Source organism: Oceanospirillum sp. (assembly GCF_982874595.1).
In genome coordinates, this window is sequence record NZ_CEYNZH010000022.1 from 1 (window position 1) to 49,874 (window position 49,874).

Sequence of the window (49,874 nt, forward strand, 5' to 3'; positions counted from 1 at the left end):
CGGAAACCCCGCTTCAGTCGAAGCGGGGTTTTTTTATGCCCGGAAGAAAAGGGCGATGCGTTTGAGCCGGTAGCCCAGTACGACGTCTGAACTGACCAAAACCGCTTTTCGTAGAGGTTAGAGAAGGTGTTTCCCTAAGTTTTACAGCTTTAACACCTTATGTTGAATCATTCGACAGTCAAAAGTTATTCTTTTCAAGTGAACCTAAAGTACAAGTGGGTTAGAATCCGTTTTTCCAGTTTTTGAGCGGATTTATCCGACGTACTCAACATCAGGTTAGAGGTAGAGAATGTTTACACGTGATATGACCATTGCAGGCTATGATGAAGAGCTGTGGACTGCGATGCAGTCAGAAGCGGTTCGTCAGGAAGAACACATCGAGCTGATCGCATCTGAAAACTACACCAGCCCTCGTGTAATGCAGGCGCAGGGTTCCGTTCTGACAAACAAGTATGCTGAAGGCTACCCAAACAAGCGTTACTACGGTGGTTGTGAGCATGTTGACGTTGTAGAAGATCTGGCAATTGATCGTGCTAAAGAACTGTTTGGCGCAACCTATGCAAACGTTCAGCCACACTCCGGTTCTCAGGCTAACGCGGCTGTATACATGGCGCTTTGTAAGCCGGGCGATACCGTACTGGGCATGAGCCTGGCACACGGTGGACACCTGACTCACGGTGCGGCGGTATCTTTCTCTGGTCGTATCTACAATGCGGTTCAGTACGGTTTGCACCCTGAAACTGGTGAGATCGATTACGCTGAAGTTGAGCGTCTGGCTGAAGAGCACAAGCCTAAAATGATCGTTGCAGGCTTCTCTGCATACTCCCGTGTTGTTGACTGGCAGCGCTTCCGTGATATAGCGGACAAAGTAGGTGCGTACCTGTTTGTCGATATGGCACACATCGCAGGTCTGGTTGCTGCAGGTGTTTACCCGTCTCCAGTTGGTATTGCTGATGTGGTAACCACAACCACTCATAAAACTCTGGGTGGCCCTCGTGGTGGTCTGATTCTGTCTGCACGTGCTGACGAAGATCTGCAGAAGAAGCTGAACTTTGCTGTATTCCCTGAGTCCCAGGGTGGTCCTCTGATGCACGTTATCGCGGCTAAAGCGGTATGCTTCAAAGAAGCGATGGAGCCGGAGTGGAAAGCCTATCAGGCACAGGTTGTTAAGAATGCTCAGGCGATGGCTAAGACCTTCATGTCTCGCGGTATCAAGATTGTTTCTGAAGGAACTGATGATCACCTGTTCCTGGTTGACCTGATCGATAAAGAGTTCAGCGGTAAAGATGCTGATGCGGCTCTGGGTCGTGCAAACATTACCGTGAACAAGAACTCTGTGCCTAATGACCCTCGCTCTCCGTTTGTTACTTCTGGCCTGCGTATCGGTACTCCTGCTGTAACCCGTCGTGGTTTCAAAGAAGCAGAAGTGACTGAACTGACCAACTGGATCTGTGACATTCTGGACGACATCAACAATGAAGACACGATTAACGCGGTTAAAGATAAAGTGAAGGCGGTTTGCCAGCGCTTCCCTGTTTACGCTTAATTCGTTTTTTTGTTGTAAGAATAAGCCCGGCTATATGCTGGGCTTATTTGTATCTGCTGACATTAAAGGTAAAATGAAATCCGTTGCCAGTGGGTATAAGCTGTTTCATATTGAGCTGTCGCTGGGAATTACCCCATAAGATAACCAGAGCCTACTATGTATTGTCCCTTCTGTGGTGCGCAGGAAACAAAAGTTACAGACTCCCGATTGGTCGCTGATGGCGATCAGGTACGCCGTCGCCGTGAGTGCCTGAGTTGTGGTGAGCGTTTCACTACCTATGAAACGGCAGAGCTGGTCATGCCTAAAATCGTGAAACACGATGGTAAACGGGAAGCTTTTGATGAGGCTAAACTTCGTGCTGGTATGCAGCGCGCTCTGGAAAAACGTCCGGTCAGCACAGAATCATTTGAAGCCGCTATTGAGCGCATTCGTCAACGTCTTCGAGCCCGCGGAGAGCGTGAAGTGGCATCCCGCCTGATTGGTGAAGAGGTAATGGCCCAGCTGCGTTTGCTGGACCAGGTAGCCTATATCCGTTTTGCTTCGGTGTACCGCAGTTTTCAGGATCTTGATGAGTTTCGTGCCGAGATTGATCGTCTTGCTCAGGATCCACCGTTCAGCCGTGGTGAGCATTTGTCCGGAAAAGACGACTCCTCTTCATAGGCTTTAATATGAACACTTCTGACAATCTTCTGATAACCGATGTCGGTTTTATGGCTCGTGCTATTCGCTTGGCCCGTAAAGGGCATTTCACGACGTTTCCCAATCCTCGGGTGGGTTGTGTATTGGTTAAGAATGGTGTGATTATCGCTGAGGGCTGGCATCAGAAGGCCGGGGAAGGTCATGCCGAAGTCAACGCACTGGCTCAGACTGATGACGCCTTTGGGGCGACGGCCTACGTAACACTGGAGCCCTGTTCTCATACTGGCAGAACGCCACCCTGTTCCGATGCTCTGATCAAAGCAGGCGTAGCTCGTGTGGTTATCGGGATGCAGGACCCTAACCCCTTGGTCGCGGGAAATGGTATCCGAAAACTGCAGGCGGCCGGAATAGACGTGCGCAGTGGTGTTTGTGAAGCTGATGCAAAAGCACTGAACCCCGGTTTTATCCAGCGTATGACAGAAAAACGTCCGTTTGTTCGTGCGAAACTTGCCTGTAGTCTTGATGGCCGTACTGCTATGGCTTCCGGTGAGAGTCAGTGGATTACAGGCCCTGCTGCCCGATCACAGGTTCAGCAATTGAGAGCCGTCAGTTCCGCTATCATCAGTGGAGTGGACTCCGTAATTGCCGATGACAGCGCGCTGACGGTTCGCGCCGAACAGTTAAAGCTGCCGGATGCCGAACAGATCGCTCAACGCCAGCCGCTGAGGGTTGTACTGGATAGTCGTCTGCGTTTACCAGAAAATGCCAAAATTTTGCAGCAACCGGGTGAAACGCTGGTTGTGTTTACTGAGCCGAATGCAGATAAGCGACAGCAGCTTGAGAAAGCCGGAGCAGTTTGCCTGCAGCTACCTGCAGATGAGGGCCGTGTCAGCCTTGCAGCGCTGATGGATTACCTCAATCAGCGGGAATGCAATGAGGTACTGTTGGAAACCGGTGCCACCCTGGCCGGAGCTTTTGCAGAAGCAGGTTTGATTGATGAATTAGTCGTTTTTATGGCTCCGACCCTGTTAGGCGATAGTGCCAGAGGCTTGCTGAATCTGGATATCACAAAAATGGCAGATCAGAAGCGTCTTGAGCTTAAAGATTGCCGTATGGTGGGTTCCGATATGATGATAACCGCCCGTTTTACAGGAAAATCACAATAATGTTTACCGGAATTATCGAAGCGGTTGGTACAATTGAGAGTTTACAGCCTGCAGGCGGCGACTATCGCGTCAAGGTTGCCGTTAATACTCTGGACATGACAGATGTTAAGCTGGGCGACAGTATTGCTGTTAATGGCGTTTGTCTGACGGTAACCGAGTTGTATGGCAAAGGTTTTTGGGCGGATGTCTCTCTGGAGACGGTTCGTCATACCTGTTTTAAGAACTATCGCCCCGGACAGGCGGTAAATCTGGAAAAGGCGATGATGCCGACCTCCCGACTGGGTGGCCATATCGTCAGTGGCCATGTGGATGGCGTTGGTAAAATTCTGGAGCGTCGGGAAGATGCCCGCTCTGTACGTTTCCGGGTACAGGCACCGGAGCCTCTGCTGAAATATATTGCAGATCGCGGCTCAATAACGGTAGAAGGCACAAGCCTGACCGTGAACGGTATTGAAGGTGATGTTTTTGAACTCAATATTGTTCCTCACACGCTGGCAGAAACTGTTTTGCAGGGTTACACCTCGGGCCAGTCAGTACATTTAGAAGTAGACCTGATCGCACGCTATCTTGAGAGGCTCATCAGTAAATCTGAGCCGGCAGAAGCACCGAAAAGCGACATCAGTCTCGAATTTTTAGCTCAGAACGGTTTTTACCGTGGCTGACCGCTTAGGAATGAATATGCAACTGAACACTGTTGAAGAGTTACTGGAAGATATCCGTCAGGGCAAAATGGTTATCCTGATGGACGATGAAGATCGTGAGAACGAAGGTGATCTTGTTATTGCTGCGGAGCAGGTGCGTCCGGAAGACATTAACTTTATGGCGAAGTACGCCCGTGGTCTGATCTGTCTGACCCTGACCCGCGATCGTTGTGAACAGCTGAAGCTGCCTCTGATGGTCCAGAGTAATGGCGCTCAGTTCTCCACGAACTTCACCCTGTCTATTGAAGCAGCTGAAGGTGTTACCACCGGTATCTCGGCTGCGGATCGTGCTCATACCGTTCGTACTGCGGTGAAACGTGATGCGAAGGCTGAAGATATTGTACAGCCGGGTCATATCTTTCCTTTAATGGCGCAGCCTGGCGGTGTTCTGAGTCGTGCCGGTCATACTGAAGCCGGTTGTGATATGGCGCGTATGGCGGGCTTTGAAGCGGCGTCTGTGATCGTTGAGATCATGAACGAAGACGGTACCATGGCGCGTCGTCCGGATCTTGAGCTGTTTGCTCAGGAGCACAATATTAAGATTGGTACTATTGCGGATCTGATCCACTACCGCACCACCAACGAACATACTGTTGCCCGTGCTCAGGAAGGTGTTATGGCCACGGAATACGGTGACTTTAACTATGTCACCTATACCGATGAGATTCAGGGTTGTACCCATCTGGCGATGACACTGGGCGACATCAAAGCGGATGATCCGGTGATGGTACGTGTTCATAACCGTACTGAAGTACTGCGTGATGTGGTGGGTGCTATCCCTGCTGACGAGACAGAGCGTAAATGGACCATGCGTAAGGCTCTGGCAAAAGTTGCTCAGGAAGGCAAAGGTGTCGTTCTGCTGCTGGATAGCAATGAGCGTATTGATATCCGTGATTCTGTTGATCTGATTCAGAATGGTCGTCAGCAATCGAAAGTGAACGTCAGTGCTTCCGGTGCTTATCTGACCGTCGGTACGGGTTCTCAGATTCTGCGTGATCTGGGTGTCGGTAAAATGCGCCTGCTGAGTTCTCCGATGAAATTTAATGCGATCTCCGGCTTTGACCTTGAGATCGAAGAATATATTCCCTGCGAAGACTAAGCCGCTTTCACATTGTAGAGACGGTTTCTTTCCGGGTAAAACGAAAAGTATCAGGACAAAAAAATGACAATTAAATTTGTTGAAGGCAATTTCGTAAACTGTAACGGCCAGTACGCTATCGTTGTGGGTCGTTTTAACAGCTTTGTGGTTGAGCATCTGGTTGAAGGTGCTATTGATACACTGCGTCGTCACGGTGTTGATGAAGCGAATATCACTGTTGTTCGTGCACCGGGTGCCTGGGAACTGCCACTGGTTGCCAAGAAAGTGATCGAAAAACAACAGCCGGATGCTGTGATCACACTGGGTGCGGTGATCCGTGGCGGAACGCCTCACTTTGAATATGTTGCCGGCGAATGCTCAAAAGGTCTGGGTCAGCTGTCTCTGCAAACCGGTGTGGTTATCACTAATGGTGTGCTGACAGTTGATACGATCGAACAGGCGATCGAGCGTTCCGGCACCAAAGCAGGTAATAAAGGTTCTGAAGCGGCTCTTTGCGCTCTGGAAATGGTTAGCCTGTTCAATACCCTGTAATTAAAGAATTAATTCGGTAATTTTAAAACTTAACTCGCGGTTACTCCTCAATGTCCCAAGGTAAAAAAACCAGTAAAACTAAAGCTCGTCACGCTGCGCGTCAGCTCACTGTACAGGGTCTGTATCAATGGCAGATGACAGGTGCGGCTCTGCAGCAGATTGAGCTTCAGATTCGTGCTGCTCGTCCGGATGATGCGCTGGAATCTCACGAGGATATTACGTCAGCAGTTGAGATCGCCGATCTGGCGTATTTCAATGAACTGCTGCATAACATTCCTCAGCAGAAAGCAGATCTGGATAAAGAATATGCAGCTCTGCTGGATCGTCGCGTTGACGAGCTAGACCCTGTTGAGCTGGCAATTTTGCGTATGGGCACCTACGAGCTGAGCAAACGTATTGACGTTCCTTACCGTGTGGTGATCAACGAAGCCGTTGAGCTGGCAAAAAGCTTTGGTGCGACCGAAAGCCACAAGTACATTAACGGTATTCTGGACAAGCTGGCGATTCGCCTGCGTGCTGCAGAAGTTGCCGAGCGTCGTAAGGGCTGATTCCTTTGGGTGAGTTTGAGCTGATCCGTCGCTATTTTGCTGCCCCTGCGCTTCAGCAATCCCGTCGGGATGTCTGTGTCGGGATTGGTGATGATTGTGCGTTAATCGCGGTCCCTCAGGGTAAACAGCTGGCGGTGTCTGTGGATACCTCGGTTGCCGGAGTTCATTTCTTACCCGAAGCTCCGGCTCACAGCATTGGCTGGCGTGCTCTGGCGGTTAGTCTGAGTGATTTGGCCGCGATGGGTGCTCAGCCAGCTTGGTTTACTCTGGCGATCAGTTTGCCTGATGTTGATGAAAGCTGGTTGGCGGAATTCTCCCGTGGCATGGCCGACCTGAGTCAGCGCTATGGCGTTGCCTTGATCGGCGGTGATACTACTCGTGGACAGCTTTCTATGAGTGTGCAGGTTCAGGGTTATGTGACTCCAGGCGCTGCATGGCGTCGTAACGGTGCCAAACCGGGTGATATTATCTATGTTTCGGGTAGGCTGGGTGCTGCTGCTGCGGGACTGCGTATTGCGCAGAACTTAGTGGCCGAAGGTTTATCAATACCGGATCTTACAGTGCTCAACGATGACAATTGCGGGATGCCCGAGAGCGATGTTGTTGCGCTTAAGTCCTATCTTTATCCCACGCCACGATTTGATCTGATTCCGATGCTTTCCAGTCGGGTCAGCAGTGCGATAGATATCTCAGATGGTCTGTTATCAGATCTTGGGCATTTACTTGCCGCCAGTGGCGTTGGAGCTAACCTGGATCATAATCGTATCCCCTGCTTTGATCACCTTGATATGGCAGCTGAACTTTGTTCAGAGAGCGCTTTATCTGGCGGTGATGACTACGAACTCTGTTTTACAGTTTCTCCTCAGCGCCGTCTTGAACTGGAAGTGGGTGCTGAACAGAGCAGGATTTCACTATACCCTATCGGTATGGTGACTGCGCATGAAGGAATTCGGGGCATTCCGTCAAATTTATCGACAGGATTTGATCATTTTAAGGGGAATAAACAATGAATCGTGCCCCTTCAAGTGTGTGGCGTAATCCCATCCACTTCCTTGCTTTTGGTTTGGGGAGTGGCGCAGCGCCTTGGGCTCCCGGTACAGTAGGGACCGCAGCTGCCATTATCCCTTATCTTTTATGGGTTCAGTTTCTGTCTCCGGCCTGGTTTATCGGTTTGCTGCTGGTGACGTTTATTATAGGTGTCTGGCTTTGCGAGCGTACCTCTGAAGACTTAGGGGTACACGATCACTCAGGGATCGTCTGGGATGAGTTTGTCGGTTACTGGCTGACTATGTTCCTTGCCCCGCAGGGTTGGGAGTGGGCGCTGGTAGGATTTGTTCTGTTCCGCTTCTTTGATGTACTGAAGCCTTGGCCTGTGAAATGGGCTGATCGTCGAGTGGCTGGCGGTTTTGGTATTATGATTGATGATATCCTGGCCGGCGTATACGCTTGGATCTGCATGCAGGTCCTGATCAGGCTCTGGTAGCACGCGGGATTCTCGAACGAATATTATGAAGCCAATAAAAAGGCCGGAGCAAATGCTCCGGCCTTTTTGTAGCCAGTATAGATAACAAGGTAAGCCTTTAATCAGGTTCGCGGCGGTTCAGGCAGCCGTTTTCCAACAGTTTGCATTGATGTGCTGCCAGATCCATCCAGAATGCCTTGTCAGGCTTAATGCCCATAGTAACATCTAGATTAGGAGCCATCAGGAAAGGCTGGTTCATTAAGCTGAGAATGCTGATGTGAAGCATTTTAGGGTCTAATTCAGGATTCAGTACGCCACGCTCCTGCATTTTGCGTAGCATGATCTCCATAGGTCGACACTTCTCACGGAATCTCTGCTGGATAAAGTCATCTTCCAGAGGGCCGTCTTCAAATAGCAGGCATTTCAGAATGACAACAATAAAACCAGGATACTCTGACATCAGCGCATAGTAGCGCTGGAAAAAATCAGAGAAGCTTTCCGGCGGGTTATCTACGCCATCCAGCACCAGCTGATGCAGGGGCTCAAATGTCTCGATAAACATCGCCTGGAAGAGACCTTCTTTATTACCGAAGTAATAATGGATCATCGCCATGGTCGATTGTGCTCGGGCTGCAATCTCACGTGTGGTGACCTGTTGATAGTTCTTTTCGATAAAACAGGAACGCGCTGAGATAATCAGATTTTCTCGAACATTACGGGCACTTTTACTGGTCGGTCGACCACGCTTTTTAGCTTTTACGGGTTTAAATTCTGCATTCATGGGGGCTACGTCTTTTAATCGTGTGATTAAAAGCTAGAGTAGAGTATTTGGACTAGAATTAACAGAGGGGAAAATCAGTCATTATCGAAAGGTTTGATTAATTTAATCGACCTGTCAATAATTCAGCACGTTGTCGGAATGAATGAAACCGACATAAAAAAACCGCACGGAACCAGGGTTGATTCCAGTGCGGCTTGCAGCTGAAAGATCCCGAAGGATACTTCCATTATTTTACGGCGTTTTAAACATCCAGATAGTCAAGAATGCCTTCGGCGGCTTTGCGGCCTTCATCGATGGCTGTTACCACCAGATCGGAACCGCGCACCATATCGCCACCAGCGAAGATCTTAGGATTGGTGGTCTGGTACGGGAAGCGAGCTTCTGCTTTTGCGATCACGCGGCCACTCTCATCTGTTTCGATCTTGTTGCCTTCAAACCAGTCCGCGGGGCTTGGACGGAAACCGAAGGCCACCAGAATAACGTCTGCCGGTACAATCTCTTCAGAACCCGGTACAACCTCAGGGCGGCGACGGCCGTTGGCATCCGGCTCACCCATGCGGGTAGAAACCATCTTGATACCTTCAACCTTATCTTCACCGACAATAGCCACCGGCTGGCGATTGAACAGGAATTTTACGCCTTCTTCTTTCGCGTTTTGAACCTCGCGCTTGGAGCCCGGCATGTTGGCTTCATCACGACGGTAAGCACAGGTCACAGACTTGGCTTCCTGACGGATAGAGGTACGGTTACAGTCCATCGCGGTGTCACCACCACCCAGAACGATAACGCGCTTACCTTCCATGCTGATGTACTCTTCCGGAGACTTCTCGTAACCCAGGCAGTGGTTTACGTTGGAGATCAGGAAATCCAGTGCAGCGTGGACACCCGGCAGGTCTTCACCCGGCAGTCCGCCATTCATGTAGGTATAGGTACCCATACCCATGAAGACCGCATCGTAATCACTCATCAGCTGATCGATAGTAACGTCGGAACCGACCTCGGTATTCAGTCGGAATTCGACCCCCATATCGGAAAACACTTCACGACGGCGAACCATCACGTGTTTCTCCAGCTTGAACTCAGGGATACCAAAAGTCAGCAGGCCACCGATCTCAGGGTTCTTGTCAAAGACAACCGGTTTAACACCGTTACGAACCAGAATGTCGGCACAGGCAAGGCCAGCGGGGCCAGCACCGATGATGGCAACTTTCTTGTTGGTCCAGACTACTTTGGACATATCCGGACGCCAGCCCATGGCAAAGGCGGTATCGGTAATGTACTTCTCAACAGAGCCGATGGTGACAGCGCCAAAGCCACCTTCACCCAGTGTACAGGAACCTTCGCACAGACGATCCTGTGGGCATACGCGACCGCATACCTCTGGCAACGAGTTGGTGCTGTGGCACAACTCTACCGCTTCCATGATGTTGCCTTCTGTTGCCAGCTTCAGCCAGTTTGGAATGAAGTTGTGTACCGGGCATTTCCACTCGCAGTATGGGTTGCCGCATTCCAGGCAGCGGTGTGCCTGAGTGGCAGCATCAACGGGCTTAAAGGGTGCGTAGATCTCTTTGAACTGCTTTTTACGCACATTAGCCGCTGTTTTTTTCGGATCTTTACGACCCACGTCGATAAACTGGAAATCGTTATTCAATTGTTCAGGCATAGCCGCCTCACCTCATTAAAAACCTAAATTCACAAAAATCTGCATCGTTGAAGGCCAGAGCCCTGAATTACTCAGGGCGCTGACGTGTACTATCCAGCAGACTGCCAAGGCTTGCTGCTTTAGGCTTAACCAGCCAGAAGTGGCGGTAGTAGTCGAAGAAGTTATTCAGAACTTCCTGACCCCACTTGCTACCGGTTGCTTCAACAAATTCAGCGATAACGCTGCGCAGATGGTTGCGGTAGGCTTCCATCGGCTCAGAGCTGATACGGTGGATATCGACCAGCTCGTGGTTGTATTTATCTACAAAAGTACGGTCCATATCCAGTACGTAGGCAAAACCGCCTGTCATACCTGCACCGAAGTTGTACCCGGTATCACCCAGAACCGTTACCAGACCACCGGTCATATATTCACAGCAGTGGTCACCGGCACCTTCAATCACGGCATGGGCGCCTGAGTTACGGACAGCGAAGCGTTCACCAGCCAGACCTGCTGCAAACAATTTGCCGCCGGTAGCACCATACAGGCAGGTGTTACCGATAATAGAGGTTTTCTGTGACTCAAACGGGCTACCAGCAGGAGGTGTCAGCGTAATGCTGCCGCCGTTCATACCTTTACCGACGTAATCGTTGGCATCACCTTCAATGTAGAGATTCAGACCTTTGGCATTCCAGACACCGAAGCTCTGACCCGCAACGCCGGTCAGTTTCAGGGTCAGCGGGTTCGGCATACCTTTGTCGCCCCAGCGTTTGGCGATTTCACCAGACAGGCGGGCGCCGATAGAACGGTCGCAGTTGGTCACTTTGAACTCGAACTCACCGCCTTTACCATTTTCGATAGCGGACAGGGTTTCTGCAACCATACGCTCAGCCAGAGAGCCTTTATCGAAGGGCTCGTTCCGGGCTACCTGGCAGGTCTGAGGCGCATCTGCTGGTACAAAGTCGTTGTTCAGCAGGTTAGTCAGATCCAGGTTCTGAATCTTAGCCGGTGCTTCTTCATCGCTGATTGCGGTCAGCAGGTCGGTGCGGCCGATCAGGTCTTCAAACTTGCGAACACCCATTTCAGCCATAATTTCGCGCACTTCTTCAGCCACAAAGCGGAAGTAATTTTTCACCATCTCAACGGTGCCGATGAAGTACTCTTCGCGCAGCTGTTCGTTCTGAGTGGCAACACCAGTCGCACAGTTGTTCAGGTGGCAGATACGCAGATATTTACAGCCCAGAGCAACCATAGGGATCGTTCCGAAGCCAAAGCTTTCCGCACCCAGAATGGCACCTTTAATCACATCCAGACCGGTTTTCAGACCACCGTCTGTCTGAAGGCGTACTTTGTCTCGCAGGTTGTTGATCCGTAGCGCCTGATGCACTTCCGGCAAACCCAGCTCCCAAGGTGAGCCAGCATGTTTAATCGAAGTCAGAGGACTTGCCGCAGTACCGCCATCATAGCCGGAGACCGTGATCAGGTCTGCATAGGCCTTGGCAACACCCGTTGCAATGGTGCCGATACCCGGCTCAGATACCAGCTTCACAGAAACCAGCGCATCCGGATTCACCTGCTTCAGGTCGAAGATTAGCTGTGCCAGATCCTCAATGGAGTAGATATCGTGGTGCGGTGGAGGCGAGATCAGCGTGACGCCTGGTACGGAGTGACGCAGACGGGCAATCAGAGCATTGACCTTGCCGCCCGGCAGCTGACCGCCTTCACCCGGCTTAGCACCCTGTGCCACTTTAATCTGCAGCACTTCAGCGTTAACCAGATAGTGGGGTGTTACACCAAAACGACCGGAAGCGATCTGTTTGATCTTGGAGTTCTTCAGCGTGCCGAAGCGTGCGGCATCTTCACCACCTTCACCGGAGTTTGAGCGGCCGCCCAGTTCGTTCATCGCCTGAGCCAGTGCTTCGTGGGCTTCAGGAGACAGCGCACCCAGCGACATTGCAGCTGAGTCAAAACGGCGCAGAATGGATTCTGCCGGTTCAACCTCAGACAGAGCGATCGGGCTGGAGGCTTTATTCACTTTCAGCAGGTCACGGATGGTCGCTGCAGGGCGCTCGTTAACCAGCTTGGCGAAACGTTTGAATGCTTCGTAGCTGCCGGTCTGAACTGCTTCCTGTACCGCTTTAACCACATCCGGGTTATAAGCGTGATATTCACCACCGTGTACGTATTTCAGCAGACCGCCTTGACCGATCTTCTTGCGCGGGTTCCAAGCCAGAGAGGCCAGCAGTTCCTGCTGCATCTGGAAGTGTGCGAAGTCAGCACCCTGAATGCGGGTCGCTACCCCTTTAAAGCAAAGGTCGCAAACCTCTTCTGACAGACCCACGGCTTCAAACAGTTGCGCGCCACGATAAGACGCGATCGTGGAGATGCCCATCTTGGACAGAATCTTCAGCAGGCCTTTCTGGATACCGCGGCGGTAGTTTTCACGAATCTCAGCCGGATCACCCTGAAGTTCACCGGTACGTTGCAGGTCAGCCAGAACGTTGTAGCTTAAGTAAGGGTAAATGGCAGTCGCACCAAAGCCGAACAGTACAGCCATCTGGTGAGAATCACGGGCCAGACCGGTTTCAACAATCAGGTTGGAATTACAACGCAGACCTTTTGCCCCCAGATATTTGTGCACGGCACCTGTCGCCATAACGGCATCAATTGGCAGCAGACCTTTTTCAATCTCGCGATCAGACAGTACCAGTACCACTTTGCCGGAGCGAACCGCTTCTTCAGCTTGCTCACAAACGTTCTGAATCGCCTGCTTCAGGCCCGTGGTTTCAGGGTTGTACTGCAAACTGAGGGTGTGTGCAGGGAAGCCTTTGTCGTCCAGCTGTTGCAGTGACTTGAATTTGCGGGGCGAAAGAACCGGTGTTGTCAGAACGATACGGTTTGCGTGATCAATACTGTCTTCAAAGACATTCAGCTCGGTGCCCAGACAGGTTTCCAGCGACATTACGATCGCTTCGCGCAGAGGATCGATTGGCGGGTTGGTAACCTGAGCAAACTTCTGACGGAAGTAGTCCGTCGTCAGACGGTTCTTACGGGACAGAACGGCCATTGGGGTGTCATCCCCCATGGAACCTACGGCTTCCTGACCCTGTTCCGCCAGAGGTCGCAGTACCTGATCACGCTCTTCAAAGCTGACCTGGTACATCTTCATATGTGCCTGCAGTTCTTCCTGAGTAACCGGCTCAAAGTTCGGGCCCTGGATCTCACCCAGAGTGGATTCCAGGAAGGTCGCTTTCTCACGCATCCACTGTTTATACGGATGTGCAGATTTCAGACGGTTGTCGATATCTTCACGGTGCATTACTTCACCGGTTTCGGTATCCACCACCAGCATGTGACCCGGAGCAACACGGCCTTTAGCAACAACATCTTCCGGCTGGTAATCGTAAACACCGATCTCAGACGCCAGTGTGATATAGCCGTTCTTGGTGATCACCCAGCGCGCAGGACGCAGACCGTTACGGTCCAGCATACAAACCGCATGACGACCATCGGTCAGTACCAGACCGGCAGGGCCATCCCAAGGCTCCATGTGCATAGAGCTGTATTCGTAGAAGGCACGCAGATCCGCATCCATGGTGTCGTTGTTCTGCCACGCAGGCGGAATCATCAGACGTACGGCTTTAAACAGATCCATACCGCCGGTCAGCAGCACTTCAAGCATGTTATCCATACTGGACGAGTCAGAGCCTGTGGTGTTCACCACCTGATCCAGTTCATCAAGATTCAGAATATCGTTGTTGAAGTTGCTCTTACGGGCATTTGCCCAGCTGCGGTTAGCTTCAATGGTGTTGATCTCACCGTTGTGCGCCAGATAGCGGAACGGTTGAGCCAGAGGCCATTTAGGAGCGGTATTGGTAGAGAAGCGCTGGTGGAATACGCAGATCGCGGTTTCAAGACGCTCATCACCAAGGTCTTTATAGAACTTAGGCAGATCTGCCGGCATCACCAGACCTTTATAGGAGATGACCTGAGATGACAGGCTGGCAACGTAGAATTCGCTGTCATCCTGCAGAGCCATCTCGGCTTTGCGACGCGCCATAAACAACTTAACGGCCAGTTGCTGTGGGTCCATTTCGGGAGCGTCAACAAAGACCTGTTCAAACTGTGGCAGACAATCAAGTGCCATAGGGCCACAAACAGAAGTATCGATAGGAACCTGACGCCAGCCGACGACGCTCAGACCTTGGGCTGTAATTTCGTTAGTTAGAACAGAACGGGCGTTTTCAGCCTTAGCCTGATCCTGTGACAGAAATACCATGCCGACACCGAAGTGCTGGGAAAGCTCAGCGTTAAACTGTTCTTTTGCAATGGTGCGTAGGAAGGAGTCGGGTTTTTTCAGCAGCAAACCACAGCCATCACCTGTTTTACCATCAGCAGCAATACCGCCACGGTGCGTCATACAGGTTAGTGCTTCGATCGCTGTCTGTAACAGATCATGGCTGGCATCGCCATTCATGTGAGCGATCAGGCCGAAACCACAGTTATCCCTAAATTCGTCAGGGTGATACAGACCAGTTCTCATAAAGCTAACTCTCGCTAGTACAAAAAAATCGTTGTTGTCTGCCCCAGAAACTTCTTGTTTTGTCTTTAATTATTAATCGATATGCGTCTTCCGTTAGACAGGTTTCTTTGAGGCAAAGGGAGAGAGATTCTACACAGCTGAAGGCAGAATCTCAAATGTAAGTTTGATTTCAGGGGCGGTTATGGCGGTTAACTGCGGTTAAGTTGTCGCAAACGTGCGGCTAACGTCTAAAAAGAGAGGTGTTAATGTGTGTAAACGACGCTACCTCTGCATAGTTGAGTGTAGCGTCGCCTGATCTTGAATCAGGGGTTCTAGGGGGTTATTTCTTTTGTATATCGGACTGAACACTGGCGATACTTCGTGCCCATGGTTTTCGGTCCTGAAGTTCTTTCGACAGATTAGGGATGCTGGCAATAGCCGCATCGCGGTCATCAAACTCGCCGTAGATGACTACGAACCAGGGTTTGCCCTGATAAAGAGTTTCGAAATAGCGCACATTGGCTTTGTTTTTCAGGCCGTCAATAAAACGGATTGCATTGCTTTCAATATGGCTACCCAGTACTTGAAGCGTATACTGAGTGCGCTTTAGTGCCATCAGCTCTTTTTCCTGCTTGTATGGGCTCACCGGTTTGGTGGCTGGCTTTTCAGCAGTCTTGGGCGTTGTGGTCTCCGGTGTTTTTATCGCGGACTCTGCTGTTTTAACCGGCTCTTCTGGTTTGGGCTGTTCCGGTGCCTTCTCAGCGATCAGTGTCTGTTCTTTCTGGTTCGGGACGGCCGATGCTGTCGTTGAGGTACTTTCCATACCCAGAAGGGCTGCATCGGCTTCGCGTTTACTCTTCTCCTCGGGCGCTTCTTCCTGATCAGGGTAAACCGGCTTGATAATGGTAACGGCCTGCTCTTCTTCGATTTTTGCTGAGGCTTCTTCAGCTTCGGCCAGCGTCTCCTCGGCAGGGCGAGAGAGTCGGTTGAGGTCGGTCAAAGGCGTGTTTTCAGCAACAACAGGCTCTTTTTCAAGCCCCATTAGTTCATCCTGATACAGGTAAGCTGCTCCCAGAAGACTGGCAACAATAGCCAAGGCCGCCACATGCCATATAGGCACAGAAGAGCGTTTTGGTTTGGTGGGTGTGCTTTGCTCTGCTTTGGGAGTCTTTATCCGGGATTTGTTTTTCTTCTCGGTTTTGGGTTTGACTTTAGGCTTAGGTGTGATGCTGGCGATTTTTTTCAGGCCTTCCGGGTCGCTGAGAGCCAGGTTAGCCATATTGTTGATCTGGCCGGGTACACCGCCACCTGCCCGAATAATATCGGCTTTAGCGGTTTCGCTAATCTGGCCGGTCAGACCAGCAGCGCTAAGACGGTAGTCGAGATAACCCCAGGCTTCTTCGGTGGTCATAGACTGGAGCGCTAAATGGTGACCGATGGCGTTAAAGCGTTCTTTTAGACGTGACCCTTGCAGAGTATCAATTAGTGGCTCTTCGCCAAGCAGAAGAATATGAGGACGTTTATGATCGTCATCATCAGAGAGTAGTATCACCATCAGCTCAAGTGTTTCCGGGCTAAGCAGATGTGCGTCATCAACGACGATCAGGCAACTGTTGCCTTCTTTGTGCAGAATACTGAAATGCTGCTTCAGTCGGACCAGGTATTGATTAAGGTCGCTATTGTTATCAAGGCCCAGCTGAAGGCTTTGATTGAGGGCTTGCATAAAGGCCTGGGGCTGAGAGACCTGCTCCTGTTCGAAGTCACAGATTTGAACGCCCGAGTCCATACCATCAATGACTTTACGTTTGATGAGCGTTTTTCCGGATCCCTGTGGACCGGTAATAGTAAGCAGCAGGCTACTGTATCGGCTCAGGTGTCCGATCAGCTCAATGACTTGTGAGTGTTGTTGTGACGGAAAAAACAGTGATTCTTCAACCACGCCCTCGGTGAGTGAAGGGGTAATATTTGTGAAGGAGAAATTATCCCCAGACATACCGGAATCCTTATCGTTACTGTTTTTTCCAAACATAGGTTTTTAATCCCACTTTTTTCATGCAAAGGTTCAGCTGATAAGCATCAAATAGTACCTATCGGAACAACCCCGAACCCTTGATGATAGGCGGTAATAAAAGCAACGGGAAGCCTAAAATATTAAAAATCCCCGAGTTTTTTTCCTGCAGTGAGTGTTTGTTGTAAATTTGTTTCTGAGAAGCGATCCGTAACCACCGCCTGACCCAGAGACTGCATCAGTACCAGCCTTAGATTGCCATCCAGAACTTTTTTGTCGACCAGCATATGGCCAATAAAGTTGTCAGCACTCATATCCTCTGGCGGCACTACGGGCAGATCAAAGTCCTGCAGGATTTTTTTGATCCGCTTGCAGTCTTTATCGCTGAGCCAGCCTTCACGCTGAGACAGGTCTGCTGCCATCAGCATACCGGTCGCAACTGCTTCACCGTGCAGCCATTGACCATAGCCCTGTTCTGTTTCGATGGCGTGACCAAATGTGTGGCCCAGATTTAGTGTCGCGCGTACGCCACCTTCCAGCTCATCCAGAGCAACAACGTCGGCTTTATTCTGACAGGAGCGGTGTATCGCTTCTGATAAAGCGGCAGCGTCTTTAGCTTTTAGCGGCGCGACATTGTTTTCCAGCCAGCTGAAGAATTCAGGATCGCGGATCAGACCGTACTTAATCACTTCGGCAATCCCGGCGGCCAGTTCACGCTCCGGTAGGGTCTGCAGGGTGTCGGTATCTGCAAGTACCAGCTGCGGCTGCCAGAAGGCACCGATCATATTTTTACCCAGCGGGTGGTTAACGCCGGTTTTGCCACCCACGGAGGAATCTACCTGAGACAGCAGAGTGGTCGGGATTTGAATAAAGTTCACGCCGCGCTGATAGCTTGCTGCTGCAAAGCCGGTCATATCGCCGATGACGCCGCCGCCCAATGCGATCAGGGTGCAGGTGCGGTTAAAACGGTTTTCCAGCAGGGCGTCAAAGATCAGGTTAACGCTGTCCAGAGTCTTATAGACTTCCCCGTCAGGCAGAATGACTTCGGCAACCTGATACTGATCAGCAAGCGTTGCTCTCAGTTGTTCCAGATAAAGCGGTGCGACTGTTGTGTTACTCACAATCATCACCTGGCGGCCGCGTATGTGAGGCGCGATCAGTGATAAATCTGAAATCAGACCGCCACCGATATGGATCGGGTAACTGCGGTCGCCGAGATCAACGTTCAGGGTTTGCATGGTGTGTCAGCTCACAAGTTTTTTAGTTTTTTGGTTATCAGACGAACAACACTTTTGGGAGATTGGCGATCTGTTTTAACAATCAGGTCAGCGGCTTCGCGGTAGAGAGGATCGCGAAGCTCAAACAGACTCTCCAGTACGGCTTTGGGGTTGTCGTTTTGTAACAGTGGGCGATTTTTATCTTTTGAAGTGCGCTGGAGTTGTTGCTCAATCGTGGTATGCAGATAGATAACGGTACTGCTTTGACTGATGGCGGTGCGATTCTCCGGGCGCATGATGGCCCCGCCACCGGTCGCCAGTACGATAGGGCCTTCTTCCTGCAGCAGTTCAATAATGGTCTGGGTTTCCCGACGGCGAAAACCCTCTTCACCTTCAACATCAAAAATCCACGGAATATTAGCGCCGCTACGGCCTTCTATTTCGCGATCTGAGTCAAAAAAAGGCAGGCCCAGTTCAGTGGCCAATAAGCGGCCAATCGTACTTTTGCCGGCACCCATGGGTCCGACGAGAACAATGTTATGGTTATATTGCATCGCATTTAGTGCTGAATGAATCGGGTCAGTTCAGGCTGACGCTATCTTCAATCAACCTGGGCGTAATAAATATCAGTAATTCTACTTTTTCCTGGGACTTTTCGGAACGACGGAATAGTGCTCCGAGCAGAGGAATATCACCAAGTACCGGAACTTTAAAATTCTGATCGAAGCTTTCCGAGGTGTAAATGCCACCTAAGACAATGGTTTCACCATCATTAACTAACACCTGAGTTTCAATGGCGTTGGTGTCAATTGCCGGTGCGCCATCATACTCCTGATTGCCCAGAGCGTCCTGAGTGATCTTAAGATCCATAATGATATGTTCATCCGGGGTGATCTGAGGCGTGACCTCAAGTGCCAGTACGGCATCTTTAAAAGCGATCTTGGTACCGCCGGAGGATGATTCTTCACGATAAGGGATCTGCTTACCGGATTTGATCATAGCTTTACGTTTGTTAGCGGTGATCACTTTAGGCTGTGAGATGATTTCGCCTTTGCCTTCGCTGGCCAGGGCGGCAAGCTCCATATCAACAAGGACGCTGGAGTCTGCATAGCCCAGGGCAAAGGTGCCAGTTCCCGGATTGATGTTGGTGTACCCGCCTGAGCGAGCGGCCAGGTCCAGTGTTAAGCCATTACCCCCAACCGCTGCCTCACCTTCCTGAATAGCGTTACTGCCCCCGCCTGTCCAGCGCACACCTAGGTCACTGCTGAGATTGCTGCGGGCGATGACAATACGGGCTTCAATTAAGACCTGTTGCACGGGTATATCCAGTTTGCGGACAACCTCTTTTATCGCTTCCATAGAGCTGGGCACATCCTGTAGAAGGATCGTGTTGGTGCGTTCGTCCACCAGCGCGCGGCCACGTTTGGAAAGCAGGCCAGGGCTGCCATCACTTCCGTTCAGAATCAGCGAAAGATCTGACGCTTTAGCGTATTTTATCTGGATGAATTCAGAGCTGAGGTTCGCCAGATCCCGGTTTTCCTGACGGGAAACCAGCTCTTTGCGCTCCCGCTCGGCCAGCTCGTCAGCAGGGGCGACCATAAGTACATTGCCTGACTTGCGGCTGGCCAGGCCTTTGCTTTCCATCACCAGTTGCAGCGCCTGATCCCAAGGCACCTGTTCCAGTCTTAAGGTAACCGAGCCTTGAACACTATCGCTGGTAACCAGGTTGAGCTTGGTGGTTTCAGCAATAATCTGCAGTACCTGACGCACATCGATATTCTGGAAATTTAGGGAGAGTTTCTTACCGGAGTAAGGGTTTCTCTTTTTCATCAGGGCTTCTTTTTCCACCGGCGTCAGTGGTTTGGCTTCCAGTGTCAGGGTTTTTCCGGTCTGGTAGGCCATATAGCTGAAGTCGCCTTTCAGCTGAAAGTCAAAGCGAGCATTATCAGACTGTTGGCGGGCACTGATGTTTTGAACCGGGGTTGCAAAGTCGGATACATCCAGTATCCGACGGAGCGCTTTTGGTAAGCTTGCCTGCTTTAGCTCCAGTCGTAGCGTCTTGCTGTCGGTTTCAGTTAGCTGGAAATCAATATCTGAGCGTTCAAGTTCAAGAACAAAGAGGCTTTCATTGTTTGGTCCACGGCGAAAATCAAGATCGCGAATGCGAGGCAGCCGGTTGTTAGACGATACTGATGTGGGTTTCAGGAGGCGTTTGCCCCCTGCGACGGTCGCCGGTGCTAATTGCCCGATGATGACTTTAACTTGAGAGCCCTGAGTTCGCGTCTGAAAGGATGATGATTGATCCAGTTTGACGACCAGTCGTGTTCGGTTCCCGGCCTGTATACCAGTAACACTCTGGATCATGGATTGATTAAACTGATAGCTTTTTTGTGGCAGATGATTTTCGGTATTGAAAAGGTCAATAATCAGCCGGGCCGGATTGTCTATCTGATAACTTTGGACACGGGCAGCGGGTTTGTCCAGTTGTAGAGTCAGTTCTGCCTGCCGGTTTTCTGTCGTTCGAAGATCCAGCGATTTTAGTGCAGAAGATGCAGCAAACACGTCAGCGCTCATCAGAGAAGTGATGAATCCGCAAACGAGTACGAGTAGCAGGCGTGACAAGAGGCCTGGCAAAAGATAGGGAGCTAGCGTGAAACTATTCTGAAGCCTGTTATTCATCTGATTGTGTCGCCATCGTAAGCTGTCTTGGGCGTTTGATCCATCCGCCCTGTTCGTCCTGAACGGTTTCTTCAATTAAAACGGTGTCTTCTGATATGTCGACCACTCTACCAAAATCTTGCCCTAAATATTGGCCTTTTGTGACTTTATGTATCCTTCCACGGCTGTCGTCAATCAAAGCTGAAGGGTATTTTTCATCAGCAAACTGAAGGGTGCCTACCAGTGTCAGGCTCTCCAGGGGAATTTGCTCTAGGTCGCCTTTGACTCGCTTTGTATCCGGCCGGAACTGATCTGACATGTAGCGACCTGAAGAGGATTCCTGCTTTTCATAGAGGTGAAAAGGACTGCGCTGATCTGTACCTGAATAGAATACAGGTTGGTATTCCGGGCGTTCAGGCAGAGGATCTACCTGGCCTGAAGGCCGGTTGCGAATATCCTGCAGAGATTGCATCAGCTTTTGTTGGCTATCCCGGTTGCCGCAGCCTGTCAGCGCCACAGCGGCAGACAATAAAACGGTGAAACTCAGGATCAGGTGTTTATTCACGACCTGCCTCCTCAGATGGTTTATTTTGGTAGGCCATCGCTTCGACGGTTAATGTCAGCTGTTTACCATCCGGTTGAAGGGTGAAGTTATGTAACGTGACGATTCTTTCCAGTTGCGTCATGCCGCTTAGAAAAAGAGCCAGGTTATGATAATTACCATTTACTGTGAGTGTCAGTGGTTGGGCGCTGTATGCTTTTTCCTGTACTTCCTGATGAAGCTTTAACCCTCGGATATCAACACGGTATTTTTGAGCCTGTTCACCGATTTGTTCAATGAGTTCTGGAATTAGCTTTTGGGTCGGTAACTGAGCTGACAATTGAGTAATCTGTTGCTGGATATCCTGCATCTGTTGCTTGTAGGCGGGGAGGTTGGCCCCCTGGAACGCTTTGATCTGGTATTCCTGCAGCAGTTGTTTCTCCTGTGTTTTTGCCTGTTCCAGCTGTGTGAACTTTGGGGATAGATAGAGCAGGTAAGCGACGATTGCCGTGAGTATTACCGCGAATGACCAAGCGGTGATCTTCCCTGCCTTAGGCCATGAACCAGCGTTCTTAAAGTCGATCTCGCTCAGGTTGATCTGAGAAAGCTTGCCAATCAGCTCTTTCAGGCTGGTTTCTTTATCAGTGGCAGGTTTAGCCATTACTCTGCCTCCTGTTCAGCAGTAGGAGAGGGGGTCTTGTGTTCCATCTGTAGGGTAAAGTGATTGAAGTCTCTGTTGATTGAGCTGGCGCTGACATCTTTTAGCTGTGGGTTGATGAGAATGTCAGACTGGCTCAGGTTCCGTATCAGGGCCGCAATTTGACTGTTACCAGCCGCCTCTCCTTCGATGATCAGAGTGCGATCTTCCAGTTGAAGGCTTGTCAGATAGAGTTGAGCGCTGGTCGCATGGGCGATATTGTTCATAATATGAACAATATCACTCCGGTTTTGCTGGAGGCTCTGGACAATGTCTATCCAGGCCAGCAGTTGGTCTCGCTTCATACGTAAAGCCCGAACTTCCTGAATCTCGTTGTTGAGCACATTGATCTGGCTCTGAATCAGGCTATTGCGGCTGTTCTGAGTGTTGATTTGATAGTCGATCAGTTGTCCGGCAACCACCATGAGCAGAAAGGTGAGTAACCCAATCAAGAGTGTGATCTGAATAAAGGTTTTCTGTCGCTGTTTGCGTAGTTCTTCACGCCAGGGTAATAGGTTAATCAGCGGCATTGTCCAGATTCCTCATTGCTAAGCCAAAGGCTACCATCAGAGCCGGAGCATCATTATTTAAGGCTTCCTGGTTAATGCGCGGGTTGCTGGACGTCAGTACAAATGGGTTGGCGACGCTGGTCGGTGTGCCCAAGTGTTCCTCAACCATTTCAGCCAAACCTTCAGTGGCAGAGCTGCCTCCGGCTAACAGAATATAATCGATCTTATTGTAGGCACTGGAGGAGTAAAACAGTTGAAGTGCGCGGCTAATCTGTTGTTCTGCTGCTTGCAAAAATGGTAACAGGACATCCCGTTTATACTCTGCCGGCAGCCCCCCCTTTTTCTTGGCATAGCCTGCCTCACCATTGCTCATATTAAAGCGGCGCATAATTTCATCGGTCAGTTGTTTACCACCAAAAACCTGGTCACGGCTGTAGATAATTTCTTCGTGACGCAGCACGCTTAAGTTTGTCATGGTGGCGCCGATATCAACAACGGCGATCAGAGGATCAGGAGCTTTGACTTTTAGTCGGGGCAATAGCAGGGATACCGCTCTCTCAATGGCGTAATTCTCAACATCAACAACTTTGGGAATCAGACCGCCGTGTTTCAAGGCATCCTGCAGGTAATCCACGGTTTCAAGTCGGCAGGCAACCAGAAGTACGTCCTGTTTATTAGGGCGACCTTTGGTGGGGCCGATAATTTCAAAGTCGATGGCAACTTCATTAATCGGAAACGGAATGAACTGATCGGCTTCAATCAGGATCTGACTTTCCAGCTCTGATAGTGAAAGCGTGGCATCCATCTGGATGACGCGGGTGATCACCGAGGCTCCGGATACAGCGGCAACAGTATGACGGGTGCTTGGACGTGCGCGTTCAATCACCAGGCGGATAGCGTCTCCTACCAGCTCCGGTTCCTGAATTTTACGTTCAACAACAGCAAGGGGCGGCAGGGCAGCTACTCCGTAGCTTTCAATTTGAACCTTGCCGTTGCGACTACTGAGTTCCAGCAGTTTGACTGAAGAGCTGCTGATATCCAGCCCTAGCATGTTTTGTTTTTTGCCGCGTAAGAAACTAAACAAAGGCGCTGTCCTTGTGGCTTTTATTGGCCCTGGTGGGCTGATGTTCTTTGGCGATAAAACGTAAAGCCAAGTGTGTAACTGATTGTAATTATGATAATTAAATCGTTTTTAAACCGGTCACGCAATTGGAATCCTATATCTTTACCAGCCTATAATGGCAGCTTTGCTGTGAAAAGTGCAGCTTGGTTGATGAGTAACATCTTAACGAGGGAAACGACTGGCCCATGAATGCAACAAAAGTGTTTTTTAAGTGGTTGATCTACTTGCTGTTTGGCGGTTTTGCTTTCGGCACTGCGGTTGCATTCAGCGTTGTACTTTATCTGGGGCCACAGTTGCCGGATATTGAGCAGCTTAAAAATATTCAACTACAGACACCGCTGCGGATTTATACCCGGGATGAAAAGCTGGTGGCGGAGTTTGGTGAAAAGCGCCGGACCCCCGTCCAGTACGAGCAGATCCCTGAGCATTTTATTCAGGCGATTCTGGCGGCAGAAGATACCAGTTTCTATGAGCACTCAGGTATCGATATCAAAGGTTTGGGGCGTGCTTTTGTGCAGCTGGCGCAATCCGGCAGTATTCAGTCCGGTGGTAGTACCATCACGATGCAGGTTGCCCGTAACTATTTGCTGACGTTGGATCAGACGTTTACCCGTAAATTCAAAGAGATCATGATCTCGCTGCAGATGGAGAAAATTCTCTCCAAAGAAGAGATTATGGAGCTTTACGTCAATAAGATCTATCTGGGTAATCGTGCCTACGGTATCGATGCCGCTGCAGAGGTTTACTACGGTAAGGAGCTGGACGAACTGAGTCTGGCTCAGCTGGCAATGATTGCCGGCTTGCCAAAAGCACCTTCTCGCTACAACCCGATTATCAATCCGCGCCGCGCACTGCTTCGTCGTAACTGGATCGTGCATCGTATGCACTCGCTGGGAATGATTGACGAAGAGTCCTACGAAACAGCGGTACGTGAGCCGATTACCGCCCGTTATCATGGCCTTCGTCCGGAAGTTGATGCGCCCTATGTTGCTGAGATGGTTCGTTCTGAAGTTGCTGAAAAGCTGGGTGATGATATCTATACCGCAGGCTACAAGGTTTATACCACCCTGGATTCAAAGGCACAGAATGCGGCTAATTCGGCACTGGTAAAAGGTCTTTTGGATTATGATAAACGCCACGGTTGGAGAGGTGTGGTGCGTAGTGATATACCGGCGGCGCTGGAAGCCGATGAGGCCGACGAGTTCTCGGGCGAAGGTGAGCTGGATCTTGGGATCGAGCCTGAGGTCGATGCTGAAACCGGTGAGGCTGTGGTCAGTGAGGATACCAGCAATTGGCAGAAGGTGCTGCGTACTACTCCGACCTATGGCGAGCTGAAGCCGGTAATTGTCGCCACGGCTGAAGAACAGTTCCTGCAGGTTGTGAGTGAAGATGGCGCTTATATTGATATTCCATGGGATAACCTGACTTGGGCAAAACCCTATCATAATCCTTTCTGGAAAGGTCCAACCCTCAAAGAGACCAGTGATATTCTGAAGCGCGGCGATCTGATCTATATTGAGCCGGGTGAAGCGCCACCAGAGGAAGATAAAAAGCCAGAGGAAGCCGCAGAAAGTACAGAGGCCTCGCTTTTGGCCGATGGTGAGGCGTCCTCGGAGCCACAGCAATACTGGCAGCTATCCCAGATTCCTGATATTCAGGGGGCTTTTGTCTCCCTGTCCCCAGATGATGGCAGTTTGCTGGCGTTGGTTGGTGGTTTTAACTTCTACCAGAATAAATATAACCGGGCCTATCAGGGGGCCCGTCAGGCGGGGTCCATCTTTAAGCCCATTGTTTATACCGCAGCTTTGGAAAGTGGTATGACCCCGGCTACTATTATTAATGATGCGCCGGTGGTCTTTAACGACAAAGAGCTTGAATCAACCTGGCGACCGAGCAACTCCAGTGGCAAATTTTACGGTCCGACCAGATTGCGCCACGCACTGTATAAATCCCGTAATCTGGTATCCATTCGTATCCTGCGCTCCATTGGTGTCAGAAATGCCATCCGCTTTGCGACCCGTTTTGGCCTGAATCCCGATCAACTACCGCGGGACCTTTCCCTGGCTCTGGGCAGTGCGACGCTTTCTCCTTACGAGATGGCAATGGTTTATGCTGTTATGGCCAATGGAGGCTATAAGGTAAATCCTTATTTTATTGAGCGCATCGAGAACAGTGATGGAGACGTGCTCTATCAGGCTGAGCCCCAAAAGGTTTGTCGTGATTGTGAAGAGGGTGTCGAGCGTATTCAGGTTGGTGAGCGTTTTTATCCCGTTGCACCGCGTATCGCCGATGAGCGCAGTATCTATATCATGCACACTATGCTTAAAGATGTGATTCGTCAGGGTACGGGGCGTCGGGCTCGCTCGTTAGGGCGTTCTGATATCGCAGGTAAAACCGGAACCACCAACGAGCAGAAGGATGCCTGGTTTGCTGGTTTTAATCAGGATGTTGTCGCTGCCACCTGGGTGGGCTTTGACCAGCCCGCTACGATTGGCGAGTACGGGAGTAAAGCGGCGCTTCCAATCTGGGTCGACTTTATGGCGTCTTTTCTGGCTGGGAAGCCGGAACGAAGTATGGCTCAGCCCTCTGGCCTCGTGACTGTGCGAATTGATCCCGAAACCGGTAAGCGTGCCCGACCGGGGCAGTCCGATGCTATCTTTGAGGTTTTCCGGGTAGAAAATGTACCGGAAGAAGAGATGATTATTGAGCAGGTGAACCCGGCTGAGGCTCTTGAGGGGAGTGATGGGGAAGTACTTGTGCCGGCTGAAGACGCTCCAGCTCCTGAGTCACTGTTCTGATGAGGGCTGTTATGTGTCGCAATTTGCATTTTACCGGAGCCTGTATATTCAGGTTTCGGGCATGCTTAAACGCTGGAAATTTTTGCTCGTCATAGAAACATCAAGGCTGGCATGAGATATCCCAAACGAAAAACGGCACCCTTGTGGGGTGCCGTTTTTTTGTGCCGGAACAAATGTCGGTGGGACATTCTCAAGCAAAAAGCACCTGAATATCAGGTGCTTTTTTTGTGTGCTGTGCTGTCTTACAGAGGGTAGTGCTCTGGATAAGGCAGGCGTGCAACGCCGGAATCAACCGCTGCTTTAGCAACAGCGGCAGAAACCGCGCCCAGCAGACGGGAATCTGTTGGCTTAGGAATGATGTAATCCGGGCCAAACTCCAGCTTGATGCCGTCGTATGCGTCGGTTACTTCCTGAGTTACCGGCTCTTTGGCCAGATCTTTAATCGCGTGAGCAGCAGCAACTTTCATCTCTTCGTTGATGCGGCTGGCGCGAACGTCCAGAGCGCCACGGAAGATGAATGGGAAGCCCAGTACGTTGTTTACCTGGTTCGGATAGTCAGAACGGCCGGTTGCCATGATCAGATCGTCACGGGTCGCGTTAGCCAGCTCAGGGCTGATTTCCGGATCAGGGTTAGAACATGCGAATACGATCGGCTTAGGTGCCATTTTAGCCAGTTGCTCAGCAGCCAGCAGGTTTGGACCAGACAGACCAACAAATACGTCAGCACCGTCAATTGCATCGTCCAGAGTGCGCTTGTCAGTATCGTTAGCAAACATCGCTTTGTACTGGTTCAGGTCATCACGACCGGTGTGGATAACACCTTTACGATCCAGCATGTAGATGTTTTCGATCTTAGCGCCACAGCTAACCAGAAGCTTCATGCAGGCAACAGCGGCAGCGCCGGCACCCAGGCATACAACTTTAGCTTCTTCGATGGATTTGCCCTGAACTTCCAGAGCATTCAGCATGCCTGCAGCGGTTACAATTGCAGTACCGTGTTGGTCATCATGAAACACCGGAATATCGCACTGTTCAATCAGAGCGCGTTCAATTTCAAAGCACTCAGGTGCTTTGATGTCTTCCAGGTTGATGCCGCCCCACGTATCAGCGATACGGGCAACGGTGTCGATGAAAGCCTGTGGGCTTTCAGCATTAACTTCGATATCAACAGAGTTGATGTTTGCGAAACGCTTGAACAGAAGACTTTTACCTTCCATTACAGGTTTGCTGGCCAGAGGGCCAAGGTTACCCAGGCCCAGAATTGCTGAGCCATCAGAAATTACCGCAACCAGGTTGCCCTTGCCGGTATAACGGTAGGCATGTTCAGGATCTTTTGCGATCTCACGTACCGGCTCTGCAACGCCTGGGCTGTAAGCCAGGGACAGGTGACGTGCGGTTTCTGCAGGCTTGCTGATCTCGATGCTCAGTTTTCCTGGAGTAGGATTGGCATGATAGTCCAGCGCAGCTTTTTTCATTTCGTCTGACATTAGAAAAGTTCCGGTTGTTAGGGTTTAGCACCTCCAGAGCATATAGAAAAAAAACCAGCCGAACAAGGCAGATATTAAACAAAAGTCAAAGAACTTTTTTTACAAAAAAAATGGGCTTTTATGAGTAAAAACACTATCGAAATCAGAATGTTGTAATTTGACTACGGTGCTTTTCAGAGGGTGTCTCAGGGGGTGATATGAGGCAGGAACTGTTACTTTTTATAGTAGTAAAAAAGTTCTTTCAGAAATAAGGCTACAGGAACTCCTGGGTCACTTTTACTGTGTCTGACGTCTTGCTGCTATTTCAGAATAAGGTTGTCGTCAAAGTAAGAGAGGGGGACTTGGTAGGAGGGAATCCGGTCATAAAAAAAGCAGCCGTTTGGCTGCTTTTTTGTCCGATAAAGAAGAACTTAGCTCTTCTTGATACGGCTTGCGAAACGCTGCTTGAAGCGATCAACACGGCCGCCAGTAGAAGCTTGCTTCTGCTTACCGGTGTAGAAAGGGTGGCACTGAGAGCAAACGTCCAAGTGCAGTGGCTTAGCCAGGGTAGAGCGCAGTTGGAAAGTGTGACCGCAGCTGCAAGTTGCAGTTACATCGTTGTACTCTGGGTGAATACCTTGTTTCATTTTAAGAACCTCAATTAAGTTTGAACCGCCACCTGGTCTTTGCCGGGCACCGTTCAGGGTCTGTACAGATTAACCGGTTATTCTTTGCAGGCGCTTCAACTATAGCCATGACCGCATCAAAATGGGTCACTGAATAGGATGAGCCTTATAAGAAGGTGAGGCATAATAGCAGAGATTTTTTCTGAGGCAAGAGGTAAGCATGACCTCATTATTTGACGATGAGCTACCTGTCATTCGTGTTGCGTTACCCGTGCCGTTAACGCGCTGTTTCGATTATATTTTACCGCCTAACTTACAGAATGCTTACCTGCCGTTAGGGGCGCGGGTTCGGGTACCTTATCGCAATAAAACCCTGGTCGGTGTGGTGATGGAACGTCAGGTCACACCGGATGTGCCTCTGAATAAACTGAAACCACTGTCTGAGCTGATTGATGATGCTTCTCTGCTGGATGATCACCAGCGCGCCCTGGCGCAGTGGCTGGCGCGCTATTGTCATGGCCCTATCGGTGAAGTGATCAGCATGATGTTGCCGACCCTGCTCAGGCAGGGTGCCGCAGCACACATTCAGGAAGAGACCTATTGGCTGGCGACCCAGAGCGGGCGATCTCTGGAGCCGGAGAAGATGAGTCGTGCGCCTAAGCAGGCTGAACTGCTCAGGGCGTTACAGAAACATCAGCAGCCGGTAGCCGCCACGATGTTGCGCTCACTGGGATTCACCTCGGCACAGATGGCAGCGCTGGAAGACAAGGGGCTGGCGGAGCGTTATCAGCAGTCCCGCCATCTTGAGGGACGGTCCGATGAACCTCGTCAGGTGTTGGCTGAAATTCCCTTGCAGCTGAATGAAGACCAGAAAACGGCGGTTGATGCGGTATCAGAGCGTTTGTCTGATCCGGATGTGTTTCTGTTGGAGGGCATCACCGGCAGTGGTAAGACTGAAGTTTATCTGCAGATAATAGAAGCAGTATTAAAGCAGGGGGGACAGGTGCTGGTACTGGTGCCTGAAATCGGCCTTGCACCGCAAACCGTTAACCGTTTTAAAAAGCGCTTCTCTGTACCTGTTATGACACTGCATTCCGGTCTGAATGATAAAGAGCGGCTGGATGCCTGGTTGCTGGCGCGGGATGGTCGGGCAGGAGTATTGATCGGGACGCGCTCGGCAGCCGTCACGCCCTTTAAGGATCTGGGGCTGATCGTCGTCGATGAAGAGCATGATGCCTCTTATAAACAGGGCGACGGTATCCGTTACTCTGCCCGGGATCTGGCAATTGTTCGCGGTAAAATGCTGGGTTGTCCCGTGGTTCTCGGGTCGGCGACCCCCTCCCTTGAAACTTTGCACAATGCGATCGAAGAACGCTACCGCTGGTTAAAACTGACTCAGCGGGCGGGTGCCAGTGTGCAGCTGCCGGATATCTACCTGCATGATATCCAGAATAAGAAACTCACCAACGGCATCGATGGCGGTTTGCTGCAGGTGATGCGGACTCATCTTCAGCAGGGCGGACAGGTATTGGCCTTTATTAACCGCCGTGGTTTTGCCCCTGCGTTGATGTGTCACGATTGTGGTTGGGTCTCTGATTGCCCCTTCTGCGATGCCCGTATGACCTTGCACCGTGAACCGCCGCGTCTGCATTGTCATCACTGTGACAGCGTCACCGCTATCCCTCATCAGTGTCCCAAGTGTTTTGCCTCAGAGTTGAAGCCGGTGGGTTCCGGTACCGAGCGCATGGAAGAAACGCTGGAAAATGCCTTTAAAGACTGGCCGGTATTTCGGGTGGATCGGGATACGGTCAGCAAGAAAGGTATGATGGAAAAGCTGCTTGCTAAGGTGAATCAGGAGGACCCCTGCGTTTTGGTGGGCACTCAGATGTTAGCCAAAGGACATCACTTTCCGGCGGTTTCTCTGGTTGTCGTGCTGGATGCCGATGGTGGCTTTTACAGCTCCGATTTTCGCGGACTTGAACGGATGGGGCAGTTGCTGACGCAGGTTGCGGGTCGTGCCGGTCGTGAAAGCCGCAAAGGCAAGGTGGTGGTGCAGACCCACCGGCCGGATGATCCTTTGCTGAAATTGCTGGCGCAACATGATTACCGGGCGTTCTCCCGTTGTTTGCTGGAAGAGCGTCAGGAGGCATTGCTGCCTCCCTATTCGTTTATGGCGATTATTCGCGCCGAGGCCAATCACAGTGATCTGGTGGCCAGCTTTCTGACGGAAGTGGTTCAGGCCGCTGAACCGGTGACGTCTCAGATCGAGGGTTTGGAGGTCACGGGACCGGTACCGTCACCCATGGAGCGTCGCTTTGGCCGTTATCATATGCAGATCTGGCTGATTTGTGATCGTCGCGCACCTTTGCATCAGGGGATTGCCTGTCTGCTGGATCTGATCAACCAGCATCCGTTGCAGCGTAAGGTGCGCTGGTCACTGGATGTGGATCCGCAGGAGCTGATCTGATTCCTTGGTCCGTCGTTTAACTTTTATTACGTAAAAGCATCGTTTTGAGGTTAACAGACGCCGGAATAAAGATGATAATGTCAGGTTATTGATTATTAAGTGGGTCGAGGCCGTGAGCGGCTTCGCACAGTAAATTTTTTGGTTAGCAGATCCGGACTCAAATGAAAGAACATATTGCTGAATTAATTGGTGCCGCCATTGACTCTCTGAAGCAGCAGGGGATCCTGCCAGCTGATCTGTCACCGCGAATCATGGTGGAAAACACCAAAGATAAAGCACACGGCGACTTCGCGACCAATATCGCGCTGATGCTGGCCAAGCCAGCGGGCTGTGCACCGCGTGAGCTGGCTCAGAAGCTGGTTGATGCGCTGCCGCAAAGCAGCAATGTGACTCAGGTGGATATTGCTGGTCCCGGCTTTATCAACTTCTTTGTCAGCGCGGCGACCATCACCGCGGTTGTTGGCGATGTGCTGACTCAGAAAGATGCTTTCGGCCTGAGTAACGTCGGTGGCAACCAGAAGATTCAGGTGGAATTTGTTTCGGCTAACCCGACCGGTCCTCTGCACGTAGGCCATGGCCGTGGCGCAGCTTATGGTGCGACTGTATCTGATTTTCTGGCGGCTGCGGGCTTTGATGTTCACCGTGAATACTACGTCAACGATGCTGGCCGTCAGATGGATATTCTGGCAACAAGTGTGTGGCTGCGTTATCTCGAAGCAAACGGTGTAGCCTTTGATTTCCCAAGCAACGGCTATAAAGGCAGCTACATTCTGGATATCTCCAGGAAGGTACAGGATCAGTTTGCTGACAGCCTGATCCGCGATGCGGCTGATGTTTTTGCCGGTGTACCTGCGGATGAGCCAAAAGGTGGCGATAAAGAAGCGCATATCGATGGTCTGATCGCCCAGGCGAAAGCGCTGCTGGGTGCAGAAACCTATGAGCAGGTATTTGATATCGCGCTGGAAGATATCCGTGGTGATATCGAGCAGGATCTGGGCGAGTTTGGTGTTCAGTATCAACAGTGGTTCTCAGAGCGCTCTCTGACTCGTGGTGGTGATGTTGAAACCGCGCTGAAAAAGCTGACTGATGCTGGTCATATCTACGAAGAAAATGGTGCTCAGTGGTTCCGTTCTACTGCCTTCGGTGACGACAAAGATCGTTGCGTCGTGCGTGATAATGGCATGACGACCTACTTCGCTTCCGATATCGCCTACATGCACAACAAGTTTGAGCGTGGTTACGACAAGCTGCTGTACGTATTCGGTGCTGACCACCACGGCTACCTGCCACGTCTGAAGGCGGTATGTCAGGCGCTGGGTTACCCGTTGGAGAAGCTGGACTTCCGTCTGGTTCAGTTCGCGATTCTGTATCGTGGTTCTGAGCGTGTGCAGATGTCGACCCGTTCCGGTTCTTTCGTGACCCTGCGTGAACTGCGCGGTGAAGTGGGGAATGATGCGGCGCGTTTCTTCTATGTGAGCCGTAAGTCCGATCAGCACATGGACTTTGATCTGGATCTGGCGAAATCCCAGTCCAAAGACAATCCGGTTTACTACATCCAGTATGCTCGTGCCCGTGTTTGCAGTGTGATGCGTAAACTCGCAGAGCATAACTGGAAATTTGATCAGGCTGCCGGTCTTGCCGCGTTGGAAAAACTGGATAGCGATTACGAAAAAGATCTGATGGTGGCGTTGGCGCGTTATCCTGAGGTTCTGGAAAACTGCGCACTGAACTACGAGCCGCACGTTATGGCACAGTTCCTTAAGGATCTGGCATCTGATTTCCACACCTGGTACAACGCACTGAAAGTACTGGAAGAGGATGCGGAGATCCGCAATGCTCGTCTGGCACTGAGTGAAGCAGTGGGGCAGGTGTTGGCAAACGGTCTGGGTTTGTTGGGTGTGAGTGCACCCGAGGAGATGTAAACATTATGAGCAGGGACTTCGCCCAGAAATCACCAAAACGGGGTGGCGCTTCCCCCCGTCAGGAAGAAGAGGTAGTTGCACAACGTCGTGAATTGCCTGCATGGAGCTGGCTGATTTTTGGCGTTGTACTGGGTTTTGGTCTGTCGGAATGGATGGACGAAGATCCGGTAGCCCCTGCTCCGCGAATGGCCGCGGTGCCTGCGGCTCCTGCTCAGCCTGCCCCTGAAGCTGAAACGCCTCAGGATGCGGAACGTAAGCGTTTTGACTTCTACAATCTGCTGCCGCAACAGGAAGTAACGACTGATCCGGTGGAAGAGTATAAATCGACCCCTCGTGATGCGGAAAACCTGCCGGAGTATATTCTGCAGGTGGGTTCCTTCCGGGCGATGCCTGATGCAGAGCGTTTGGCGGATAAGCTGAAAGGTGATGGTTATCCGGCGATGATCTCCAGTACCGAAACATCCAGTGGCACCTGGCACCGGGTGCGTATCGGCCCTTTCAAGGATCGCCGTAAACTGAACATGGCGCAGGATGCCATGGCTCGACAAAATATTCAGTCGTTACTGATACGTCTGCCACCTCAGCAGTGATGTTTTGATTGCCATTGGATGGTGGATATATCGGTCATTAAAAGCCGTTAATTACTCTCACAGAGGGTCGTTAGCGGCTTTTTACGTTTCAGGGGCTTAAAAGCTTGAAATTTTTGCTGCTTACCACCATCTAAAATCGTTCTGAAGGTAAAACACCTTTTCAACCGTTTTCAGGTTGGTTTCCCTCTCGGGTAAGTGGTATCGGTTTGTATGAAGTGGGAAGCCGACACATGTTTCTGAATAAGGTGGCCGGTCTTTAAAAGCTGTTTTTTAAGATCGATACCTTTTCAAATCTATTTGGAGTAGCAGATGACTACGATTGTAGCTGTACGTCGTGACAATCAAGTGGTACTGGGCGGTGACGGTCAGGTATCTCTGGGTAATACCGTAATGAAAGGCAATGCGCGTAAAGTGCGTCGCCTTTACCGTAATCAGGTACTGGCTGGTTTTGCCGGTGGTACAGCGGATGCTTTCACTCTGTTCGAGCGCTTTGAAGCTCAGCTGGAAAAACACTCAGGACAGCTGACCCGTGCTGCTGTTGAGATGGCGAAAGACTGGCGTACCGACCGTGCCCTGCGTCGCCTTGAAGCGATGCTGATTGTGGCGGATCACACGGCAACGCTGGTGATTTCAGGTACCGGTGATGTGGTGGAACCTGAGCATGGTGTGGTATCGATTGGTTCCGGTGGCAACTTCGCGCTGGCGGCTGGTCGCGCTCTGCATGAAAACACGGATCTGAGTGCCCAGGAGATTGTTGAGAAAAGCCTGCAGATGGCGGGTGATATCTGTGTCTTCACCAACCACTCGCCAACGATTGAAGAGCTGTCCTGGTAATTGATGCTGATCATGGATGAAGAGGTCGCCCTGATGATCGCCAGCGTTACCGGCAACAGGGCGTCAGAAACCGAATTTTAAAATTTAAAAGAGTAGCAGTTATGTCTCAGATGACACCTCGTGAAATTGTTTCCGAACTGGACCGTTTTATTGTTGGTCAGGCCGATGCCAAGCGCGCTGTGGCGATCGCCCTGCGTAACCGCTGGCGTCGTATGCAGCTGGATCCTGAGCTGCGCACCGAAGTTACCCCTAAGAATATTCTGATGATCGGCCCGACCGGTGTGGGTAAAACCGAGATCGCCCGTCGTCTGGCGAAGCTGGCCAACGCGCCGTTTATCAAGGTAGAAGCCACCAAATTTACCGAAGTGGGTTATGTCGGTCGTGATGTGGAAACCATCATCCGCGATCTGACCGATATGGCGATGAAGATGCTGCGGGAGCAGGAAGTGAAGCGTGTCCGCTTCCGTGCTGAAGAAGCCGCCGAAGAGCGTATTCTGGACGCCTTGCTGCCACCGGCCCGTGCGGGTTTCGGTGAGGAAGAGCCTGCCCGTGACAGTTCAACCCGTCAGGTCTTCCGCAAGAAACTGCGTGAAGGCGATCTGGACGACAAAGAGATTGAGATCGATGTTGCGGCACCCCAGGTGGGTGTAGAAATCATGGCACCTCCGGGCATGGAGGAGATGACGAATCAGCTGCAGAGCATGTTCTCTAACCTGTCTAACGAGCGTACCAAGAAGCGTAAGCTGAAGGTTAAAGATGCGCTGCGTCAGGCAACGGATGAAGAGGCTGCTAAGCTGGTTAACGAAGATGAGCTGAAGTCTCAGGTTGTGGATGCGGTTGAGCAGAACGGTATCGTCTTTATTGACGAGATTGATAAAGTTGCTAAGCGTGGTGAATCCGGTGGCGCTGATGTTTCCCGCGAGGGTGTGCAGCGTGATCTGCTGCCGATGATTGAAGGCAGCACGGTTTCCACTAAGCACGGCATGGTTAAAACAGACCATATTCTGTTTATCGCTTCCGGTGCTTTCCATCTGAGCAAGCCTTCTGACCTGATTCCTGAGCTGCAGGGTCGTTTGCCGATTCGTGTTGAACTGAGCGCTCTGACACCGGATGATTTCAAGCGCATTCTGACCGAGCCAAGTGCTGCATTGACCGTTCAGTATCAGGAATTGATGAAGACTGAAGGCCTGGAGATCGAATTTACCGAAGATGGTATCAGCCGCATCGCTGAGATCGCTTATCAGGTGAATGAAGGTACAGAGAATATCGGTGCCCGTCGTCTGCATACCGTGATGGAGCGCCTGCTGGAAAGCATCTCTTTTGAGGCTGCTGATATTCAGGACAAGGTAATCATCGATACTGACTACGTTAATAAGCAGCTCAATGATCTGGCGATGGACGAGGATCTGAGTCGCTTTATTCTTTAAAAGCTGATCAGATGATAAGCCGGTTGAAAACAACCGGCTTTTTTCGTTCTAAACCCTGTAATGTTAAGCCGTTTACCAGCAGCCTTACTGGCGGCGGAGGAAAATGTATGAGCCGTACCGATACGCCACTCCCGATTAATATTAACTACCGAAAGTCCGCCAATTTGCTGGAGCTGAGCTATGCAGATGGCACTGTTCTGGAGCTGGAAGCGGAGCTGCTTCGGGTATATTCGCCTTCCGCTGAAGTTCGGGGGCACGGCGCTGGACAGGAAAAACTGCAGATCGGTAAGAAAGATGTTCGTATTCTGGATATTCAGCCTTCCGGTAGTTATGCCATCAAAATCTGCTTTGATGATGGTCACGATTCTGGGCTTTATGCCTGGGAGTATCTCTATGAGCTGGGTTCCCACAAAGAGGCGTTTTGGAAAGATTATCTGCGCCGTATCGAAGAAGCAGGGGCCAGCCGCGAGCCGTCACTGATCTCTATCAAACAATTGTAGCCTCACCCTGGCGGGGCAGAGTTTAGCCCCGCCTATCGCACGGTCAGGCAAAGACAAACCGCCCGGTCCGGTTTACAATGTCGCCAATTTTGAATGCATAGGTTGTGTCATGTCTGAGTCAGAAAAGGAAAATCAAACCACCCACTTTGGTTATCAGCAGGTTGGTGTTGAAGAGAAGGCGGGTAAAGTAGCTGAGGTTTTTCACTCAGTGGCCGCAAAATATGACCTGATGAATGATCTGATGTCCATGGGGGTTCACCGCCTGTGGAAGCGTATGACCATTGAGATGAGTGGCGTACGTCAGGGAAATACCGTGTTGGATATTGCCGGTGGTACCGGTGACCTGACGCTGAAGTTTTCCCGTCTTGTCGGCAAAGATGGCCGTGTGGTTCTGGCGGATATTAACGACTCCATGCTGAAAGTGGGTCGTGACAAGCTGCTGGACAAGGGTTGCAGTGGCAACGTCGAGTTTGTTCAGGCGAATGCTGAATGTCTGCCATTCCCGGATAACACCTTTGACTGTATCACCATCGCGTTTGGTCTGCGTAATGTGACCGATAAAGACAAAGCGCTGCGCTCCATGGCGCGAATCCTGAAACCGGGTGGCCGTTTGCTGGTTCTGGAGTTCTCCAAACCAACCAACCCTGTCATGAGCAAACTTTACGATACCTACTCGTTCACTGCGCTGCCGTTTATGGGCAAGCTGGTAACGAATGATGCCGAAAGTTATCGCTATCTGGCGGAGTCGATCCGTATGCACCCTGATCAGGAAACCCTGAAGGGCATGATGGAAGATGCCGGTCTGTCCCGCGTGGAATACCACAATATGACCAGCGGCGTTGTGGCGCTGCACCGTGGCGTAAAACTCTGATATGTCCATCGGCCTGCCTACAGGAATGCTGCTGCACGGCGCGTTGGAAAGTGCCGAGCAGCTGATCAATCCTCTGCTCAAGCGTGATGCTGCCGCACTGGAACAGCTGGCGGCGATCGCCGGAAAAGTGGTGCGGGTTCGCTGCACCCAGCCTGAGATCGTGCTACTGATCTGGCCTTCAGCTCAGGGGCTGCATTTTGAGCTGGATAGCTCTTTGGATTGGGAGGGGCGGGCTTCGGAAGGCGCGGAAGCCGGGCTACAGGTCGATGCCGGTGTCGAAGGCAGCCTGAATGACTTTGCCCGTTTTATGCTCGCCGGTGACCGTCGGGAAGCGCTTCTGTTTGAAGGGGCGCTAACACTGCGGGGGGATACCGGACTGGTGCGTAAGCTGCAGCAGATCACCTCATCGCTGGATCTTGATCTGGCGCCTGTCAGCGAAAAAGTGATCGGTGTTGTACCGACTGCTATTTTGTCTGCTCCTTTAGCCGGTCTTGCCCGCTGGCGCGCCGGTTTGGGGAAAACCGCCATGCAGGATTGGCAGGAATATCTGCAATATGAGCTGGCACTGTTACCTCCCGAGACCGAGCAGAAAGGTTTCAGTGATGGCGTATTGAATGTGCGTCGCCGTGTCGACCGTCTTAATGCCCGTGTTGAACGCCTGCAGCAACAGATTCAGTCGCTGTCTGTTGAACTGCCCGATCATCCATCCCCGTCAGAATCACATTCATAAACCGGAGTCACTGTGTCCCGTCTGCTTCGTCTGTTTAAAATCATTTTTGTCTTCAGTCGTTACCGCTTAGACAGCCTGATTCCGGAAGATCGTCTGCCCTGGTTTGCTGTTTTACTGCTGCGCCTTAATCCGATGCGTCTGCTACCCGTGGGTAAAAAAAGCCGGGGGGAACGTTTACGGCTGGCGTTAGAAGAGCTGGGGCCTATTTTCATCAAGTTTGGCCAGATGCTGTCTACCCGACGGGACCTGCTGCCGGATGATGTAGCAGATGAGCTGAAAAAGCTGCAGGATCAGGTGCCGCCTTTCGCCAGCGATGTCGCGGTGAAGGAGATTGAATCGGCCCTTGGTATGTCCGTCGATGGGCTGTTCAAAACATTTGAACGGGACCCCATGGCTTCCGCTTCTATGGCTCAGGTACATGCTGCACAGCTGAACACCGGCGAGCAGGTGGTGGTAAAGGTGATCCGGCCTGGTATCCGCAAGGTTTTGAAAAAAGACGTTAAGCTGCTCTATACCTTAGCCTATAGTCTGAACTACTGGGTGCCGGAGGCCCGTCGTTTGCATCCGGTAGCGATTGTTAAAGATTACGAATCAACCTTGTTTGATGAGCTGGATCTGCAGAAAGAAGCCGCCAATACCTCTCAGCTGCGTCGTAACTTTGAAGGTTCATCGGCCCTTTACGTACCACAGGTTTATTGGGAGATGACCCGCCGGAATGTGATGGTTCAGGAGCGTATCTACGGAATTCCCGTGGCAGAAGTGGATGCTCTGATTGCTAACGGTACGGATATGAAGAAGCTTGCGGAACGCGGTGTCGAGGTGTTCTTTACTCAGGTCTTCCGCGACAACTTTTTCCATGCCGATATGCATCCCGGCAATATATTTATCTCTGAAAAACAACCGAATGACCCGCAATATATTGGCATTGACTGTGGCATTGTGGGGAGCCTTTCCGAAGAAGATCAGCACTATCTGGCCCGTAATCTGCTGGCATTTTTCCGTCAGGATTATTACGAAGTCGCCCGTCTGCATATTGAGTCAGGATGGGTTGGTGAAGGAACGCGGGTGAATGAGTTTGCTACGGCGATCCGCGCGGTGTGTGAACCTATCTTTGAGAAACCATTGAAAGAGATCTCCTTCGGGCAGGTGTTGCTGGGGCTGTTTCAGACCGCCCGACGCTTCAATATGGAAGTTCAGCCGCAGTTGGTGCTGTTGCAGAAAACACTACTGAATATTGAAGGTCTGGGCCGCCAGCTTTACCCGGATCTGGATCTGTGGAGTACGGCCAAGCCGTATCTGGAAAACTGGATGAAAGAGCGGATGGGGCCAAAAGGTGTCTGGAAGAATATTCGCAGTCAGTTCCCTGACTGGATGGAGCAGGCACCTGAACTGCCCAATATGATCTATGGTGCACTGGATCAGGTACGTAAAACCGAAGAACGCCAACACCGTCAGGAAGCCCTGCTGCAGGAACTGGTGGTCAGTTCTAAGACCCGAAGCAAGAAAAAGTCCTCTTCTCTGGGTTGGTTGCTTCTGATCTCAGGTGTCTTTGTCGCCAGTGATGGACTGCCCTGGTTGCAGCAGTTGCCGGTAGCCGCTCAGGCCCTGATGGCTTTGGGTGTTTTTTTCCTCGTACGTCGGTAGATATGGTCAATTCCATCTACTTTTTTAAGCGTGGTGTGCGATGGAAAATTCTATTATGCTTGGTCGTCGGCTTGTTGGCCGATAGTGTCGTAACAACCGTTAGAAAACAGTTATTTAGAACGGCGCGATTTATTCTAATACGGCAGATTTGACTCTGGCGTTTCAAAATAAGCATGCAAATAAAGGTTGAGACTGATGAGTGATGTGTTGCAACAATTAGGTGATATCTTGGCTGAGCGTCGTGATGCGGATCCGGATACCTCTTATGTTGCTCAGCTTCATCATAAGGGCCTGAACAAGATTCTGGAAAAAGTCGGTGAAGAGGCGACAGAAACCATTATCGCTGCCAAGGACGCAGAGCGTTCCGGTGATGTCAGCGATGTGGTTTATGAAACGGCCGACTTATGGTTCCACAGCTTAGTGGCGCTGTCCCATCTGGGACAGTCACCACAAGCCGTTATTGATGAGCTGGCACGCCGCTTTGGTATGTCAGGCATCGAAGAAAAAGCATCCCGCCAGAAGTGATCTGCTTCTGACGTTTCCGTACCTGAATAAGACGGCCGGAAACAGCAGGAAAGAAACAAGAATAAACACTGATTTCAGTGGCTAGCGCCCTGGTGTTAGTTTTGAACTTACGGGAGTAAACACTATGTTAGGTGGTATCAGCATTTGGCAGTTACTGATTGTTCTGGGCATCATTATTCTGATTTTCGGAACCAAGAAACTGCGTAACGTCGGTAGTGATCTGGGTGGTGCCGTGAAAGGTTTTAAAGAAGCGGTAAATAATCCGGACAAAGATGCTGAAAATAAAGAAGATCAGGCTTCTATCGAGAAGAAAGAAGCCGATCAGGTTATCGACAGCACCGCTGAAAAAACTGAACAGAAAAAGTAACTGGGTGAGCCCCGCACATGTTTGATATTGGTTTTTTTGAACTTATCGTCATCGGTATTCTGGCACTTTTAGTGCTGGGGCCGGAGCGTTTGCCGAAAGCAGCCCGCACGGCGGGTATGTGGGTCGGCCGTATCAAGCAGGGGTTCAGCTCGATTCAGCAGGAAGTGAATCAGCAGTTACACATGGAAGAGATGCAGCGTCAGCTTGAGGAAAATCGTCGCAAGCTTGAAGAGACGTTGAGAAAACAGGAACAGGTTATTACTGAGAGCAAAGGCCCGCAGCCGATGACTGGTGATACCGCTGAATCAAAACCAGCGCCTGCGGTCGAGCAGGATGCTCCTGTTACTCAGGTTCGGCCTGAAGATGAAGGGCCTTTTGGCTCCACGCCACCGGCTTCTTCTGCTACCGCTTCTGATAAATCCTCCTCTTCCGATCACAAAGGTTAGTTATGAGTCAAAACGAATCGCCGCAGCTTCCGCCGGTTATTCCAGAGGAAGGTAAACACGCGCCTCTGATTGAGCACCTGATCGAGCTGAGAGGAAAACTTCTGCGCTCGGTGGTGGTGATTCTGGTAGCCTTTTTGGCTTTGTATCCATTTTCTAATGAGCTTTATCTGATCGTCTCTGAACCGCTGCGTGCGCTTTTGCCGCCGGGTACTCAGATGATCGCAACGGAAGTGGCTTCCCCCTTCCTGGCTCCTTTTAAGCTGACATTGGTCACCGCTCTTTTTGCTGCGATCCCTTATGTTCTTTATCAGGTATGGAGTTTTATTGCGCCCGGCCTGTATCAACATGAGAAAAAGATTGCGATGCCCTTGTTGGCATCCAGTGTGATCTTGTTTTATTCCGGTGCTGTATTTGCCTATTACGTCGTTTTCCCCCTGATTTTTGCGTTCTTTACCTCGGCAGGTCCTACGGATATTGCGGTGATGACGGATATCAATTCGTATCTGAATTTTGTCCTCAAGCTATTTTTTGCGTTTGGCGTAGCTTTTGAGATTCCGGTAGCGACTTTTATTCTGGTCTGGACGGGTATCACGACGGTTGAAGCGCTGTCTGAAAAGCGCCCTTATGTGGTGATTTTCTGTTTTGTGATCGGCATGCTGCTGACGCCGCCGGATGTGATCTCTCAGACCCTTCTGGCTGTGCCCATGTGGTTGCTGTTTGAGCTGGGTATTCTGATGTCCCGGTTGGTGAAGCGGTCAGCGGAAAAGTCAAAAGACGAAGCCGGTGAGAATACAGAAAAAGAGTCGCAATAAGCGGCTCTTTTTTTATTGTGATGTCCACTAAAACCTGAAGTAAGCCTTCCGTCAATGTAGGTGTTCTGACTTACGAATGTAAGAGATCTCTGATAGCTCGTGTCTCTTGTTTCAGATCAAGTAAATTTCTTTGTATCTGGTCTTAAATAGACGGCTGCGGCAATTCCCTTAATCTTGTTATTTCTTGTGCTGCAGCTTTAACCAGTCTTTTGCTTTTGGGTGTTTATTTGCCCTCTGGCTGGTCCTTTCTAAATTGCTGATAAGGATATTTTTGATCATGGTTGATCAGAGCAAAATCCTCTACGAAGACGACGACCATCAGGTGATTTGGTTTGGCTGGGAGGATCATGAACATGAATCCCTCGTACAGTCTAACCAGCTTCTGATTATTAATGCTGATAACGCTTATCTGCTTGATCCCGGTGGGGCATTTATCTTTGCCGATGTCGCTGCAGAAGTGAGCAAGTACGTACCTTTAAGTCAGATCCGCTACATCTTGGCGACCCATCAGGATCCCGATGTTTTATCGTCGATAACGCTTTGGCTAAAAGCCACCAGTGCTCGTTTGTTGGTTTCACGTCTCTGGATTCGCTTTGTCTCACACTTCGGTTTCAGTGATAACTCCCGTCTTGTGGCCATTGAAGATAGTGGCAAGCAGATCCGACTTTTAGATGATGAATACATCAAGCTATTACCGGCTCATTTTCTGCACAGTGAGGGTAATTTCTGTTTTTACGACACTCGTTCAAAAACACTGTTTTCCGGTGATATCGGGGCTGCGGTATTTCCTACGGGAGAGCGTTATCTGGAAGTGGATGACTGGGATACCCATCTTAAATACATGGAAGGATTTCACAAAAGATATATGGGTAACAACGTTGCAACCCGCCGTTGGGTGGCGAGTGTTCGTGATCTGGATATTGACCGTATTGTGCCGCAGCACGGTGCCATTATCCCGAAAGAACATGTAAATCAGTTTTTTGACTGGTTGGAGCAGTTGGAATGTGGCACCGACCTGATTGATCAGATCTATGACAATGCGCTGTCCTGATGGGCATTCAGATGGAAAACAATAAGAAATGAGGTGAGCAATGTCTGAGCAGATTACCCGAGTAGATGAAAGTAAGATTCTGTTTGAAGACGATGAGCATCAGGTTGTATGGTTTGGTTGGGAAGAACAGGAGGGTGCAGACTCTTTTGTTCAGACTAACCAGTGCTTGGTGGTAAATAACGATAAAGGGTATTTTTTTGATCCTGGTGGCACTTATGTTTTTCATCATGTGCTGGAAAACATTATGCGGGTTATTAACCCCCGTCAGATCCGCTACCTGTTTGCCACACACCAGGACCCGGATGTCTGTTCGTCGATTCCATACTGGATGAAAACAACGGATGCTGATCTTCTGATCTCGCGTCTTTGGCTGCACTTTGTGTCGCACTTTGGTATGGAAGATGTTGAACGCGTCGTTGCTGTGCCCGATGGTGGTGGCCGGATTAGCCTGGATACCGGTGATTATATTGCGATGATTCCTGCTCACTTTTTGCACAGTGAGGGGAACTTCAGCATCTACGACAGTCGTTCCAAGATTCTATTTTCTGGCGATATTGGCGCGGCCATTTTTCCCCCCGGAAAAAGGACCATGTTTGTGGAAGATTTTGATGCTCATCTTCCCTACATGGAGGGGTTTCATAAGCGTTACATGCACAGTAACCAGGTGTGTGCCCGCTGGGTGGAGCAAGTGCGCCAATTGGATATCAAGATGATTGTGCCCCAGCATGGTTCTATTTTCCCGGAAAATCAGATCGAACGTTTTCTGGGTTGGTTCAGTGAGCTACGTTGTGGCGGTGATTACATTGAACAGATCTACAGGGATGAACGCTTTTAGTAAGCCAGATGCCTGGCAGGAAGTAAGCCTATGATCATGAAGGATTTTGAGCTCAGTTCAATCTCAGCAGATGAACTTGTTGTTAATCAGCCAGTGCCTTGGCCGGTTTACGATGAGTTCGGAAAATTGCTGATGGCGAAAGGCTCTGTGATACGCACGGAACGTCAGAGGGATATTCTGATGCGTGTGGGGCTTTATGCCCGCGAAATCGGTGATGAAGAGGAAGAGGATAAAGTACTCAAGCCTGTTACTTTTAATCGGGCGGTTAATCCATTTGCCGAATTTGAGGATCTTTGCCTGAGGCTCTCAGAGCTTTTCCAGTATATCGAGAAGAAGGAAAATCCACCGGAAGATGCTGTCTACAAGCGCACTATGGGGATTGTCACCTATCTTCAGGGGCTAGTCGCTCATGATGCGGATGCCATGATAGGCGCAGTGCATCTGATCGATAGTTTCCCGTACCACATTCTTCACCCTGTGCAGAGCGCTGTTCTTTGTGAGGTCATCGCTTTGCGGCTTGAGATTGAGCAGGAGAAAAAACTCCCAATGTTGGCTGCAGCACTGACCAGCAATATTGCGATGAATGCTTACCAGGTCAAACTGCACCAGCAAAGAAAGCCTTTAACAGAGCAGCAGCGGGAAGTGATTGAAAAGCATCCGGAAGTGAGCGCTGCCATGCTTGAGTCCGCGAATGTTAATGATAATTACTGGATAAAATTAGTTAAGTGCCATCATGAACGCCCTGATGGCAGTGGTTACCCACGAGGTTTAAAGGCTGAGGCTCTGCCGATTGAGGCAAAGATTATCGCTTTGGCTGATGTGTATTGTGCCATGGTGACACCGCGCCCATATCGTGAGCCTGTCTCTTATAAAGCGACGCTTCGTGAGTTGTTTGTTCAACGTGGAAGAAGTGTCGACGAGCGACTGACGACAATCTTTGTACATGAGCTGGGCCTGTATCCACCGGGTGTGTACGTGAAGCTGCAAAATGGGGAGTTGGCTGTTGTCGTGGGACGGACTCAAAGTCCGAAAGAGCCTTTGGTTGCGAGTGTACGCAAGGCAGACGGAAATATTTTTCTTAGCCCTCGTCGAAGAAATACAGGTATTCGGGAGTTTACGATCCGTTCAACCTGTAGCCAAAAAGACCAGGTTGCCGTGAATCCGGCAACCCTTTGGGGTATTCAGGCGCTTCAAGTGCAGAAAAAACGGGTAATGTGATCAGCTTAGGCTGATCACCTTTTCTACCAGAGCAGCAATTCCCTTTTCTGCTTCTGATATTCGCTTGGCTTCCATATAGGCTGGTGTGGTAACAACCTTATGTTCGAAATCCACGACAATACCGTCAACATTGCAGCCGATATGAACGCCTCCCATGCTGTCGACTTCACCAGAGGTGGCTGCGTCATGGCCTATAGTACAACTGACTCCTTTGCCCAGAATTTTGGGTAGCAGGACAGGGGCGATGCAGATCATACCGATCGGTTTGCGTTGCTCATGAAAACTTCTGATCAGTTCAGCGAAGGGTTCATAGACGTCACATTCACCGGATCTAAAGGCAAAGTCAGAGAGATTTTTTGCGACACCAAATCCCCCGGGGACAATGATGGCGTCAAAATCATTTGCATTGGCTTCCTGTAAGGGCTTGACGTTGCCACGGTTGATGCGACTTGCTTCGGTTAGCACGTTGCGTGTTTCATTCATTGGCTCACCACTTCGGTGATCAATGACATGATGCTGGTCTATATCCGGAGCGAAGCAAGTTGTCTCAGTGCCGTGATGGTCCAGATGCAACAGTGTCAGAGTGGATTCAAAAATTTCTGCGCCATCAAATACTCCGCAACCGGAGAGAATCACTGCAACTTTTTTTGTCTTCATAGTTATCTCCTTAGAGTCAGTTTGCACTGACGCTACAGATTGACTAAGAGTCTTACAATTCTCTTAGATACTTAAAAGGGTCCCCGGAGAATAATCTGACAGGGCTCTGTACGAAAAGTTGTGTTGGTCAGAATTTGACCTTCTGCCTAAGAGCAGAGCCTAATAACCAGAGTAGGTTGTTCGTTGGTAATTTCCCAGCATGAGGCTGACCTATCTTCATTTTTGTATGGCCATCTTTGGGCTGTGAGACGTAACTGGAGAACAGGCGATCCCAAATGCTCAGGTTAAACCCGAAGTTACTGTGCATCTCTTCCGGATAGATAGAGTGGTGTACACGGTGCATGTCTGGAGTGACGAATAGGCGTCTGATCAGACGGTCAGCTTTGTTGGACAGTGCCAGATTAGCATGGTTAAAAAGTGCCATACCGTTTAACAGTATTTCGAATATGATGACTGCCGTGGCCGGTACACCCAGCGTTAGGATGGCTAGGTTTTTGATTAAAACAGAAAGCACAATTTCTATTGGGTGAAAGCGAAGGGCTGTGGATAAGTCATAGTCAGCGTCGTAATGGTGAACCCTGTGTAGTCGCCAAAGCAGAGGAATTCGGTGGAATATTCGGTGCTGCCAGTAGATCAGAGCATCGAGGGAAATTACTGATACAGCCAGTATCAGTATCCATGGCGCATCCACTGTATTGAATAAACCGATGCCGTTTTCAAAAGCCCAGTTTGCAACCGTTACAGGAATGAGTGTACCTAAAGCAAGTCGGACAATCAGACTATCGATAATCACAAGCCCGAAGTTGGTCAGCCATCGATGAGGGGTCGAATAATGAGGTTTTCGACGAGGGAAAGCACTCTGAGCAATCCCTATAATCAGAATCAGGCTCAGGAAGACCGTGAGTCGAATTGTTGATTCATCCATTGGTGACCTCGTTTTCGCATGAATTCGACGGTGCCCTGTTAGCTTTGCCGTGGAATTGGCTAATGGGGGAGCTTAACGGGTTTATCGTTGTCATAGATATGATTTTTATTGGTTGGACTGGTTCCATGTTCTGCCTATGAATTTCCCTACTTGATTTTATGGTGGCCGCGCGTGACCATTAATGAGATAAGTTAATTTTGAACTCTGCTTTTTTGAAATATTTTTGTCATCTTGGTGATGGATACTTTAAAGAGGCAGGTGATTCTCCTTTTTAGTGGAGTATGATACACAGTGTTTAATGCCAGCCAACGTTCGTTTCCGGCAACACGTATGCGTCGAATGCGTGCTGATGATTTTTCCCGTCGTTTAATGCGTGAAAATCATCTGAGTGTTGATGATCTTATTTATCCTGTCTTTGTTTTGGATGGTGAAAACCGTCGTGAAGCCGTTGCTTCAATGCCCGGTGTTGAGCGCCTCAGTCTTGACCTCCTGCTGAAAGAAGCCCGGGAACTGGTTGCTTTGGGAATTCCTGCGATTGCGTTGTTCCCTGTACTGTCTCAGGACGTGAAAAGTGAGTTTGCGGAAGAGGCGTTTAACGCCAATGGCTTAGTTCAGCGCGCGGTTAAAGCACTTAAAGATCAGCATCCTGAGCTAGGCATTATTACCGATGTCGCTCTTGATCCGTACACCATTCATGGGCAGGACGGTATTCTGGATGCCAACGGTTATGTTCTGAATGACCGGACCGTTGAAACCCTGGTTAAACAAGCTCTTTCACATGCTGAAGCAGGAGCCGATGTTGTCGCTCCCTCCGACATGATGGATGGCCGAATCGGTTCAATCCGTGAGGTGCTTGAGCAGGAGAATCTGGTCAACACCCGCATTTTGTCCTATGCCGCAAAATTTGCTTCAGCCTATTACGGACCTTTTCGTGATGCGGTCGGCTCAGCGGGTAATCTCGGGGCTGGCAACAAGTATAGTTACCAGATGGATCCCGCCAACTCTGACGAAGCACTTCATGAAGTGGCTCTGGATCTTGCCGAAGGTGCGGATATGGTGATGGTTAAGCCAGGAATGCCATATCTGGATATTGTTCAGCGGGTTAAAACAGAATTAAAAGTGCCGACCTTTGTTTATCAGGTCAGCGGTGAGTATGCGATGCACATGGCAGCCTTTCAGAATGGTTGGTTGTCAGAGGAGGCTGTTACGCTTGAGTCTCTGATGTGTATTAAGCGTTCAGGTGCGGATGGTATTCTTACCTACTTCGCCAAGCGCGCTGCAATTTTGCTGCAGAAATAACTGAAACGAGGGTGGCTCAGTGAAAACTACGGAGAGTATTCTATGGACCAATCAAATCAAACTGTTTCACCCTCGCCAGAGGATGCATATGCCCAGGACGGCGGCACAGGAAGGCCTATTTTGAGAATCAATCGTTCAGATAGTGGTACACGCGGCAAAACGGCGGGTGATACCGACAACGTCACGAATCTGGATAGTCCTGATCTGTATATCAATCGGGAACTCAGTCATCTTCAGTTTAATATTCGAGTGCTGGAGCAGGCACTCGACACTTCCCATCCAATCCTTAATCGCCTGATGTTTCTGCTGATTTTCAGCAGTAACTTAGATGAATTTTTTGAGATCCGTGTCGCAGGCTTAAAGCGTCAGGTCGCTTTCAGTCGTGAGAAAAGTGATGCGGATGGCATGATGCCGCAAGAGGTGATTCGTCAGATTAATGAGATCTGTCATGATCAGATTGAACGCCAGTATAGGATTCTGAACGATGAACTGATTCCTGCTATGGAACAGGAGGGTATCCGTTTCCTGCGTCGTGATAGCTGGAACAAGAAGCAGGCAGAATGGGTCAAGGATTTTTTCCGTGACCAGATTCAGCCTGTTATCAGTCCTATTGGTCTCGATCCGTCCCACCCATTCCCGCGACTGGTCAACAAAAGCCTTAACTTTATCGTATCCCTTGAAGGTAAAGACGCGTTTGGACGAGAAGGTGGGTTGGCTATTATTCCTGCTCCACGTTCGCTGCCGCGACTGATGCGCGTTCCAGATGAAATTGGCGGTGATGGCGATAACTTTGTTTTCCTTTCTTCTATGATTCACGCTCATGCGGAAGAGCTTTTCCCTGGCATGAAGGTGAAAGGTTGTTTTCAATTCCGCCTGACACGAAACGCAGACCTGATTGTTGATCCTGAAGAAGTGAGTGATCTGGCCAGCGCGTTGAGAGGTGAGTTACTTTCCCGTCGATACGGTGATGCAGTTCGGCTTGAGGTCGTTGAGAACTGTCCTCAGGAATTGATCGATGTTCTGCTGCAGCAGTTTGGTTTGACGGATCAGGAGCTTTACAAGGTCAATGGACCGGTAAACCTGACACGTCTTATGGCGGTAATGGGTGAGCTGGATCGTCCAGGTCTGATGTATCCTCTTTTCACCCCAGGTACTGCCAAGCCCTTGCGTCGTGGTAATAGTATTATTGAAGCGATGCAACAGAATGACATTCTTCTGCAGCATCCCTTCGAATCCTTTACTCCTATTATTGACCTGCTTCGAGAAGCAGCCCGGGACCCAGAGGTTTTAGCGATCAAGCAAACGCTCTATCGGACTGGTGCAGACTCCCAGATCGTCGATGCACTGGTTGATGCAGCCCGTAACAATAAAGAAGTGACCGTTGTTATTGAGCTTCGTGCGCGTTTTGATGAAGCTGACAATTTGCAATTGGCAAGCCGTCTTCAGGAAGCTGGTGCTGTGGTCATCTATGGTGTAGTGGCCTATAAGACGCATGCCAAAATGATGCATATCGTGCGTAGGGAAGGAAACAAGATCCGCCACTACGCCCATCTTGGTACCGGTAACTATCATGCGAAGACTGCTAAGCTTTATACCGATTACAGCTTGCTAACCAGTGACCCCGCGTTGTGTGATGATGTACACAAAGTGTTTTTGCAGCTTTCCGGTATGGGGAAAACCCTGAATATGAAAAAGCTGCTGCATGCTCCGTTTACGTTACAGAAAACACTGGTCGAGAAAATTGAACGCGAAGCTGAGCTTGCTGAGAAAGGAAAGGGAGGGCGTCTGATTTTCAAATGTAACTCCCTAACCGATCCTAAAATGATCAAGGCTTTGTATAAGGCATCTCAGGCGGGTGTTCAGTGCGATCTGATTATTCGGGGCATGTGCTGTCTGCGTCCGGGAATCGAAGGCGTTTCTGAAAATATCACAGTGCGCTCCATCGTCGGTCGCTTCTTAGAGCATACCCGGGTCTATTATTTTGAGAACGGTGGGGATGAAGAGGTTTATTGTGCCAGTGCAGATCTGATGGAGCGAAATCTCTACAAGCGAGTGGAAACCTGTTTCCCTATAACCGCGAAAAAGCTAGCTCAGCGCGTGATTAATGATCTGGAGACCTATCTGCTGGATAATTGCCAGAGCTGGATGCTCCAAACTGACGGTGCATATATTTCTGCCGCAGCTAACAGACAGAAGGAAGCAGAGGAGGTCAGTGCTCAGGAAACGCTGATTGATGCGTATGCCCAGCGCAGCTGACCTTTAGTTTAGAGCCGGACCATCTGCTGAAAAGCCCGACACCGTAAGGTCTCGGGCTTTTCTTTTGCTTGCAAATCGTTAACTCCAATCCTATATCCCATGTCGTGATTTCAGGCTTATTCGTATTATTTTCATTTTTTATGCACTTTTCTCATTTTAGGGCTTGTACTGCCCCGTTTTGTGCGTATAATTCGCCCTCGTTGTCACGGAGCAAGTCT

Annotated in this window: 43 protein-coding genes; 28 read left to right on the forward strand and 15 right to left on the reverse strand. The window is 50.3% G+C overall.

The annotated features are described in order from the left end of the window. The first annotated feature begins 289 nt into the window (after window positions 1-289). The 9 genes from glyA (at window position 290) to AC4GL5_RS10820 (ending at window position 7,713) form a co-directional block, all read left to right on the forward strand. Window positions 290-1,546, forward strand: coding sequence for a serine hydroxymethyltransferase (glyA, locus tag AC4GL5_RS10780; protein WP_490382791.1), 1,257 nt, complete (start codon window positions 290-292; stop codon window positions 1,544-1,546). Between the two features lie 156 nt (window positions 1,547-1,702). Then, window positions 1,703-2,206 carry a transcriptional regulator NrdR gene (nrdR, locus tag AC4GL5_RS10785; RefSeq protein WP_490382792.1) on the forward strand — a complete coding sequence of 168 codons (504 nt, stop codon included), beginning with the start codon at window positions 1,703-1,705 and terminating at the stop codon, window positions 2,204-2,206. Between the two features lie 8 nt (window positions 2,207-2,214). After that, window positions 2,215-3,351: a bifunctional diaminohydroxyphosphoribosylaminopyrimidine deaminase/5-amino-6-(5-phosphoribosylamino)uracil reductase RibD gene (gene ribD, locus AC4GL5_RS10790; protein WP_490382793.1), complete on the forward strand. Its 1,137-nt coding sequence runs from the start codon at window positions 2,215-2,217 to the stop codon at window positions 3,349-3,351. Continuing rightward, a complete protein-coding gene (locus AC4GL5_RS10795; RefSeq protein ID WP_490382794.1) occupies window positions 3,351-4,013 on the forward strand; it encodes a riboflavin synthase in 663 nt (220 codons plus the stop codon). Before ribD ends, AC4GL5_RS10795 begins: the two co-directional genes overlap by 1 nt. Before the next feature lie 16 nt (window positions 4,014-4,029). Beyond that, the gene (gene ribBA, locus AC4GL5_RS10800; RefSeq protein ID WP_490382795.1) at window positions 4,030-5,151 is read left to right on the forward strand and encodes a bifunctional 3,4-dihydroxy-2-butanone-4-phosphate synthase/GTP cyclohydrolase II; all 1,122 of its coding nucleotides are present in this window, start codon (window positions 4,030-4,032) and stop codon (window positions 5,149-5,151) included. Between the two features lie 63 nt (window positions 5,152-5,214). Then, window positions 5,215-5,682, forward strand: a complete 468-nt coding sequence (gene ribH, locus AC4GL5_RS10805; protein WP_490382796.1) for a 6,7-dimethyl-8-ribityllumazine synthase — start codon at window positions 5,215-5,217, stop codon at window positions 5,680-5,682. A 50-nt stretch (window positions 5,683-5,732) separates the two neighbouring features. After that, complete coding sequence (gene nusB / locus AC4GL5_RS10810; protein ID WP_490382797.1) at window positions 5,733-6,230, forward strand: transcription antitermination factor NusB; 498 nt, start codon at window positions 5,733-5,735, stop codon at window positions 6,228-6,230. Window positions 6,231-6,235: 5 nt separating this feature from the next. Then, window positions 6,236-7,240, forward strand: coding sequence for a thiamine-phosphate kinase (gene thiL / locus AC4GL5_RS10815; RefSeq protein ID WP_490382798.1), 1,005 nt, complete (start codon window positions 6,236-6,238; stop codon window positions 7,238-7,240). Continuing rightward, the gene (locus tag AC4GL5_RS10820; RefSeq protein WP_490382799.1) at window positions 7,237-7,713 is read left to right on the forward strand and encodes a phosphatidylglycerophosphatase A family protein; all 477 of its coding nucleotides are present in this window, start codon (window positions 7,237-7,239) and stop codon (window positions 7,711-7,713) included. Before thiL ends, AC4GL5_RS10820 begins: the two co-directional genes overlap by 4 nt. A 97-nt stretch (window positions 7,714-7,810) precedes the next feature. Here AC4GL5_RS10820 and AC4GL5_RS10825 read toward each other — a convergent pair whose 3' ends face one another. The 11 genes from AC4GL5_RS10825 to AC4GL5_RS10875 all read right to left on the reverse strand — a co-directional run bounded on the left by AC4GL5_RS10825 (window position 7,811) and on the right by AC4GL5_RS10875 (window position 23,351). Continuing rightward, complete coding sequence (locus AC4GL5_RS10825) at window positions 7,811-8,473, reverse strand: TetR/AcrR family transcriptional regulator (protein WP_490382800.1); 663 nt, start codon at window positions 8,471-8,473, stop codon at window positions 7,811-7,813. Between the two features lie 241 nt (window positions 8,474-8,714). Then, window positions 8,715-10,136: an FAD-dependent oxidoreductase gene (locus tag AC4GL5_RS10830; protein ID WP_490382801.1), complete on the reverse strand. Its 1,422-nt coding sequence runs from the start codon at window positions 10,134-10,136 to the stop codon at window positions 8,715-8,717. Window positions 10,137-10,203: 67 nt separating this feature from the next. Further along, window positions 10,204-14,658: a glutamate synthase large subunit gene (gltB, locus tag AC4GL5_RS10835; protein ID WP_490382802.1), complete on the reverse strand. Its 4,455-nt coding sequence runs from the start codon at window positions 14,656-14,658 to the stop codon at window positions 10,204-10,206. Between the two features lie 319 nt (window positions 14,659-14,977). After that, window positions 14,978-16,630 (reverse strand): AAA family ATPase, encoded by a 1,653-nt coding sequence (locus tag AC4GL5_RS10840; RefSeq protein ID WP_490382803.1) that lies wholly within the window; start codon window positions 16,628-16,630, stop codon window positions 14,978-14,980. A gap of 158 nt (window positions 16,631-16,788) precedes the next feature. Further along, window positions 16,789-17,883, reverse strand: a complete 1,095-nt coding sequence (aroB, locus tag AC4GL5_RS10845) for a 3-dehydroquinate synthase (protein ID WP_490382804.1) — start codon at window positions 17,881-17,883, stop codon at window positions 16,789-16,791. Between the two features lie 11 nt (window positions 17,884-17,894). Beyond that, window positions 17,895-18,416, reverse strand: coding sequence for a shikimate kinase AroK (aroK, locus tag AC4GL5_RS10850; protein WP_490382805.1), 522 nt, complete (start codon window positions 18,414-18,416; stop codon window positions 17,895-17,897). 25 nt (window positions 18,417-18,441) lie between these two features. Then, entirely contained in the window at window positions 18,442-20,436 is a 1,995-nt protein-coding gene (locus tag AC4GL5_RS10855) for a type IV pilus secretin PilQ (RefSeq protein ID WP_490382806.1), read from the reverse strand. Window positions 20,437-20,533: 97 nt separating this feature from the next. Continuing rightward, the gene (locus tag AC4GL5_RS10860) at window positions 20,534-21,085 is read right to left on the reverse strand and encodes a pilus assembly protein PilP (protein WP_490382807.1); all 552 of its coding nucleotides are present in this window, start codon (window positions 21,083-21,085) and stop codon (window positions 20,534-20,536) included. Next, complete coding sequence (locus tag AC4GL5_RS10865; RefSeq protein ID WP_490382808.1) at window positions 21,078-21,722, reverse strand: type IV pilus inner membrane component PilO; 645 nt, start codon at window positions 21,720-21,722, stop codon at window positions 21,078-21,080. The genes AC4GL5_RS10860 and AC4GL5_RS10865 overlap by 8 nt, the downstream gene beginning before the upstream one ends. Then, on the reverse strand, window positions 21,722-22,288 hold the full coding sequence (locus AC4GL5_RS10870) for a PilN domain-containing protein (RefSeq protein WP_490382809.1): 567 nt from the start codon (window positions 22,286-22,288) through the stop codon (window positions 21,722-21,724). Before AC4GL5_RS10870 ends, AC4GL5_RS10865 begins: the two co-directional genes overlap by 1 nt. Beyond that, complete coding sequence (locus tag AC4GL5_RS10875; protein WP_490382810.1) at window positions 22,275-23,351, reverse strand: pilus assembly protein PilM; 1,077 nt, start codon at window positions 23,349-23,351, stop codon at window positions 22,275-22,277. Before AC4GL5_RS10875 ends, AC4GL5_RS10870 begins: the two co-directional genes overlap by 14 nt. Before the next feature lie 224 nt (window positions 23,352-23,575). On the opposite strand from AC4GL5_RS10875, the gene AC4GL5_RS10880 reads away from it, so the two are divergent. After that, entirely contained in the window at window positions 23,576-26,188 is a 2,613-nt protein-coding gene (locus AC4GL5_RS10880) for a penicillin-binding protein 1A (protein WP_490382811.1), read from the forward strand. A 242-nt stretch (window positions 26,189-26,430) separates the two neighbouring features. Here AC4GL5_RS10880 and AC4GL5_RS10885 read toward each other — a convergent pair whose 3' ends face one another. Both AC4GL5_RS10885 and rpmE read right to left on the reverse strand, forming a co-directional pair. Then, window positions 26,431-27,675, reverse strand: coding sequence for a malic enzyme-like NAD(P)-binding protein (locus tag AC4GL5_RS10885; RefSeq protein ID WP_490382812.1), 1,245 nt, complete (start codon window positions 27,673-27,675; stop codon window positions 26,431-26,433). A 410-nt stretch (window positions 27,676-28,085) separates the two neighbouring features. Further along, window positions 28,086-28,301 carry a 50S ribosomal protein L31 gene (gene rpmE, locus AC4GL5_RS10890; RefSeq protein WP_490382813.1) on the reverse strand — a complete coding sequence of 72 codons (216 nt, stop codon included), beginning with the start codon at window positions 28,299-28,301 and terminating at the stop codon, window positions 28,086-28,088. Between the two features lie 199 nt (window positions 28,302-28,500). On the opposite strand from rpmE, the gene AC4GL5_RS10895 reads away from it, so the two are divergent. The 16 genes from AC4GL5_RS10895 (at window position 28,501) to AC4GL5_RS10970 (ending at window position 44,519) form a co-directional block, all read left to right on the forward strand. Beyond that, on the forward strand, window positions 28,501-30,747 hold the full coding sequence (locus AC4GL5_RS10895; protein WP_490382814.1) for a primosomal protein N': 2,247 nt from the start codon (window positions 28,501-28,503) through the stop codon (window positions 30,745-30,747). Window positions 30,748-30,908: 161 nt separating this feature from the next. Further along, the gene (argS, locus tag AC4GL5_RS10900; protein WP_490382815.1) at window positions 30,909-32,669 is read left to right on the forward strand and encodes an arginine--tRNA ligase; all 1,761 of its coding nucleotides are present in this window, start codon (window positions 30,909-30,911) and stop codon (window positions 32,667-32,669) included. A gap of 5 nt (window positions 32,670-32,674) precedes the next feature. Continuing rightward, window positions 32,675-33,259: an SPOR domain-containing protein gene (locus AC4GL5_RS10905; protein ID WP_490382816.1), complete on the forward strand. Its 585-nt coding sequence runs from the start codon at window positions 32,675-32,677 to the stop codon at window positions 33,257-33,259. Window positions 33,260-33,568: 309 nt separating this feature from the next. Then, window positions 33,569-34,093, forward strand: coding sequence for an ATP-dependent protease subunit HslV (gene hslV / locus AC4GL5_RS10910; RefSeq protein WP_490382817.1), 525 nt, complete (start codon window positions 33,569-33,571; stop codon window positions 34,091-34,093). A gap of 101 nt (window positions 34,094-34,194) precedes the next feature. Then, a complete protein-coding gene (gene hslU / locus AC4GL5_RS10915; RefSeq protein WP_490382818.1) occupies window positions 34,195-35,520 on the forward strand; it encodes an ATP-dependent protease ATPase subunit HslU in 1,326 nt (441 codons plus the stop codon). Window positions 35,521-35,627: 107 nt separating this feature from the next. Beyond that, a complete protein-coding gene (locus AC4GL5_RS10920; RefSeq protein WP_490382819.1) occupies window positions 35,628-36,020 on the forward strand; it encodes a gamma-butyrobetaine hydroxylase family protein in 393 nt (130 codons plus the stop codon). A 109-nt stretch (window positions 36,021-36,129) separates the two neighbouring features. Next, a complete protein-coding gene (gene ubiE, locus AC4GL5_RS10925; RefSeq protein ID WP_490382820.1) occupies window positions 36,130-36,891 on the forward strand; it encodes a bifunctional demethylmenaquinone methyltransferase/2-methoxy-6-polyprenyl-1,4-benzoquinol methylase UbiE in 762 nt (253 codons plus the stop codon). 1 nt (window position 36,892) lies between these two features. Beyond that, window positions 36,893-37,621: a ubiquinone biosynthesis accessory factor UbiJ gene (locus tag AC4GL5_RS10930; RefSeq protein ID WP_490382821.1), complete on the forward strand. Its 729-nt coding sequence runs from the start codon at window positions 36,893-36,895 to the stop codon at window positions 37,619-37,621. A gap of 12 nt (window positions 37,622-37,633) precedes the next feature. Next, window positions 37,634-39,265: a ubiquinone biosynthesis regulatory protein kinase UbiB gene (gene ubiB / locus AC4GL5_RS10935; protein ID WP_490382822.1), complete on the forward strand. Its 1,632-nt coding sequence runs from the start codon at window positions 37,634-37,636 to the stop codon at window positions 39,263-39,265. A gap of 195 nt (window positions 39,266-39,460) precedes the next feature. Next, window positions 39,461-39,790: a phosphoribosyl-ATP diphosphatase gene (locus AC4GL5_RS10940; RefSeq protein WP_490382823.1), complete on the forward strand. Its 330-nt coding sequence runs from the start codon at window positions 39,461-39,463 to the stop codon at window positions 39,788-39,790. 124 nt (window positions 39,791-39,914) lie between these two features. Beyond that, the gene (tatA, locus tag AC4GL5_RS10945; RefSeq protein ID WP_078320711.1) at window positions 39,915-40,157 is read left to right on the forward strand and encodes a Sec-independent protein translocase subunit TatA; all 243 of its coding nucleotides are present in this window, start codon (window positions 39,915-39,917) and stop codon (window positions 40,155-40,157) included. A 17-nt stretch (window positions 40,158-40,174) separates the two neighbouring features. After that, entirely contained in the window at window positions 40,175-40,603 is a 429-nt protein-coding gene (gene tatB, locus AC4GL5_RS10950) for a Sec-independent protein translocase protein TatB (protein WP_490382824.1), read from the forward strand. A 2-nt stretch (window positions 40,604-40,605) separates the two neighbouring features. Next, window positions 40,606-41,415 (forward strand): twin-arginine translocase subunit TatC, encoded by an 810-nt coding sequence (gene tatC / locus AC4GL5_RS10955; protein ID WP_490382825.1) that lies wholly within the window; start codon window positions 40,606-40,608, stop codon window positions 41,413-41,415. 277 nt (window positions 41,416-41,692) lie between these two features. Next, window positions 41,693-42,466: an oxygen-binding di-iron domain-containing protein gene (locus AC4GL5_RS10960; RefSeq protein ID WP_490382826.1), complete on the forward strand. Its 774-nt coding sequence runs from the start codon at window positions 41,693-41,695 to the stop codon at window positions 42,464-42,466. Window positions 42,467-42,506: 40 nt separating this feature from the next. Then, entirely contained in the window at window positions 42,507-43,301 is a 795-nt protein-coding gene (locus tag AC4GL5_RS10965; protein WP_490382827.1) for an oxygen-binding di-iron domain-containing protein, read from the forward strand. Window positions 43,302-43,331: 30 nt separating this feature from the next. Continuing rightward, a complete protein-coding gene (locus AC4GL5_RS10970) occupies window positions 43,332-44,519 on the forward strand; it encodes an HD-GYP domain-containing protein (protein WP_490382828.1) in 1,188 nt (395 codons plus the stop codon). Here AC4GL5_RS10970 and elbB read toward each other — a convergent pair whose 3' ends face one another. After that, window positions 44,520-45,176, reverse strand: coding sequence for an isoprenoid biosynthesis glyoxalase ElbB (elbB, locus tag AC4GL5_RS10975; protein WP_490382829.1), 657 nt, complete (start codon window positions 45,174-45,176; stop codon window positions 44,520-44,522). It abuts the gene before it with no gap. Window positions 45,177-45,303: 127 nt separating this feature from the next. Next, window positions 45,304-46,101 carry a sterol desaturase family protein gene (locus tag AC4GL5_RS10980; protein WP_490382830.1) on the reverse strand — a complete coding sequence of 266 codons (798 nt, stop codon included), beginning with the start codon at window positions 46,099-46,101 and terminating at the stop codon, window positions 45,304-45,306. A 291-nt stretch (window positions 46,102-46,392) separates the two neighbouring features. Between AC4GL5_RS10980 and hemB the strand changes: the two genes are divergently transcribed. Beyond that, a complete protein-coding gene (gene hemB, locus AC4GL5_RS10985) occupies window positions 46,393-47,400 on the forward strand; it encodes a porphobilinogen synthase (RefSeq protein WP_490382831.1) in 1,008 nt (335 codons plus the stop codon). A gap of 42 nt (window positions 47,401-47,442) precedes the next feature. Beyond that, entirely contained in the window at window positions 47,443-49,656 is a 2,214-nt protein-coding gene (gene ppk1 / locus AC4GL5_RS10990) for a polyphosphate kinase 1 (protein ID WP_490382832.1), read from the forward strand. Window positions 49,657-49,874: the final 218 nt, after the last annotated feature.

Excerpts from the sequence above, each read along its gene's own strand:
- glyA (WP_490382791.1), top strand. The coding sequence starts at position 290 with ATGTTTACACGTGATATGACCATTGCAGGCTATGATGAAGAGCTGTGG.
- AC4GL5_RS10880 (WP_490382811.1), top strand. The coding sequence starts at position 23,576 with ATGAATGCAACAAAAGTGTTTTTTAAGTGGTTGATCTACTTGCTGTTT.
- AC4GL5_RS10930 (WP_490382821.1), top strand. The coding sequence starts at position 36,893 with ATGTCCATCGGCCTGCCTACAGGAATGCTGCTGCACGGCGCGTTGGAA.
- ribD (WP_490382793.1), top strand. The coding sequence starts at position 2,215 with ATGAACACTTCTGACAATCTTCTGATAACCGATGTCGGTTTTATGGCT.
- nusB (WP_490382797.1), top strand. The coding sequence starts at position 5,733 with ATGTCCCAAGGTAAAAAAACCAGTAAAACTAAAGCTCGTCACGCTGCG.
- nrdR (WP_490382792.1), top strand. The coding sequence starts at position 1,703 with ATGTATTGTCCCTTCTGTGGTGCGCAGGAAACAAAAGTTACAGACTCC.
- tatB (WP_490382824.1), top strand. The coding sequence starts at position 40,175 with ATGTTTGATATTGGTTTTTTTGAACTTATCGTCATCGGTATTCTGGCA.
- AC4GL5_RS10870 (WP_490382809.1), bottom strand. The coding sequence starts at position 22,288 with ATGCCGCTGATTAACCTATTACCCTGGCGTGAAGAACTACGCAAACAG.
- ubiE (WP_490382820.1), top strand. The coding sequence starts at position 36,130 with ATGTCTGAGTCAGAAAAGGAAAATCAAACCACCCACTTTGGTTATCAG.
- AC4GL5_RS10885 (WP_490382812.1), bottom strand. The coding sequence starts at position 27,675 with ATGTCAGACGAAATGAAAAAAGCTGCGCTGGACTATCATGCCAATCCT.
- argS (WP_490382815.1), top strand. The coding sequence starts at position 30,909 with ATGAAAGAACATATTGCTGAATTAATTGGTGCCGCCATTGACTCTCTG.
- aroK (WP_490382805.1), bottom strand. The coding sequence starts at position 18,416 with ATGCAATATAACCATAACATTGTTCTCGTCGGACCCATGGGTGCCGGC.
- AC4GL5_RS10940 (WP_490382823.1), top strand. The coding sequence starts at position 39,461 with ATGAGTGATGTGTTGCAACAATTAGGTGATATCTTGGCTGAGCGTCGT.
- AC4GL5_RS10840 (WP_490382803.1), bottom strand. The coding sequence starts at position 16,630 with ATGTCTGGGGATAATTTCTCCTTCACAAATATTACCCCTTCACTCACC.
- hslV (WP_490382817.1), top strand. The coding sequence starts at position 33,569 with ATGACTACGATTGTAGCTGTACGTCGTGACAATCAAGTGGTACTGGGC.
- AC4GL5_RS10980 (WP_490382830.1), bottom strand. The coding sequence starts at position 46,101 with ATGGATGAATCAACAATTCGACTCACGGTCTTCCTGAGCCTGATTCTG.
- hslU (WP_490382818.1), top strand. The coding sequence starts at position 34,195 with ATGTCTCAGATGACACCTCGTGAAATTGTTTCCGAACTGGACCGTTTT.
- AC4GL5_RS10970 (WP_490382828.1), top strand. The coding sequence starts at position 43,332 with ATGATCATGAAGGATTTTGAGCTCAGTTCAATCTCAGCAGATGAACTT.
- AC4GL5_RS10865 (WP_490382808.1), bottom strand. The coding sequence starts at position 21,722 with ATGGCTAAACCTGCCACTGATAAAGAAACCAGCCTGAAAGAGCTGATT.
- tatC (WP_490382825.1), top strand. The coding sequence starts at position 40,606 with ATGAGTCAAAACGAATCGCCGCAGCTTCCGCCGGTTATTCCAGAGGAA.
- rpmE (WP_490382813.1), bottom strand. The coding sequence starts at position 28,301 with ATGAAACAAGGTATTCACCCAGAGTACAACGATGTAACTGCAACTTGC.
- AC4GL5_RS10820 (WP_490382799.1), top strand. The coding sequence starts at position 7,237 with ATGAATCGTGCCCCTTCAAGTGTGTGGCGTAATCCCATCCACTTCCTT.
- ribH (WP_490382796.1), top strand. The coding sequence starts at position 5,215 with ATGACAATTAAATTTGTTGAAGGCAATTTCGTAAACTGTAACGGCCAG.
- aroB (WP_490382804.1), bottom strand. The coding sequence starts at position 17,883 with ATGCAAACCCTGAACGTTGATCTCGGCGACCGCAGTTACCCGATCCAT.
- gltB (WP_490382802.1), bottom strand. The coding sequence starts at position 14,658 with ATGAGAACTGGTCTGTATCACCCTGACGAATTTAGGGATAACTGTGGT.
- ribBA (WP_490382795.1), top strand. The coding sequence starts at position 4,030 with ATGCAACTGAACACTGTTGAAGAGTTACTGGAAGATATCCGTCAGGGC.
- AC4GL5_RS10905 (WP_490382816.1), top strand. The coding sequence starts at position 32,675 with ATGAGCAGGGACTTCGCCCAGAAATCACCAAAACGGGGTGGCGCTTCC.
- AC4GL5_RS10965 (WP_490382827.1), top strand. The coding sequence starts at position 42,507 with ATGTCTGAGCAGATTACCCGAGTAGATGAAAGTAAGATTCTGTTTGAA.
- AC4GL5_RS10825 (WP_490382800.1), bottom strand. The coding sequence starts at position 8,473 with ATGAATGCAGAATTTAAACCCGTAAAAGCTAAAAAGCGTGGTCGACCG.
- AC4GL5_RS10855 (WP_490382806.1), bottom strand. The coding sequence starts at position 20,436 with ATGAGCGCTGACGTGTTTGCTGCATCTTCTGCACTAAAATCGCTGGAT.
- tatA (WP_078320711.1), top strand. The coding sequence starts at position 39,915 with ATGTTAGGTGGTATCAGCATTTGGCAGTTACTGATTGTTCTGGGCATC.
- elbB (WP_490382829.1), bottom strand. The coding sequence starts at position 45,176 with ATGAAGACAAAAAAAGTTGCAGTGATTCTCTCCGGTTGCGGAGTATTT.
- AC4GL5_RS10960 (WP_490382826.1), top strand. The coding sequence starts at position 41,693 with ATGGTTGATCAGAGCAAAATCCTCTACGAAGACGACGACCATCAGGTG.
- AC4GL5_RS10920 (WP_490382819.1), top strand. The coding sequence starts at position 35,628 with ATGAGCCGTACCGATACGCCACTCCCGATTAATATTAACTACCGAAAG.
- AC4GL5_RS10830 (WP_490382801.1), bottom strand. The coding sequence starts at position 10,136 with ATGCCTGAACAATTGAATAACGATTTCCAGTTTATCGACGTGGGTCGT.
- AC4GL5_RS10895 (WP_490382814.1), top strand. The coding sequence starts at position 28,501 with ATGACCTCATTATTTGACGATGAGCTACCTGTCATTCGTGTTGCGTTA.
- ppk1 (WP_490382832.1), top strand. The coding sequence starts at position 47,443 with ATGGACCAATCAAATCAAACTGTTTCACCCTCGCCAGAGGATGCATAT.
- AC4GL5_RS10795 (WP_490382794.1), top strand. The coding sequence starts at position 3,351 with ATGTTTACCGGAATTATCGAAGCGGTTGGTACAATTGAGAGTTTACAG.